The sequence below is a fragment of the Candidatus Binatia bacterium genome, assembly GCA_035631035.1.
Lineage (GTDB): Bacteria > Eisenbacteria > RBG-16-71-46 > SZUA-252 > SZUA-252 > DASQJL01.
The window spans coordinates 1-57,671 of record DASQJL010000015.1 but is presented as its reverse complement, the minus strand read 5'-3'; the positions used below and the strand labels follow the sequence as shown (position 1 = coordinate 57,671).

At 70.0% G+C, this 57,671-nt stretch carries 50 protein-coding genes, 1 tRNA gene and 1 pseudogene (1 of these 52 running past the window's edge); 35 read left to right on the top strand and 17 right to left on the bottom strand.

The window, feature by feature from the left end; genetic code table 11:
• Positions 1–403 carry the 5' portion of a glycoside hydrolase family 1 protein gene (locus VE326_01755; protein ID HYJ31921.1) on the bottom strand. 890 nt of this gene lie to the left of the window's left edge, so only the first 403 of its 1,293 coding nucleotides appear in the window; the start codon lies at positions 401–403; its stop codon lies beyond the left edge, outside the window.
• Between the two features lie 60 nt (positions 404–463).
• On the opposite strand from VE326_01755, the gene VE326_01750 reads away from it, so the two are divergent.
• Both VE326_01750 and VE326_01745 read left to right on the top strand, forming a co-directional pair.
• Positions 464–1,063, top strand: a complete 600-nt coding sequence (locus tag VE326_01750) for a DinB family protein (GenBank protein HYJ31920.1) — start codon at positions 464–466, stop codon at positions 1,061–1,063.
• A gap of 20 nt (positions 1,064–1,083) precedes the next feature.
• Positions 1,084–2,148 (top strand): Gfo/Idh/MocA family oxidoreductase, encoded by a 1,065-nt coding sequence (locus VE326_01745; GenBank protein HYJ31919.1) that lies wholly within the window; start codon positions 1,084–1,086, stop codon positions 2,146–2,148.
• Positions 2,149–2,321: 173 nt separating this feature from the next.
• Here the strand turns inward: VE326_01745 and VE326_01740 are convergent, their stop codons facing one another.
• Positions 2,322–3,149 (bottom strand): hypothetical protein, encoded by an 828-nt coding sequence (locus tag VE326_01740; GenBank protein HYJ31918.1) that lies wholly within the window; start codon positions 3,147–3,149, stop codon positions 2,322–2,324.
• A 153-nt stretch (positions 3,150–3,302) separates the two neighbouring features.
• On the opposite strand from VE326_01740, the gene VE326_01735 reads away from it, so the two are divergent.
• Positions 3,303–5,963 carry a M1 family metallopeptidase gene (locus VE326_01735; protein ID HYJ31917.1) on the top strand — a complete coding sequence of 887 codons (2,661 nt, stop codon included), beginning with the start codon at positions 3,303–3,305 and terminating at the stop codon, positions 5,961–5,963.
• A 77-nt stretch (positions 5,964–6,040) separates the two neighbouring features.
• Here VE326_01735 and VE326_01730 read toward each other — a convergent pair.
• Positions 6,041–6,117, bottom strand: a tRNA-Met gene (locus VE326_01730).
• 88 nt (positions 6,118–6,205) lie between these two features.
• Here VE326_01730 and VE326_01725 point away from each other — a divergent pair.
• A complete protein-coding gene (locus VE326_01725) occupies positions 6,206–8,533 on the top strand; it encodes a protein kinase (GenBank protein HYJ31916.1) in 2,328 nt (775 codons plus the stop codon).
• On the opposite strand, the gene VE326_01720 is transcribed toward VE326_01725, so the two are convergent.
• Both VE326_01720 and eno read right to left on the bottom strand, forming a co-directional pair.
• Entirely contained in the window at positions 8,503–8,886 is a 384-nt protein-coding gene (locus tag VE326_01720; GenBank protein HYJ31915.1) for a septum formation initiator family protein, read from the bottom strand. The two genes, VE326_01725 and VE326_01720, sit on opposite strands and share 31 nt — an antisense overlap.
• A 90-nt stretch (positions 8,887–8,976) precedes the next feature.
• A pseudogene (gene eno / locus VE326_01715) lies at positions 8,977–10,245 on the bottom strand (phosphopyruvate hydratase).
• Positions 10,246–10,448: 203 nt separating this feature from the next.
• Here eno and VE326_01710 point away from each other — a divergent pair.
• The 3 genes from VE326_01710 to VE326_01700 are packed head-to-tail and all read left to right on the top strand — an operon-like array spanning position 10,449 to position 13,043.
• Complete coding sequence (locus VE326_01710) at positions 10,449–11,030, top strand: sigma-70 family RNA polymerase sigma factor (protein HYJ31914.1); 582 nt, start codon at positions 10,449–10,451, stop codon at positions 11,028–11,030.
• Positions 11,027–11,662, top strand: a complete 636-nt coding sequence (locus VE326_01705) for a hypothetical protein (GenBank protein HYJ31913.1) — start codon at positions 11,027–11,029, stop codon at positions 11,660–11,662. Before VE326_01710 ends, VE326_01705 begins: the two co-directional genes overlap by 4 nt.
• On the top strand, positions 11,643–13,043 hold the full coding sequence (locus VE326_01700; GenBank protein ID HYJ31912.1) for a polymer-forming cytoskeletal protein: 1,401 nt from the start codon (positions 11,643–11,645) through the stop codon (positions 13,041–13,043). The genes VE326_01705 and VE326_01700 overlap by 20 nt, the downstream gene beginning before the upstream one ends.
• Positions 13,044–13,052: 9 nt before the next feature.
• Here the strand turns inward: VE326_01700 and VE326_01695 are convergent, their stop codons facing one another.
• Genes VE326_01695 through rlmN form a run of 5 tightly spaced genes read right to left on the bottom strand, consistent with a single transcriptional unit; the run spans position 13,053 to position 18,991 of the window.
• Positions 13,053–13,739, bottom strand: a complete 687-nt coding sequence (locus VE326_01695) for a DUF4390 domain-containing protein (GenBank protein ID HYJ31911.1) — start codon at positions 13,737–13,739, stop codon at positions 13,053–13,055.
• A gap of 6 nt (positions 13,740–13,745) precedes the next feature.
• A complete protein-coding gene (locus VE326_01690) occupies positions 13,746–14,981 on the bottom strand; it encodes a hypothetical protein (GenBank protein HYJ31910.1) in 1,236 nt (411 codons plus the stop codon).
• Positions 14,956–16,308 (bottom strand): sigma-54 dependent transcriptional regulator, encoded by a 1,353-nt coding sequence (locus tag VE326_01685; GenBank protein HYJ31909.1) that lies wholly within the window; start codon positions 16,306–16,308, stop codon positions 14,956–14,958. The genes VE326_01690 and VE326_01685 overlap by 26 nt, the downstream gene beginning before the upstream one ends.
• The gene (locus tag VE326_01680; GenBank protein ID HYJ31908.1) at positions 16,305–17,909 is read right to left on the bottom strand and encodes an ATP-binding protein; all 1,605 of its coding nucleotides are present in this window, start codon (positions 17,907–17,909) and stop codon (positions 16,305–16,307) included. Before VE326_01680 ends, VE326_01685 begins: the two co-directional genes overlap by 4 nt.
• A gap of 11 nt (positions 17,910–17,920) precedes the next feature.
• On the bottom strand, positions 17,921–18,991 hold the full coding sequence (gene rlmN, locus VE326_01675) for a 23S rRNA (adenine(2503)-C(2))-methyltransferase RlmN (GenBank protein HYJ31907.1): 1,071 nt from the start codon (positions 18,989–18,991) through the stop codon (positions 17,921–17,923).
• A 151-nt stretch (positions 18,992–19,142) separates the two neighbouring features.
• On the opposite strand from rlmN, the gene VE326_01670 reads away from it, so the two are divergent.
• The 7 genes from VE326_01670 to VE326_01640 all read left to right on the top strand — a co-directional run bounded on the left by VE326_01670 (position 19,143) and on the right by VE326_01640 (position 30,922).
• Positions 19,143–20,093: a Ppx/GppA phosphatase family protein gene (locus tag VE326_01670; protein ID HYJ31906.1), complete on the top strand. Its 951-nt coding sequence runs from the start codon at positions 19,143–19,145 to the stop codon at positions 20,091–20,093.
• A 243-nt stretch (positions 20,094–20,336) separates the two neighbouring features.
• On the top strand, positions 20,337–20,603 hold the full coding sequence (locus VE326_01665) for a hypothetical protein (GenBank protein ID HYJ31905.1): 267 nt from the start codon (positions 20,337–20,339) through the stop codon (positions 20,601–20,603).
• An 88-nt stretch (positions 20,604–20,691) separates the two neighbouring features.
• Positions 20,692–23,820: a sigma 54-interacting transcriptional regulator gene (locus tag VE326_01660; protein ID HYJ31904.1), complete on the top strand. Its 3,129-nt coding sequence runs from the start codon at positions 20,692–20,694 to the stop codon at positions 23,818–23,820.
• A 684-nt stretch (positions 23,821–24,504) separates the two neighbouring features.
• On the top strand, positions 24,505–25,284 hold the full coding sequence (locus tag VE326_01655; GenBank protein HYJ31903.1) for a hypothetical protein: 780 nt from the start codon (positions 24,505–24,507) through the stop codon (positions 25,282–25,284).
• Positions 25,284–26,666, top strand: coding sequence for a DUF4384 domain-containing protein (locus tag VE326_01650; GenBank protein HYJ31902.1), 1,383 nt, complete (start codon positions 25,284–25,286; stop codon positions 26,664–26,666). Before VE326_01655 ends, VE326_01650 begins: the two co-directional genes overlap by 1 nt.
• Positions 26,667–26,765: 99 nt before the next feature.
• Positions 26,766–29,981 carry a M6 family metalloprotease domain-containing protein gene (locus tag VE326_01645; GenBank protein HYJ31901.1) on the top strand — a complete coding sequence of 1,072 codons (3,216 nt, stop codon included), beginning with the start codon at positions 26,766–26,768 and terminating at the stop codon, positions 29,979–29,981.
• Positions 29,978–30,922 carry a PorV/PorQ family protein gene (locus VE326_01640; GenBank protein ID HYJ31900.1) on the top strand — a complete coding sequence of 315 codons (945 nt, stop codon included), beginning with the start codon at positions 29,978–29,980 and terminating at the stop codon, positions 30,920–30,922. Before VE326_01645 ends, VE326_01640 begins: the two co-directional genes overlap by 4 nt.
• 85 nt (positions 30,923–31,007) lie before the next feature.
• Here VE326_01640 and VE326_01635 read toward each other — a convergent pair whose 3' ends face one another.
• Positions 31,008–31,742, bottom strand: a complete 735-nt coding sequence (locus VE326_01635; protein ID HYJ31899.1) for a UDP-2,3-diacylglucosamine diphosphatase — start codon at positions 31,740–31,742, stop codon at positions 31,008–31,010.
• Positions 31,743–31,906: 164 nt separating this feature from the next.
• Between VE326_01635 and VE326_01630 the strand changes: the two genes are divergently transcribed.
• The 8 genes from VE326_01630 to VE326_01595 all read left to right on the top strand — a co-directional run bounded on the left by VE326_01630 (position 31,907) and on the right by VE326_01595 (position 40,290).
• Entirely contained in the window at positions 31,907–32,368 is a 462-nt protein-coding gene (locus VE326_01630) for a hypothetical protein (protein HYJ31898.1), read from the top strand.
• Entirely contained in the window at positions 32,355–33,863 is a 1,509-nt protein-coding gene (locus VE326_01625) for a Do family serine endopeptidase (protein ID HYJ31897.1), read from the top strand. Before VE326_01630 ends, VE326_01625 begins: the two co-directional genes overlap by 14 nt.
• A 19-nt stretch (positions 33,864–33,882) precedes the next feature.
• Entirely contained in the window at positions 33,883–35,148 is a 1,266-nt protein-coding gene (locus VE326_01620; GenBank protein ID HYJ31896.1) for an N-acetylmuramoyl-L-alanine amidase, read from the top strand.
• A gap of 95 nt (positions 35,149–35,243) precedes the next feature.
• On the top strand, positions 35,244–35,750 hold the full coding sequence (locus tag VE326_01615) for a heavy metal-associated domain-containing protein (GenBank protein HYJ31895.1): 507 nt from the start codon (positions 35,244–35,246) through the stop codon (positions 35,748–35,750).
• Between the two features lie 59 nt (positions 35,751–35,809).
• Positions 35,810–36,958 carry a hypothetical protein gene (locus tag VE326_01610; GenBank protein HYJ31894.1) on the top strand — a complete coding sequence of 383 codons (1,149 nt, stop codon included), beginning with the start codon at positions 35,810–35,812 and terminating at the stop codon, positions 36,956–36,958.
• Positions 36,959–36,985: 27 nt separating this feature from the next.
• The gene (locus VE326_01605) at positions 36,986–37,375 is read left to right on the top strand and encodes a DoxX family protein (protein ID HYJ31893.1); all 390 of its coding nucleotides are present in this window, start codon (positions 36,986–36,988) and stop codon (positions 37,373–37,375) included.
• A gap of 122 nt (positions 37,376–37,497) precedes the next feature.
• Complete coding sequence (locus tag VE326_01600) at positions 37,498–39,441, top strand: PAS domain S-box protein (GenBank protein HYJ31892.1); 1,944 nt, start codon at positions 37,498–37,500, stop codon at positions 39,439–39,441.
• A gap of 24 nt (positions 39,442–39,465) precedes the next feature.
• Positions 39,466–40,290, top strand: coding sequence for a rhodanese-like domain-containing protein (locus tag VE326_01595; protein ID HYJ31891.1), 825 nt, complete (start codon positions 39,466–39,468; stop codon positions 40,288–40,290).
• A gap of 13 nt (positions 40,291–40,303) precedes the next feature.
• On the opposite strand, the gene VE326_01590 is transcribed toward VE326_01595, so the two are convergent.
• Together VE326_01590 and rsgA are read right to left on the bottom strand one after the other, a co-directional pair.
• The gene (locus VE326_01590) at positions 40,304–41,827 is read right to left on the bottom strand and encodes a glycoside hydrolase family 3 N-terminal domain-containing protein (GenBank protein HYJ31890.1); all 1,524 of its coding nucleotides are present in this window, start codon (positions 41,825–41,827) and stop codon (positions 40,304–40,306) included.
• Positions 41,824–42,783, bottom strand: a complete 960-nt coding sequence (rsgA, locus tag VE326_01585; GenBank protein HYJ31889.1) for a ribosome small subunit-dependent GTPase A — start codon at positions 42,781–42,783, stop codon at positions 41,824–41,826. Before rsgA ends, VE326_01590 begins: the two co-directional genes overlap by 4 nt.
• 79 nt (positions 42,784–42,862) lie before the next feature.
• Here rsgA and VE326_01580 point away from each other — a divergent pair, with 79 nt between their 5' ends.
• The gene (locus tag VE326_01580; GenBank protein HYJ31888.1) at positions 42,863–43,696 is read left to right on the top strand and encodes a tetratricopeptide repeat protein; all 834 of its coding nucleotides are present in this window, start codon (positions 42,863–42,865) and stop codon (positions 43,694–43,696) included.
• Here VE326_01580 and VE326_01575 read toward each other — a convergent pair.
• Together VE326_01575 and VE326_01570 are read right to left on the bottom strand one after the other, a co-directional pair.
• Positions 43,693–44,355 carry a TIGR04282 family arsenosugar biosynthesis glycosyltransferase gene (locus VE326_01575; protein ID HYJ31887.1) on the bottom strand — a complete coding sequence of 221 codons (663 nt, stop codon included), beginning with the start codon at positions 44,353–44,355 and terminating at the stop codon, positions 43,693–43,695. The two genes, VE326_01580 and VE326_01575, sit on opposite strands and share 4 nt — an antisense overlap.
• The gene (locus VE326_01570) at positions 44,352–45,203 is read right to left on the bottom strand and encodes a DNA glycosylase (protein HYJ31886.1); all 852 of its coding nucleotides are present in this window, start codon (positions 45,201–45,203) and stop codon (positions 44,352–44,354) included. The genes VE326_01575 and VE326_01570 overlap by 4 nt, the downstream gene beginning before the upstream one ends.
• Before the next feature lie 102 nt (positions 45,204–45,305).
• Between VE326_01570 and VE326_01565 the strand changes: the two genes are divergently transcribed.
• From VE326_01565 to VE326_01550, 4 genes are read left to right on the top strand one after another with little or no spacing between them, the layout of a single operon-like run.
• Positions 45,306–45,866, top strand: coding sequence for a hypothetical protein (locus VE326_01565; protein HYJ31885.1), 561 nt, complete (start codon positions 45,306–45,308; stop codon positions 45,864–45,866).
• Between the two features lie 6 nt (positions 45,867–45,872).
• Positions 45,873–46,592: a YbbR-like domain-containing protein gene (locus VE326_01560; protein HYJ31884.1), complete on the top strand. Its 720-nt coding sequence runs from the start codon at positions 45,873–45,875 to the stop codon at positions 46,590–46,592.
• 41 nt (positions 46,593–46,633) lie between these two features.
• Complete coding sequence (locus tag VE326_01555) at positions 46,634–47,281, top strand: arginine decarboxylase, pyruvoyl-dependent (GenBank protein ID HYJ31883.1); 648 nt, start codon at positions 46,634–46,636, stop codon at positions 47,279–47,281.
• A gap of 40 nt (positions 47,282–47,321) precedes the next feature.
• The gene (locus VE326_01550) at positions 47,322–47,873 is read left to right on the top strand and encodes a peptidylprolyl isomerase (GenBank protein ID HYJ31882.1); all 552 of its coding nucleotides are present in this window, start codon (positions 47,322–47,324) and stop codon (positions 47,871–47,873) included.
• On the opposite strand, the gene VE326_01545 is transcribed toward VE326_01550, so the two are convergent.
• Positions 47,857–48,774: a peptidase gene (locus VE326_01545; protein ID HYJ31881.1), complete on the bottom strand. Its 918-nt coding sequence runs from the start codon at positions 48,772–48,774 to the stop codon at positions 47,857–47,859. The two genes, VE326_01550 and VE326_01545, sit on opposite strands and share 17 nt — an antisense overlap.
• Positions 48,775–49,169: 395 nt before the next feature.
• Between VE326_01545 and VE326_01540 the strand changes: the two genes are divergently transcribed.
• A complete protein-coding gene (locus VE326_01540) occupies positions 49,170–49,448 on the top strand; it encodes an HU family DNA-binding protein (GenBank protein ID HYJ31880.1) in 279 nt (92 codons plus the stop codon).
• 126 nt (positions 49,449–49,574) lie between these two features.
• Here the strand turns inward: VE326_01540 and VE326_01535 are convergent, their stop codons facing one another.
• Positions 49,575–50,279 (bottom strand): zinc metallopeptidase, encoded by a 705-nt coding sequence (locus VE326_01535; protein HYJ31879.1) that lies wholly within the window; start codon positions 50,277–50,279, stop codon positions 49,575–49,577.
• Between the two features lie 113 nt (positions 50,280–50,392).
• Between VE326_01535 and VE326_01530 the strand changes: the two genes are divergently transcribed.
• From VE326_01530 to dusB, 7 genes are read left to right on the top strand one after another with little or no spacing between them, the layout of a single operon-like run.
• The gene (locus VE326_01530) at positions 50,393–51,457 is read left to right on the top strand and encodes a GntG family PLP-dependent aldolase (protein ID HYJ31878.1); all 1,065 of its coding nucleotides are present in this window, start codon (positions 50,393–50,395) and stop codon (positions 51,455–51,457) included.
• A 40-nt stretch (positions 51,458–51,497) separates the two neighbouring features.
• Positions 51,498–52,226, top strand: coding sequence for a 16S rRNA (cytidine(1402)-2'-O)-methyltransferase (rsmI, locus tag VE326_01525; GenBank protein ID HYJ31877.1), 729 nt, complete (start codon positions 51,498–51,500; stop codon positions 52,224–52,226).
• The gene (locus tag VE326_01520) at positions 52,223–52,873 is read left to right on the top strand and encodes a CDP-alcohol phosphatidyltransferase family protein (GenBank protein ID HYJ31876.1); all 651 of its coding nucleotides are present in this window, start codon (positions 52,223–52,225) and stop codon (positions 52,871–52,873) included. The genes rsmI and VE326_01520 overlap by 4 nt, the downstream gene beginning before the upstream one ends.
• Positions 52,874–52,899: 26 nt before the next feature.
• Positions 52,900–54,063 (top strand): inositol-3-phosphate synthase, encoded by a 1,164-nt coding sequence (locus VE326_01515; protein HYJ31875.1) that lies wholly within the window; start codon positions 52,900–52,902, stop codon positions 54,061–54,063.
• Between the two features lie 22 nt (positions 54,064–54,085).
• Positions 54,086–54,763 (top strand): dTMP kinase, encoded by a 678-nt coding sequence (gene tmk / locus VE326_01510; protein HYJ31874.1) that lies wholly within the window; start codon positions 54,086–54,088, stop codon positions 54,761–54,763.
• Positions 54,760–56,388, top strand: a complete 1,629-nt coding sequence (locus VE326_01505) for a S41 family peptidase (GenBank protein ID HYJ31873.1) — start codon at positions 54,760–54,762, stop codon at positions 56,386–56,388. The genes tmk and VE326_01505 overlap by 4 nt, the downstream gene beginning before the upstream one ends.
• A 4-nt stretch (positions 56,389–56,392) precedes the next feature.
• A complete protein-coding gene (gene dusB / locus VE326_01500; protein ID HYJ31872.1) occupies positions 56,393–57,535 on the top strand; it encodes a tRNA dihydrouridine synthase DusB in 1,143 nt (380 codons plus the stop codon).
• The last annotated feature ends 136 nt before the right edge of the window (positions 57,536–57,671 follow it).

Sequence of the window (57,671 nt, the reverse complement as noted above, 5' to 3'; positions counted from 1 at the left end):
AGTGGGGCAGGTTCCTTCGCTCTTCCCATCCCCCGAGCGCCGCGAACCAGCGCGGATTGGTGAAGTGGTGCAGGGTGACGAGCGGCGTTAGGCCCCGCGCGCGGCAGCCCTCCACCACGGCACGGTAGTGCGCGATCGCCGATTCGTCGTAGCGGCCGGGCTCCGGCTCGATCCGGCTCCACTCCAGCGAAAAGCGATACGCGTTCAACCCCAGCGCGCGAACCAGGTCGAGGTCTTCCTCGTAGCGCTCCCACCCCAGGCACGCCGATCCCGACCGGGCGCCGCCCCGGATGCGCCCGGGCTGCTGCTCCCAGTCCCACCAGTCGTTTCGGTCGTTGCCGCCTTCGACCTGATGCGCGGAGGTGGCCACGCCCCAGAGAAATGGGTTAGCGTTCGGGCTCATGACGGCGGCCACGTTCCATCGGACGGCGCTTCGCGCGCAAGCGGGAAGTTGGAGCGCGCGATGACCGACACCGCGCGCAATCTCCGGCTGGAGGCGGCCAACGACCGCGATTCCTGTCGCCGGCAGCTCGCGGACAACCGCCGGGCGGCGCGGGAGCTCTTCGCGGAATGCTCGGAGATCCAGCTCCGCTGGCGCCCCGGGCCGGAAGCTTGGTCGATCGCCGAATGCCTGCTGCACCTGATCCAGACCGGGCGCGCCTACCTCCCTTCGTTCGACCGCGCGATCGAAGAGGGCCGGCGCCGGGGGCGGACGGGGGAGGGCCCCTACCGGCATCCCTGGCTCAGCCGCTGGGCGGTGTCGATGCTGGAGCCGCCGGCCCGGCAGCGCTTCAAGGCGCCCGCCATCTTCGCGCCGCAGCCCTTTTCGGGTTCTCCCGCGGCCATTCTCGATGAGTTCGATGCGCTGGGGGCCGCGTTCGTGGAGCGTCTCGACGCCTCGCGCGGTCTCGATCTCGGCCGGCTGCGCGTCGCCTCGCCGGCGATGCCGCTCTTCCGTTTCAGCCTCGGCATGGCGTTCGCGCTCATGGCCGCGCACGAGCGCCGGCACCTGGTCCAGGCGCGCGCCGTCACCGCCGCACCCGGTTTCCCCGGCCGGCCCTGAACCCGCTACAATCCGCGGCCATGCCCTCCCCCGCGCCTATCCGCGTCCTGATCGCCGGCTCCGGCTTCGGCGCCAAGGTCCACGCACCCGCGTTCGCGCAGAACCCCAACTTCACCATCGTGGGGATCGCGAGCGGTCACATGGAATCGGCCCGGGCCGCCGCCGCCTCGCTCGGCATCGCCTACGCCACCGACGACTGGAAGAAGATGCTCGACGAGGTCGAGGCGGACCTCGTCAGCATCGTGACCCCGGTGGATCTCCACTACCCCGTGGCACGGGCGGCGCTGGAGCGGAAGCGCCACGTCCTCTGCGAGAAGCCGTTCGCGATGAACACGGCGCAGGCGAAGGAGCTGGCCGCGCTGGCCAAGGCGCAGGGCGTGGTGAACGTGGTCAATCACGAGTTCCGCTACATGCCCGCGCGCGCCCTCATGAGCCGCCTGATCCAGGAGGGAACGCTGGGGCGCCTGGAGCACCTGGCGATCCAGGATCGGATCCCCGGATGGGCGCGCGATCCGGCGCGGCGGGTCACCTGGCTCGCCGACCGCCAGCGCGGGGGAGGGTTCCTGGGGGCGCTCGGTTCCCATCACGTGGACGCGATCACCCATTGGGCGGGCCCGGTGCGGCGCGTCTTCTGCCGCCTGCGCACCCTGGCCGCGACGGCGCCCGGCCTACCGCCGGGGCACCAGGCGATCACCGCCGACGATTGCTTCACGCTGCTCCTGGAGATGGAGTCAGGGGCCACCGCCGTCGTGGATCTGTTCGCGGGAAGCCGAGCGCGCCGGGAGAGCATGGAGGTCTTCGGGTCGGACGACGCTTTCGTGATCGAGGAGGCGCGGCGGATCGGACGCCGCGACGCGAAGGGCGCGCTGGAGGAGCTGACGATCCCCGCCGACCTGGACCTTCCCGCGACGCCGGAGATGCCGCTGCTCGCGCCCTTCCGCGTCATGGTGTCGCGCCTGCACGACGCCATCCGCGAAGGAGCGCCGCTGGGCCCGACCTTCGCCGAGGGGGTCGAGATCCAGAAGGTGCTCGACACCGCGCGGCTCAGCGATCAGATGGGGACCTGGCTGCCGATCGCCGACTGAGCGCCGCGGAGAACGACGAGAGGGCGGCCGCGGATCGCGACCGCCCTCGTTTACGTCACGCGCCGCTCAACAGCCGACGAGCCAGAGCGGCGCCAGCATCAGCAGGACGAAGATCAGGAACTGCACGATCGGATTGTGCGGGGTCACCGCCCATCACGATACGCGAGGCGTTCCTAGTCGGCCACGCTCAGTTCGTCGTCCGGCTCGCCGTCCCGGTTCCGATCGACCCCCATCTTGATCGCATGACGGATCGCCTGGCGGATCGCCTGGTCGTTGTCCAGATTCCTCGGATCCAGGAAGTGGCCGTCGCGGTCCATGAGGAGCTTCGAGAGGTCGAAGACCAGGAACGTGGTCACCGGCTTGTCGCCCGTGACGTTGAACGATCCGTGGATGATGAACTCGTCGTCGATCCGCGCCGTGTAGACGAAGTGGCCGCCGCCGGCTCCGGCGATGTCCCCTTCGAGGAGGATCGTCGCCCCGACCAGATCGGGATATTGCGTCGCGAGCGGGCCGCCGGCGGCGAGCGCCTGGAGGTGGCCCATGATCATGGAGTAGACGCCGGCCGGGACCATCTGCGTTCCCAGCGACTGGGCGTCGCCGGCCAGGAGATCGATGACGAACGGGCCGTGGAAGCGGACCTGGCCGCCCGTGTCGCTCCCCTCGGCGTCGGTCGAATCGTTGTCGCCGAGCCCGAGCGTGTCGGCCCGGTCCTCGCCTTCGGGCAGGACGAACCGGATGTCGCGAACCGTGATCAGCGCCCGGGTGAAGGTCACCGGGATCGTGTCCTGGGCCGAGGCGGCGCTCAGCATCGCGGCCGTGGAAAAGCGCTGGGTCGGGGCGCCGGAACCCTGGGCTTCCAGGGTGAGCGGAACACGGTGGGGCGCGGCGACGTTGTCCTTGCCACAGCCCCAGAGGCCGATGACGGCAAGGCCGCCGACCAGAAGGGCCGCCTGGAAGGAGCGGGCATAGCGAAGCTGGGTCCTAAGATGGTGGAGTTTCATGGTCTGGGTTCTCCTGGCTGGATGTCGGGCTTGACCATTACCCCTGGGACTCCCCCTGAGTGTGCCATTCTAACACACCTCTTTGCCCTGGGCGGTTCCAGGGTGCTCCGTGCGATACTCGGGTTCCATGCCGCCGACAGGGGGAAATCGCCGATGAATCCGCGGGTCCCGCGCCGTTCGCACGTTCTGTTTTCCGCGATCGTTCTCACCCTCGCCGCCGCCTCGGTCGCTCGAGCGGACGAGGCGAGGCTGCCGACCGACGTCCAGCCCCGATTCGAAGCGGTGCAGCTTCAGCTGGACCCCTCGAAACCGGACTACACGGGGACCGTGCGCGTGGACCTGACGGTGCGGCAACCCACGGAGACGATCCGCTTCCACGCCCAGGCCCTGGATCTGCGCCGCGTGGAGCTGGCCGGCGCGGACGGGAAGACGCTCCTGGCCTATGGGCCCGACGACCACGGGATCGTGACCGCGAAGGGGACCGCGACGATCGCTCCGGGGGACTACGTCCTCACGATCGACTTCGTGAACGACTTCGACCGGACGGCCGCTTCGCTCTTCCGGCTGGAGACCGGCGGTCGCTGGTACGCCTACACGCAATTCGAGGCGGTGGACGCGCGCAAGGCCTTCCCGTGCTGGGACGAGCCCGCCTACAAAGTTCCCTGGCAGGTCACGCTCTCCATCCCCGACGGGCAGGAAGCGGTCTCGAACACGCCCGTGGAGAAGGACACCCGCGCGGGCGGCGTCCGCACGCTGGTCTTCGGGAAGACGAAGCCGCTTCCTTCCTACCTGATCGCGATGGCGGTGGGCCCCCTGGAGTTCGTTCCGATTTCCGGGCTGCGCGTGCCTGGCCGCGTCGTGGTGCCGCAGGGCTCGAAAGCGCTCGCGAGCACGGCCGCGACGATGACCCCGCCCCTGTTCGACGCGCTGGAGCGATGGTTCGGGATCCCCTATCCCTACGAGAAGCTGGATCTCATCGCGGTGCCGGAGTTCTCTCCCGGCGCCATGGAGAACCCCGGCGCGATCACCTACGGAGACCAGTTCCTGCTCTTCGACGAGAAGTCGATCAGCGCCTCGCAGAAGCGGACCTTCGCCGTGTTCACCGCGCACGAGATGGCGCACATGTGGTTCGGCGACTACGTGACGATGAAGTGGTGGGACGACCTCTGGCTGAACGAATCGTTCGCCGAGTGGATGGGGGACAAGATCGCCGACCAGGTCTTTCCCGCCTACCGGATCCCGCTGCACGAGCTCAGCGACGGCGAGCGCGCCTTAGCGACCGACGCGCAGCTCGCGACCCACGCCGTGCGCCGGCCGGTGAAGACGATGGACAACCTGTACGAGGCGGCCGACGACCTCGCCTACCACAAGGGGCAGGCGGTGCTCTACATGACGGAGCGCTGGATCGGGCCGGAGGTCTTCCGGAAGGGCGTGGTGGGCTACCTGAAGGAGCATGCCTACGGCAGCGCGGAGGGAAAGGACCTCTGGAACGCGCTCGGCCGCGCTTCGGGAAAGGACGTTCCGGGCGTGCTCGCGAGCTTCCTCGATCAGCCCGGCGTTCCGGTCGTGAACGCCGAGCTCAAGAGGAGCGGCGAGGTGGAGCTCTCCCAGAAACGGTTCCTGAACTACGGCGTGGCCGCTCCCGAGCGCACCCTCTGGAAAATCCCGGTCACGCTCCTCTGGATATCGGGCGGGAAGCCGAAGACGCTGTCGGTGCTCCTCGACCAGGAGCGGATGACGGTGCGCCTTCCGGGCAAGACGCCTCCGTGGGTGCATCCCAACGCGGACGAGGGGGGCTATTACCGCTGGAGCGTGGATGCCGGCTCCCTCCCCTCGCTGATCGCCGACGCGCCGACGGCGCTCACCGCGCGCGAGCGCGTCGGGTTCGTCCAGAACGCGACGGGGCTCCTCCACTCGGGCGCGATCCACGGAGATCGATACCTCGAAGCCCTCGCCGGATTCTCCGAGGATTCCAATCCGCTCGTGATCCAATCGCTCGCCAACGCGCTCACCGGCGTCGAGGACGTATTCGTCACCGACACGAACGAGGGCGGCTTCGCGGCCTACGTGCGCCGTCTCCTGGGGCCTGCCATGCGGCGATTCGGCATCGACCGGAAGCCGGGCGAGGACGAAGCGGTGTCCCTGGTGCGCCCCTCCCTGTACGACTGGCTGGGCGACGAGGGGCACGACGAGGAGGTTCTCGGGCACGCCGAGGCGCTCGCGGCGTCGTTCCTCCGCGACCGCGCCTCGATCGACCCCTCCCTGATCGCCCAGTCGCTGCGTCTCTCCGCGATCCGGGGGGACTCGACGCGCTTCGGGGAGTACCAGCGGCGCTTCGAGGCCGCCACCGTTCCCGCCGAGCGCGGGTACTTCCTCTCGGCGCTCGGGACGTTTCGCGATCCGGCGCTGCGCCGCCGCGCGCTCGACTACGTGCTGACCGGCCCCCTGCGGCCCCAGGAGTACTACGAGATCCCCCAGGCGATCGGCGCCCTGCCGCGCCAGCGCGACGAGGTGTGGGCCTGGTGGACGGGGCACTACCAGGAGGTGGTCGCGCGGATGCCGCCGGAGTACGCCATGTTCATCCCGTTCTCGGCGGGGGGGTGCTCAGCGACGCGCCTCCAGTCGGCGCAGGCCTTCTTCGCCGATCCCAAGAACCAGAAGGCGGGGACGATGAACATGCTGGCCAAGGTCGCGGAGGGAACGCAGGACTGCCTGGAGCTGCGCGAGCGGGAGGGGGCGGCCGTGGACCGTGCGCTGGGCGCGAGGGCGGAGGCGGGCGCGGGCGCCAAGGGCGGCGCGGGCAGCGCCAGGTAGAGAGCGCTGCGACCGGGTTCGCCGGCTTCGGAAATAGGGAAGGGGCCGTGAGCATGGCTCGCGGCCCCTTCGCAAAGTGGTTGCGGGGAGAGGATTTGAACCTCTGACCTTCGGGTTATGAGCCCGACGAGCTACCAGGCTGCTCCACCCCGCAGGGGAATACTCCCCGAACGCCGCCCTCGTGTAAAGTGCTTTCCTTCCAGCCTCGGCCGCGCATCCAAGACGGAAACCTCGGGGGTGTCGTGGAGTCATCGGAACGCTCAGGCGATCTCGCCGTCGGCCGCACCCTTCAGCGCTATCGGATCCTCGAACCGCTCGGCTCGGGCGGCGTGGGCGAGGTCTATCGGGCGCGCGACGAACGGCTGGGCCGCGAAGTCGCCCTCAAGATCCTGCGCTCCGACGCCGCCGACGCGGCCTCCCGCGACCGCTTGCGGCGCGAGGCCCGCACCCTCTCGCAGCTCAACCATCCGGGCATCAGCACCATTCACGACGTCGAGACCGCCGACGGCGTGGATTTCATCGTGATGGAGCTGGTCACGGGCGAGACGCTCGCCTCCCGCCTCGAGCGCGGTCCGCTCTCCGAGGGGATCGCGCGGGTGTACGGCGCCGAGATCGCCGACGCGCTGGGTGCGGCGCACGATCGCGGCGTCATTCACCGGGATCTGAAGCCCGGGAACGTGATGATCGACGAGCGCGGACGGCTGAAGCTCCTCGACTTCGGGCTCGCGCTCTTCCGTCCCGCCTCCGTCTCGAGCGCCGACTCGACCGCGGACGCGCTGAGCGGCGCCCTCGTGGGGACGCTCCCCTACATGGCGCCCGAGCAGCTCCTGGGCCGCGCCCTCGATCCGCGCGCCGATCTCTACTCGCTGGGCGTCCTGCTCTACGAGATGACGACCGGGCGGCGTCCCTTCCAGGCCGAGCCCGCGACCGCGCTCATCAACGAGATCCTGAACGCGCCGGCGCCGCCCCCATCGACCTGGGCGCCCCATCTCTCCGAGGAGTGTTCGCGCCTCGTCCAGGCGCTCTTGGAGAAGGATCCGGCGCGGCGGCCCGCTTCGGCGTCACACGTGGCTTCGGCGCTGCGCGAATCGGGGCGCGCGTCCGACGGCTCCGAGGGCGCGGCGGGCGTCGTCGCCGCGGCCGCGGCGACCACGATCGCGTCGGTCGCCGTGCTCCCGCTGGCCAACCTGACCGGAGCGCCCGACCAGGAGTTCTTCGTGGACGGGATGACGGAGGCGCTCATCGCCACGCTCGCCCAGGTGCGCGCGCTGCGCGTCGTCTCGCGCACCTCGGTCATGCGCTACAAGGGAACCGCGGAGCCGCTGCCCGCGATCGCGCGAGCGCTCGAGGTGGACGCGATCGTCGAGGGGGCGGTGGCGCGCTCGGCGGACCGCGTGCGCGTGACCGCGCAGCTCATCGACGCCACGAGCGACCGCCATCTCTGGGCGCGCAGCTACGAGCGCGACGTCCACGACGTGCTGGCGCTCCAGTCGGAGCTGGCGCAGGCGATCGCCGAGGAGATCCAGGTGCACGTGACGCACGAGGAGCGGGCGCGGCTCGTGAACCCGAAGCGGGTGGATCCCGCCGCCTACGAAGAGTACCTGCGCGGGCGCTTCTACTGGAACCGGCGGAACGAGGCGGCGGCGCGGCGCGCCATCGAATGCTTCGAGCGGTCGATCGCGCGCGACCCGGCGTGGGCTCCGGCCCACTCGGGGATCGCCGACGCGTGGCTCACGCTGGCGAACTACGACTACGTCCCGCCGATGGAGGCGTATCCGCGCGCCGCGGCGGCCGTCGAGCGCGCACTGGCGCTGGACGACCAGCTGGCCGAGGCGTACGTCTCGCTGGGCGCCCTTCGCACCGACGCGAATTGGGACTGGCCGGCCGCGGAGGCGGCGTTCCGCCGCGCGCTGGCGCTCGATCCGAACAGCGCCGCCGCGTACCACTGGTACGGCGACCTCATGTCCCTGACCTCGCGCCACGACGAAGCGATCGCCGCGGCGCGCCGCGCGCGCGACCTGGACCCGCTCTCGCTCGTGGTCAGCACCTCGCTCGGGATCCACCTCTTCTACGCGCGGCGCTACGACGAGGCGGCGGCGCAGCAGCAGCGGACGCTCGAGCTGGACCCCACGTTCGCGCCGGCGCTCCGCAGTCTGGGCGGCGCCTACGAGCAGCTGGGCCGCTACGACGACGCCATCGCGGCGTACCATCGGGCGCACGCGCTCCTCCCGTCGGAGCTCTCGGCGACCACGCTCCTCGGGCATGCGCTCGCGATCGCCGGGCGAACGGAGGAGGCGCGGAAGCTTTTGAGCGAGCTGACGGAGGAATCGGGGAGGCGCTACGTGTCGCGCTACCGTCTGGCGGCGATCCACCTGGCGCTGGGGGAGCGGGGGATCGCGCTCGACTTCCTGGAGCAGGCGCTGCGCGGCCGCGACCGCGCGATGATCTGGCTGAACGTGGCGCCCCGCTTCGACCCGCTTCGCGGCGAGCCGCGCTTCCGCGCGATCATCGCCGCGATGCGTCTCGACCCCGCGAAGGGTCAGCGCCCGGAGTCGGCTCCGTCGTCCTGATAGCGGTAGACGATCTCGTCCTTCTTGACGAGGTGGAAGCGCTCGCGGGCGACCCGCTCCTCGAGGAGCGGATCCTTGGCCTGCTCCTTACGCCGCGCCTCGAGCGCCTCGGCGCGCGCGGTCAGCTCCAGCTTCCGCTTCTCGAGCGCCGCGGTCTCGCGCTTCAGGGCGGCGGTGCGGAACAGGCCGGTGTCGCTTCCCACGAACGACCAGAGCAGCCAGGCCAGGAAGGCGAGCCCCGCGATCCAGAGGACGGGGTGCTTCTGGCGCGTCTCCTTGGGCGGAAGGCGAAGGAACCGCTTTGCGCGCTCGCGCGGCGGTCCGTCGGGGCTCTGGTACGGGGACCGGAGCAACGGTCAGGCCCGCGCGGCGGCCGCGCCGGAGTTCCCGCGCGCGCCGGGGCGGGCCGCGCCCGATCCGGCGAGCTTCGCCGCCGACGATCCGCGGAACGCCGCCGCGCCCGGGTAGACGGCCGCGTCGGCCAGCTGCTCCTCGATGCGGAGGAGCTGGTTGTACTTCGCGATCCGGTCGCTGCGGGAGAGGGAGCCGGTCTTGATCTGCCCCGCGTTCACGGCCACGGCGAGATCGGCGATCGAGGAATCCTCGGTTTCGCCGGAGCGGTGCGAGATCACCGTGGTGAATCCCGCGCGCGTCGCCATGCCGATCGCGTCCAGGGTCTCCGTCACGGTGCCGATCTGGTTCAGCTTGACCAGGATCGAGTTCGCGGCGCCCTCGTCGATCCCGCGCCGGAGAATGGCCGGATTGGTGACGAAGATGTCGTCGCCGACGATCTGGACCGCGTCGCCCAGCTCTTCGGTGAGCCGGCGCCATCCGTCCCAGTCCCCCTCGGCAAGGCCGTCCTCGATCGATACGATCGGGTAGCGGTCGGCGAGGCCCTTGAGATAGCCGATCATTCCGCCCGAATCGATCCCATGCCGTCCGTCCAGGGCGTAGGTCCCGTTGTCGAACAGCTCCGAGGCGGCGACGTCGACCGCGAGCGCGACGTCGGTGCCCGGCCGGAAGCCCGCCTTCTCGATGGCGCCGACGAGCAGGTCGAGCGCCTCGGCGTTGCTCTTGAGATTCGGCGCGAAGCCCCCTTCGTCGCCCACGGCCGTCACGAGCCCCTTGTCCTTGAGGAGGCGCTTCAGCGTGTGGAACACCTCCGCGCCGTAGCGGAGCGCTTCGCGGAACGAAGGCGCTCCCAGCGGGACGATCATGAATTCCTGGATGTCGAGATTGTTGTCCGCGTGCGCGCCGCCGTTGATCACGTTCATGAGCGGAACGGGCAGCGTGCGCGCCCCGGCTCCGCCCAGGTAGCGGTACAGCGGGAGCAGGTGCGCGTCGGCCGCCGCCTTGGCGCAGGCGAGCGAGACCCCCAGCACGGCGTTGGCGCCGAGGTTCTTCTTGGTGGGGGTGCCGTCCAGCTCGATCAGGATCCCGTCCACGCCGGCCTGGTCGGAGGCGTCCTCGCCCACGATCCGCGCCGCGATCGTCTCGTTCACGTTCTGGACGGCGCGGGAGACCCCCTTGCCCAGGTAGCGCTTGGCGTCCCCGTCGCGCAGCTCCAGCGCTTCCCGGGAGCCGGTCGAGGCGCCCGAGGGCACGGCGGCGCGGCCGATGGCGCCTCCGGAGAGGGCGACCTCCACCTCCACGGTCGGCTGGCCGCGGGAGTCGAGGATTTCGCGAGCGAATACGGATTCGATCTCGGTCATGGCGCTCGCACGCTAGGCGCTCTTCGCGAGGGGATCAAGGGAAAAGCCTTGACGCTCCTTCGGCCGGCCGCCTACGGTCCGCGCCCGGGTCCCGGCCGCGCGCCGGAAGACCCTCCCGAATCCCCGATGACTCGATTTGGACGAAACTTGGCGGGCTCCGGACTCGTAACGAACGTGACGGTCCCGAGGAGGGGCCGGCGCTAGTGGCGGCCGATGATCGGGAGCTGGTCCGGCGGTGCCTGGCCCGGGACGACCGGGCCTACCGCGAGCTGGTGCGGGCCTATCAGACGCCGGTGGTGAACCTGGCCTGGCGCATCACCGGCAATCCCGACGACGCTGCGGAGGTGGCGCAGGAGACGTTCATCCGGGTGCTCCGGTCCCTGCACACGTACGACCCGGACCGGCCGCTCCGCTCCTGGCTCTTCAAGATCGCGTCCAACCTGGCGCTGGATCTGATCCGGCGCCGGAAGCGGCGGCCCATCGCGCTGGAGGATCTCTCCGACGAGGACGGCCCCGCGGTGGAGGCGGTGGATCCGGGCCCCGGGCCCGAAGAGGGGCTCCGGCTGGAGTGGGCCGAGGAGCGGTTCCAAGCCCTGGTGGCCGAGCTGCCCGAGCACTACCGGGCGATCCTCCACCTCCGCTACCGCGAGGAGTTCTCCTACGAGGAGATCGCGGAGACGCTGGGAATCCCGCTCGGGACCGTGAAGGTGAGGCTGCACCGGGCGCACGAGAACTTGCGACGGAAACTGACCGCCCGAGAACCACGACGAGGAACGATGCCGTGAAGACCAACCTGACCTGTGCCGCCTGCCGGAGCGAGCTCACCGCCCTCGTGGACGGCGCCATCCATCCGGCCGTGGCCCGGGCCATCCTGAGCCACGTCGAGTCGTGCGCCGGATGCCGCCAGCGCCTCGAGGCGCACCGGCTGATCGCCCAGCACGCGCGGCGCCTCCCCTCGATCGAGGCTCCGGCCTGGCTCGAGGATCGCGTGGTGGCCGCGGTGACGCGCCCCGCCCGCATCCGCCGGCTCGCGCGCCGCGCCGGCGCCCTGGCGCTCGCGGCGTCGTTCGCGATCACGGCGGGGCTCCTCGCGATCTACCCGAAGCTCGCGGCGCAGTACGGCCTCCCGACGCCGGGAACGGCCTTCTCGCGCGCGATCGGCGGCGTCATCGACCTGCTCGTCTCCGTTCCGAAGCAGGTCGCCGCGGAGATCTCGTTCTATGGACCGTTCGCGCGGCAGGTCTGGGCGGCGTTCCATACCCTTAGCGCGCTGCCGCGCGCCGCGCTCGTCGTGCTCCAATCGCCGGAGTCGCAGATCGCCGGCGCGTTCCTTCTCACCCTGGGAGTCGCCATCTTCTGGATCCTGCGACCCTCCCGCAACGAAAGGGGTATCGGCCATGCGTGCCTGGCGCTCTGATTCCGGGGCGCGGACTGCATCGAGCCTTCGCACTCCGCGCCGCTTCCTGCTCGCGCTCCTCGCTCTGCTGATCGCGGGACTGGCTCCGGCTCCGGAGGCGCTCGCCGCCCCCGCCCGAACGGCTGCGAAAACCGCGCCGCGTCCGCCCGCCGACACGACGTCGGACGAGTCCGGCTTCCGCGTGCGCGTCAGCGAGACCAAGAGCGGCAAGCACGCCCCGGCGCTTCCGTCCAAGCCGGACGCGGTGGTCGCGCCCGACGTTCCCGAGCCTCCGGACGTTCCCGAGCCTCCGGACGCCAACAGCAATGACGACAACGGCGAAAACGACCTGGTCCGGTTCGGCGAGGACATCACGATCCCCGCCGACAAGGTGGTCGAGGGGAACGTGGTCGCGATCGGCGGCAACGTGACGGTCTACGGCCGCGTGAAGGGGGACGTCACCTCGGTCGGCGGGACCGTCGAAGTGAAGGGGGCCGGCGTCGTCGAAGGGGACGCGGTCAGCCTGGGCGGCGGCGTGAACACCACCGACAGCGCCTCGGTCGCGGGGAGCAACGTCTCGATCGGGACGCACCGCTTCTGGCACGGCTGGGGAATGCTGCCGATGCTGGGCCTGATGGGCGTGCCCATGTTCGGCGCCTGGCTGGTCGGCACCATCGTGAAGCTCATTCTCACGCTCTTCTTCGCCTGGCTCGCCCTGCTGCTCTGGAAGGACGGCATCGTCCGGGCGTCGGTTCTGATGCGCGAGCGGTTCGGGAAGTCGTTCGTCATGGGGCTGCTCACCATGGCGGGGCTCGTGGTCGCGATCCCCGTCGGGATCATCTCGCTCGTGCTGCTGGCGGCCATCGCCATCGTGATCCTCTGCATCACGATCATCGGCATTCCGGTCGCCCTGCTGCTCGTGATCGCGCTCGTTCTCGCGATCGTCGGCCTCGTGGTGGGCGCCATCTTCCTGATGTTCCTGGGCTACGTGAACGGGCTTCTCTACCTCGGCCGCCGCGTGCTCGGCGAGCGCGGGCGCGACAAGTCGCCGATCCTGGCGATCGGGGTGGGCATGGTGCTGATCCTGTTGCTGAAGCTGATGGGGCAGATCGCGGGCTTCGCGGGCGTGATGCTCTTCCATCCGCTCAGCATCGCGTTCGGGATCGCCGCCGGCGCGCTCGCCTTCATCCTGACGGTGGCGGGCCTGGGCGCTCTCTGGCTCAGCTTCGCGCAGGGAGGCGGTCTGGCGTGGCGCAGCTACAACTGGGGCCCGCTGCGGCGCGGGCCGTCCCCTTCGGGCGCGGAAATGCCTCCGCCCGCTCCGGCGCCCGGCGTCGCGACGCCCCCTCCGCCCACGGCCGAAGCGCCCCGGCCGGTGGACGGCACCTCGGACGCTCCCTAGCTAGGGTTCCTACCTCACGCCGGCCGCGGCAAAGCGCCGCGCCGGCGTGAAGTGGGCGCTTCGCGCCACCGCGGTGCGGTCGCCCAGGCCGCTCAGGTTCGCGGTGATCCCGAAGAGATAGCGCGGCAGCCCCCGCTGCGATCCGTCCGGCTCTTTCCCCTCGCCCGCGAGCCAGTCCTCGACCTCCCCCAGGTCCTCCTCCGCCAGCGGCCGGATCAGCACGCGCACCGTGACGTAGTACGAGCCCTCCGGCTCCAGCGCGGTGAGGAGCGAGACGGGGAGGCGCCGGACATCGAAGAGCGTGGCCTCCAGCGAATCGATCGAAGGGAAGGAGCGCGTCCTGGCCTCGATCCCCACCCCCGAGCGCACGCGGAACCGGTCGCGCCAGGGGTCGTACATGACGCGGTGCTCGTTCTTCATCGCCACGATCAGTTTATCGAACCAGAAGACCCGCCGCTTCCAGAGCCCCACCTCGTACACGATCGTGGCCGGCATTCCCTGGAGCAGCGTTTCCTCCAGTCGCGGCGTGAAGGGCTTCTCCACGCGGTAGGAGACGAGCACGGCGCCCGACGAGACCTCCACCGTATCCACCTGGAGGCCGAGGTCGTTCTCCGCGCGCGCCGGCGCGGCGCCTACCGCCGCGAGCGTCGTGATCGCGGTGAACGCGAGCAGAAGGGGCAGGGCGCGGAATCGCACGGCGCCTCAGAAGCTCGCGCCGAGGCGGACGCCGAAGCGGAGCGGCGCGTCCGATCGGCGGAGGTCGCGCGCGACGGTGAGGGCCAGGCCGTTCTCGCCGACGAGGAAGCCGGCGCCGCCGTCGAACCCCGGCTGCTGGCGGTCCAGGTTCGCCCGGCCGAACCATGCCGCGCCCCAGTCGAGGAAGGCGAACGGGAAGAACTGCTTGCGCACCCGCACCAGGCATTCGGTGTTGGCCACGAAGAACTGGTCGCCCGAGAACGCCTTGTAGTCGTGGCCGCGCAGGGTGCCGATCCCGCCCACGTGCCAGACCTTTTGGGGCGGAAGGACGCCCTCGCGCGTCGAGCCGCCGATCGCCCGGGCCCGGACCAGCGTGCGCTTCGAGAAGCGGTGCAGCGCGCGGAGGGTGGCGCGCGCGCGCCCGTAATCGAAGTCGCGTCCCAGGACGCCGCCGGCGCGCTCGTAGGCCGCGGTTCCGTTCGTGCCTCCTCCCACGGGGAGCCGCTCGGGGCCGACCCGGAGCGACACCGAGAGGAGCCCCTCGTCGCCGGACCGCACCGGCGGATTGGGGCGAAAGCGGTCGTGCTTGCCGAAGAGGGAGAAGCGCACGCGCGTCGGAAGCGAGGACTCGTTCTGGATGCGGATGGCCCCGGTGACCGCCACGTCGCGGCCGGGCTCCACCCGCACATGGCCGTCCCATCCCGTCGCCTCGTACCAGTCGCGGTAGTCCGTGCGCGCGACCAGCGCGAAGATCGTGTTCTCGAGGTCTCCCACGATCCAGTCGTCCTCGGTCGCGGTGCGGCGGAAGGCGTCCGCTCCGACGCGGAGCCACGTGGGATCGCCGATCGGCGCCTCGAACCCCGCCTCGCCGAGCAACCGGTCGCGCCCGGTGGCGTAGGAGGCGGTCGCGTAGACGAAGGGATCGGGATCGCGCTCGCTCTGGAACGCGACGCCGGCCGCGGGCACCGCACCGTCCACACGGTCGTAGCGGAAGCCCGGCCGCAGCTTGAGGCGGGTCTCCTCGGGGAGTCCGGTGGCGAGCGTCTCCCATCCCGCCGGCGTTCGCAGGACTGGCGCGCGCGCGGCCAGGCTGTCGGCGGAGGACTGGGCCGCGGCCGGCGCGACGCCGCCCCCCGCCGAGGCCGCCGCCGCCGCGGCGCAAACGACCGCGGCCGTCGCGGAGGCCCGGACCGACGCGAGGACCGCCGCGGCGGCGCTACGCGCCGTCGCGCGACAACCCATAGCGCTTGATCTTCCGATGGAGATATCCGCGGTCCATGCCGAGGCGGCGGGAGGCCTCGCTGACGTTCCACTGGCAGTCGCGGAGCATGGCGAGGATCGTGTCGCGCTCGGCCTTGTCGCGCGCCGCGCGGATCTCGCTGGGCGGCTCGTCTCCCGCGTTCACGGGAAGCGCGTCCTCCACGTCGGCCACCTCGATCGCATCGCCGTCGGTCATGATCAGGAGGCGCTCGATCAGGTTCTTCAGCTCGCGGATGTTCCCCGGCCAGGCGTACTGGGTCAGCCGCTCCATCGCGGCCGGGGTCACCGTGCGCGGGCCGCGCGGGTGCTCGGCGCCGAAGCGCTGGACGAAGTGCGCCACCAGGAGCGGCACGTCCTCGCGCCGGGCCCGGAGCGGCGGGATGTGGATCGGCACCACGTTCAGCCGGTAGTAGAGGTCTTCGCGGAAGCGGCCGGCCTGGATCTCCGCCGGAAGATCCTTGTTCGTCGCGGCCAGGATCCGGGTGTCCACCGCGATCGTGCGCGTGCCCCCGAGGCGCTCGATCTCGCCGGTCTCGATGGCGCGAAGGAACTTGGCCTGGGTTTCCAGGCTCATGTCGCCGACCTCGTCCAGGAAGAGGGTCCCCTGGTCGGCCGCTTCCAGCCGGCCGCGCTTCATCTGCGCCGCTCCCGTGAACGCGCCCTTCTCGTAGCCGAAGAGCTCGCTCTCGACCAGGTCCTTGGGAAGCGCCGCGCAGTTCAGCTTCTCGAACGGTCCGCGCGCGCGCGCGCTCATCCGATGGATCGAGCGCGCGACCAGTTCCTTGCCCGTGCCGCTCTCCCCGCTGATGAGCACCTTGGCGTCGGTCTTCGCGACCTTGGAGGCTTCGCCGCGGATCTGGTCCAGCACCCGGCTCTTGCCCACCATCTCGTCGGCCGCGCCGGTGATGGAGCGGAGCCGCTCGTTCTCGCGCTGCAGCGCCTTGAGCTCCAGGGCCCGCTCCACGGTGACCTGGAGGCGCTCGGGACCGAACGGCTTCTCGACGAAATCGACCGCGCCGAGCCGGATCGCCTTGACCGCCTCCTCGATGGTGCCGTGACCGGACATGAGCACCACCGGCACGTGGGGGTGGGAGGCCTTCACGCTCTCGAGCAGGGCGATGCCGTCCTTGCCGGGGAGGCGAAGATCGGTGAGGAGGAGATCCACGCGCTGATCGGCCAGCATCTTCTCCGCCTCCTCGGCGCGCGAGGCGGTGAGCACCTCGTAGCTGCGCTTGAGGCTGGCCGAGGTCTCGAGGAGGACGGAGGGCTCGTCGTCGACGACGAGGACGCGGATCCTGGACGCGCTCACGCGCTCGCCTTCGCGCCGTCGCCGCTCGCGACGGGCGCGGCCGGGGCTTCGTTCTCTTCCGGAACGGTGGGGATCGTCACGGTCGCGCGCGTGCCGACGCCCGGGCTCGAATCGAGCTCGAAGCGGCCGCCGTGCTGTTCCACGATGCGCTGCACCAGGGTGAGCCCCAATCCGCTACCGCTCGATTTGGTGGTGAAGCCGGGATGCGTCGCGCGCTCCAGGGTGGCCGGGTCCATGCCGGGCCCGGTGTCCTCCACGTCGAGCGCGACCGAAGCGGCGCCGGCGCTGGCGTCCCCGTCCCGGCGCACGCGAAGCGTGACCACGCCCTCCGAGCCCATCGACTCGATCGCGTTCTTGATCAGGTTGACGAGCACGCGCTGGATCTGGCCGGAGTCGGCCCAGGCTAAGGGAACGGGGCGCTCCACCTCAACGCGGAATTCCACGCGCGAGGAGCCGCGATAGAGCCGCGCCACGTCCTCGACCAGCGCCGGCACGTCGCAGGGGGCGGGCTTGGGCTCCGGGAGCTGCGCGACCGCCGAGAAGGCGGTGACGAATTCCTGGAGCGAGCGCACCTCGCGGAGGATCGACTCGGCGTTCTCGCCGATCACCTCGGCGCGCGGCGCGGGACGGCGGGCCTCCTCCTGGAGCCGCTGCAGCGCGAACTGGATCGGCGTGAGCGGATTACGGATCTCGTGCGCCACGGCGCGCGCCACCTCGCGCCAGGCCGCGAGCCGCTCGGCCCGCAGGAGGGCGCGCCGCGAGGTCTGGATCTCCTCGACCATCCGGTTGAAGGCGTTGCCCAGATAGCGCACCTCGCGCGTGCCGGCGGGAGCGACGCGGTGCGCCAGATCGCCCGCGGAGATCCGCTCCATGCCGCTCTCCAGCGCCACGATCGGCCGGGCGATGCTGCGCGAGACGAGGGTGGCGAGGATGAAGCTCACGAGCCCGAGCACCACCGACCAGAGCCCCGCGAACACCCAGAGGCTCCGCTCGGAGAGCCAGGTGTAGACCCCGAGCCGCTTGTACATCGTGAGGTTCTTCTGGAGCGCCTCGATCTCCGAGGAGATCTCGGGGTCGAGCTGGTAGCCGGCCAGGATCAGGTAGTCCTTCCCGAACGTCGCCACGCCGCTCACCTGCCGCGGGACCTCGCCCCCCGATACGAGCCCCCCCTCGTTCAGCGCGGCGAGCAGGGGCTCGCGCTCCGGCTCGGGGATGGTGATGCGGGGTCCGAAGCGCGCGCCGAAGACGCGCGCCAGCTTGGCGTCGTTCCGGTAGAGCACCACGTAGTCCAGTCCGCGCTCCCGGGCCTCGTCCCGAAGCCAGCGCTCCACCTCGGGCAGCGTTCCCGCGGCGAGCAGCCGGGTCGAGGCGTCGTCCTCCGCCATGACCGTCGCGTGGTGCTGCGCGTCGCTGCCGAGCCGCTCGATCCCCTGGCGGATCACCTCGAGCGACTGGGCCAGCGCGCGCTCGGTCTCGGGATTGCGCAGCGCGGCCAGGCTCTTGGCCAGGTATTGGGTGACGAACAGCGTCAGCCCGAGCGAGGGGATGAGCGCGACGAGGAAGAAGAGGGCGAGGAGCTTCCGGTGAAGGGTGCCGAACATGGCGGCGCGCGTTACGTCCGCGCGCCCCCTTCCGCGGCGCCCGCGAGCTGGCCGCAGGCCGCGCCGATCTCCACCCCCTGGCTGTAGCGCACCGTCACCGCGGGCACGCGCGGCTGGAGATAGGCGGCGAAGCGCTCGATCCGCTCGGTCGCGGGCCGCTTGAATTTCCCGGGGCCGATCGGATTGTAGGGGATCAGGTTGATCTTGCAGGGGAGCTGCGCCACCAGCTTCACCAGCTTCGCGGCGTGGGCGACCGTGTCGTTCAGCTCCTCGATCAGGATGTACTCGAACGTGACGCGCCGGCCGGTACGGTCGACGTGGTGCCGCACCGCGCCCATCAGCGCCTCGAGGGGGAAGGTGCGATTCACCGGCATCAGCTTGGAGCGCAGCTCGTCCGTCGCCGCATGGAGCGAGATGGCCAGCCGATACCGCGGCGCCTCGTCGGCCAGCCGGTAGATCTGCGGCACCAGGCCGACCGTCGAGATGGTGATCCGCTTGGGAGGGACGGCTCCCAGCGCGGGGTCGGACAGGAGGGCCAGCGCGCGGAGCACGGCGTCGTAGTTCTCGAGCGGCTCGCCCATTCCCATGAGCACCACGTTGTAGTCCGAGACGCCGGGCGGAAGCTCGCGGCGCAGGCGGAGCGCCTGCTCCACGATCTCGCCGGCGGAGAGGTTCCGGCCGCGTCCCATCCGCCCCGTGGCGCAGAAGCGGCAGGCAAAGCCGCAGCCGTGCTGGGAGGAGAGACAGAAGGTGAACCGGGTCGGCGTGGACATGTAGACCGACTCGATGACGCCGCCCTCCGGAAGACGGAGGGCGATCTTCCGCGTCCTGCGATCGGGCGTCTGTCGGCGGCCGACCTCGGCCAGCGATCCGATCCGGTGGGCGGCCGTGAGCTGCTCCCGGAAGGCGGCCGGGAGATTGGACATGCGCGACAGGTCCAGCTCTCCGCGCCGATAGAACCACTCGGCGAGCTGCCGGCCGCGATAGGCCGGCTGGCCCAGGCCGAGCGCGACGCGAGCCAGCTCCTCCGGGTTCAGGCCCAGGATGTCCTCGAGACGGGCAGAGCCCCGTCCGGTCCTCACATTTCCTGTCCTGATAATGGTTTCCGTCTTTACAGTCATATCCGGCTATGGTAGGGTTCGTGCACTCCCAGAGTCAACCGCTTGGAGGGGCAAGGCCGGTGGAACGCGCCTGCTTCTGGCAACAGTCGCCGCAGCACCCCGCCCGCGACCGGTGAGAATCGGCGCGGTCGACATCGGAACGAACTCGGTTCGCCTGCTCGTCGCCGACGTGGACGACGAAGAGCGCCTCCGCACGTCCCATCGCATGGGCGAGATTTCGCGACTCGGCGAGGGCCTCGACCGCACCGGGCTCATCGACGAAGGCGCCGCGGCCCGGACGCTGGAGTGCCTGGAGCGTTTCGTCCACGAGGCCGAGTACAGCGGCGCCAGCACGATCCGCGTCGCCGCGACCAACGCCCTTCGCGTCGCGACCAACGGCCCCGACGTGGCCGCGCGCTTCTCCGACCGCATCGGCTACCCGGTGGAAATCCTCACGGGCGAAGAGGAAGCGCGGCTCGTGTTCCTGGCCGTGCTCTCCGGATTGAACCCGCGCCCCCGGCGCTCGGTCGTCGTGGACATCGGCGGCGGCAGCACGGAGATCATCTTCGGGGAGGGGCAGGAGGGCAACCAGGTCATCAGCCTGGAGCTGGGGTGCGTCCGCCTGACTGAACGCTTCGTCCGGACCGACCCGCCCGCCGAGGAGGAGCTGGCCGTGGTGCGCCGCTTCGTCCAGGACGTCTTTCGCGAGAAGCTGACCGATTTCGTGTCGGACGGCCTGGAGCGCGCGGTCGGCGTGGGGGGTACGGTCACCGCGTTCGGCGCCCTGGATCTCAATCTGACCAAATACGATCCCACCCGGATCGAGAACCACCTCCTCTCGCGGGAGCGCATCGCCGCCATCGAGAAGCAGCTCTGCTCGATCCCCCTGGCGAACCGGCGCGACCTGGCCGGGGTCAGCCGCGGCCGCGCCGACATCATCCCGGCCGGGGCGGTCATCCTCTCCGAATTCGTCAACCGGTTCCCCGTGGCGGGGATCACCGTGTCCACCCGGGGGCTCCGGTACGGCCTGGTCCTGAGCGAAGCCCGGAGGCACCGGAAGCGTAACGTCCAGTCCCCGTTATAGGGTCGGATTCAGCCATTTTCGCTTGACGTTTCCAACTTCCTCCGATATCATCAGTTATTAAGCGGCAGTGTTCGTTGACAGGTGTCCGTCCCATCCTGGGACGTCCCTCAACGCTCTCGGTCACGCTTCCGGGAGTTGGCACCTCTTAGCGAACTGCCGTTGCAAGTGGGGCGGCTGCTACGCCGGAAGCCGTTCACACTGGGAGCAGGCATGAGGATCCGGGTTCCACGACGCTTTTTGCTGTTGGGTATCCTCCTGTGCTCGCTCGCGTTCGTCACTGCGGTTCCGCAGACTTCTCTGGCCAAGCCCATTCCATGGGATCCCAACAACGGCCCCGACCCCGGCGACGGGGACGGCTCGGTCGTGAAGGGCACCATGGCGCCGTCGTTCTCGGCGATTCGGGGCACGTCCAGCTCGGTGCGGACGACAAGAGTGACGACCACGTTGAGCATCTGGAAGGCCTACCTGACGGCACTGCGTCTGGGATACGGGGTTCGCTGGCTCTGGTAGATCCCGCGCGCCCGCGCTGATTCCGGCGCGCGCGCTTCGGTCTACGGATCAGCCCCCCGGTTCCCCACGTGGTGGGTAGAGGGCCGGAATGGACGGACTAGTCCCCAGGGACCGACCGAATATCAAGAGCAGTGGTGACCTCGAGGAGACGGGCGCGCAAGCGTCCGTCTCCGAAGGGGAAGAGCACCGCGCTCAAGAGCTCGGAGATCTGTACTTCGCCGCGGACAACTACGCCGTGGCGCTCGAGTACTACCGCCGCGCGCTCGACGCCGAGGCCAGCCGGAACGGCACGGCGGACCGGGACGCGCTGTTCCGCCTGGGCGCGCGCATCGTCGACTGCCTCCGTTACCGGGGCGACCTGGACGAGGCGGTGGACGCGCTCCACGACCTCCATCACCGTCTCCGGCCGCACGTCACCCCCGAGCAGATCGGCCGCCTGGCCGGCAGCCTCGGCATTCTCCTCTTTGATCGCGGACGCTATCGCGCCGCGCAGCGCTCCTCGGTCCTCGCCTACCGGCTCCTCCGCGAAACGACGCTGAACTTCGACATCGGCCGCGCGGAGATGACCCTGGGCTGGATCGCGCTTCGCACCGGCAGTTGGTCGTCGTCGCGGGATTACTTCGAGAGCGCGATCGCGACCTATCGCCGGGCGGACTTCCAGGCCGGCATGGCCTCGGCGTACAACAGCCTGGCGCTGGTGCACAAGAATCAGTGCCGCTTCAAGGAAGCGGCGCGCTTCCTGGAGCAGGCGCTGCGCATCTCCGAGCGCGCCGGGCTCTATCAGGACTCGGGGACCTACCTCCACAACCTGGGCATCGTCCACGAGAAGATGGGCGAGTGGGATCTGGCGGAAGAGCATTACCGCCGCGCCCTCCAGATCTACACCGAGACCGGCTTCGCGGCCGGAAAGGCCCGCTCGCTGAACCACCTGGGCATCCTGCGGCGGAAGCGCCGCGACTTCAGCGGCGCCGAGAGCCTGATCCGCGAGGGGCTCGCGCTCGCGACCGAGCGGAACTGCCGCCGCGAGATCGTGCTGGCCCACGAAGCGCTGGGCGACTGGCTCGCCGATCTCGGCCGTTTCCAGGAGGCGCGCACCGAATACGACACGGGCATGGCCCTCGCCGATCAGCTCGCCACCGACTCCGACCTTCAGGTCGAGCTGTGGCGCCGGATCGGCGACGCTCAGGTCCGCATGGGCGAGCTGGATCCGGCGCGGCGAAGCGGCGAGCGCGCCCTGGCGATCGCGCGGCGCCTGGGCGACCGCATCGAAGAAGCCTGCTCGCTTCGGCTCCTGGGACTTCGGGCCGCCGAAGCCGGCGAGTGGGAAGAGGCCCGCGGCTTCATCGACGAAGCGGCGCGGATCCTCTCCGGAATCAGCAAGCGCTACGAGCTGGCGAAGCTCAACTACGCGGTGGGGATCGTCTGGCGCAAGCGCGGCCGGAAGGGCCGCTCGCGCGGGGTCCTCGACGAATCGATCGGGTACCTCCGGCGCGCGGCCGCCGGATTCGAGACGCTCCGCCTGCCGGTGCACACGGCGCGGGCTCTTCTCGAGCTCGCGCGGAGCGAGCTGCTCCGCGGGCTGATGGACGATGCCGTCATCCACGTGGATCACGCCACGTCGCTCCTGACGCCCGAGGAAGATCCCGAGCTCGCGCGCGAGATCGAGCTCTTCCGGAGCGAGGTGGAGCAGGGTCTCATCGACGGCTCCTCGTCGCAGACGAACGAGTTCGCGGCCTTCGACGAGATCCGGACGGCGCTCCGCGGCGGCGACGCCGAGACCGCGCTGCAGGAGATCCTCTCGATCGTGGCGCGCCGCGCGGGAGCGACCCGCGCCATCGTGGCCGCGCCGGCCGCGCAGGGCGGCATCGAAGCCGTCGCCACGGTCGGGATGGCGAACCGTCTCGCGCACGACCTGATCCGCGAGCTGGAACGGCGGATCGGCCCCGCCCGGCTCGCCTCGGGCCCCATCGTGACCAGCCGGGCCGGCGCCGACGAGCGATTCCGCGACCTTCCGGCCACCTATCACATCGGGGCACGGACGACGGTCGCCGTCATTCCGCTCTCGCTGCCTTCGGGATTGCCGGGCTACCTCTATCTGGACCGGTCGGAGGAGCCGCTGGGAGCCTTCAAGCAGCGCGAGGTCAACCTCATCACCGTCCTCGCGAATCACGTCGCGGTCGCGATCCTCGAGCGCCAGCGCCAGCGCCTCGCGCAGGAGAACAGCGCGCTGCGGGGGCGGCTGCTCGGATCGGCCAACGACCACGGCATCGTGACGCGGAGTCCCGACCTCCTCGAGATCCTCTCCCTGCTGGAGCGTGTCGGCCCGACCGACGCGACGATCCTGATCGAAGGCGAGACGGGAAGCGGCAAGGGACTCCTCGCTCGCGCCATTCATGCCTCCAGCGTCCGGACGAACAAGCCGCTGGTCCAGGTGAACTGCGCGGCGCTGCCCGAGCAGCTCCTCGAGAGCGAGCTCTTCGGGCACGTGCAGGGTGCCTTCACGGGGGCGGTGCGGGACAAGGCGGGCCTCTTCGTCGAGGCGAACGGCGGCACGCTGTTCCTGGACGAAGTGGACAAGACCACCATCACCATCCAGGGAAAGCTGCTCCAGGTGCTCGACAACCGCGAGGTTCGCCCCGTCGGCGGGAACCGTCCCGCGAAGGTGGACGTGCGGGTCATCTGCGCCACGAACGTGAACCTGCGCGCGCGGATCGCCCGCGGGGAGTTCCTGGAAGACCTCTACTACCGGCTGAACGACATCTGTTTCCGCGTCCCGCCGCTCCGGGAGCGTCCCGAGGACATTCCGATCCTCCTGGAGCATTACATCCGGCGCTTCTCCGTCGAGATGTCCAAGGAAGTGGGCGGCGTGGATCCCGAGCTGATCCGCACCTTCTCGTCGCTCCCCTGGCGCGGCAACGTGCGCGAGCTGGAGAAGGTCGTGAAGCGGATGGTCGTGATGGCCAACGACGGAGAAGTCCTGTCCCTACGCCTGGTCCCTCGCGAGATCCTTCGCAAGGAGGACGACGTCGCCGAGGGGCCTGCCACGCTTCGCTCCGAGGTTGCCAAGGTGGAGCGCCGCATGATCGCCCAGGCCCTCGAACGCCATAACTGGAACAAGCTCCAGGCCGCGCGGGAACTGAGCCTCTCCTACCCGACCCTTCTGCAGAAGATCAAGCTCTTCCACCTCGACCGGCGCGGCACCCGGCAAAGAGCTTAAAGATTCTGTATAAACGGATTTAATAGCCGCAAGTTCAGCCCCGCCTTGAAGTTCCAGCGAATCCCCCGCCAAACTGTTAAATCGACCTCAAAAACCCCTCGCCGGAGCTCTTCGCCCGTTCGCAAACCCCGCTTTGAGTTGTGCTGTAACTTGCCATGGTGCAGCGGGTTGCACGATTTTCCGCGAGGGCGCTGAAAGTGGCCTCGCTGGCACGATGGCTGCCTTAGCAGATGATCGGAGGGGGGGACCTCCAAAGAGCCCTTAGGTCGAGCCAGCGTTTGACCATGGACTAGTCGCCAGACCGAGCACCGGCCTCGGTGGACGTGATGTAGCCCGAAATGAGCTGGCACGACCGGGGCTCAAATAATTTCGCCCCGCAGGGCGAAATAACTCCTCGGCAGTGTCCGCCAGATCCCTTCCAAAGCGCAGCGCCACCGCAAGGCCCACAGAACCATATGTAGCGCAGCAGTCACACTGTACTTGCTTTCCCCCGTAGCCCCCTTATCCGTGGCCGTCGCGCCAATTCCCCCTACCACCACAATTCCCACTCAACAAGCGACTTACACCCCGCCCCCCGCCGCCCCCACACATGGCATATGCTATGCGGTTCGCAGATGCGTCTATCGGCGCCGCGATTCAGCGGTCTTGTCTCAGCCATACAGCTCAATTCCATAGGAGGTGCTCGTGACTCGCACGTTACTTCTGGCGCTCGGCCTCGCGGCCGTGGCGCTCACGGCCGGCTGCCGCAACGAGGATCACGTGGTTGGGACCAGCAACGCTCCCTTCGACGTGGAGGGCGTCTACAGCGTCACGGGAGACGGGCAGGTTTCGATCTACTGGAGGGAGAACCAGGAGAACGACATCGACCACTACAAGGTGTACCGTAACAGCGCGCCCACGGGCACGTTCACGCTCATCGGCACCGCCGTTCAGCCTCCCTTCATCGATACGCACGTGACGAACGGCACGACCTACTACTACGCCGTGTCGGCGGTGGACACCCGCGGACTGGAGAGCGCGGACCTGAGCTTCGAGAACGTGTTCGACACGCCGCGGCCGGAGGGCACGAACGTGACCCTGACCGATGCCGCCACGACGCCGGCCACGGCCGGCTGGGACTTCTCGGCGATGTCCCGCGTGGCGTCGACGAGCGCCTCCGCCGACATCTGGTTCGACGCTTCGAGCGGCGCCTTGGTCTTCGCCGGTACCGGCGTGAAGATTCAGGACGCGGGGCTCGTCGACCTGGTGGACGTGGACTTCGGGCCTCCCGCGAGCGACGGCTGGTCGGCCGACGGGGTCGTCGAGGCCATTCCGGGGCACAGCTACATCGTTCTGACCGCGGACAATCATTACGCCAAGTTCGAGGTGGTCTCGAAAGCGGCGGGCAGCATCGTGATCGACTGGGCCTACCAGATCGATCCCGACAATCCGGAGCTCGCTCCGAAGATCGCGAGGAAGAACTGATGAAACACGCGCGTTGGCGCCGCCTGTTCGTCGCGGGCGCCGCGGCCCTCATGGCCGCGGCGCTCCCCGTGGCTTCCCGTGCGGCGGTTCGTGTCGATGCCTCCATCTCGTATGAGGCGGCCCATGCCCCTCGGCTCGACATCGACGTCTGGACCAACAAGGAAGAGGGCGGCGTCTATCGCCAAGGCGAGCCGATGCGCGTCTTCTTCCGGGCCAGAGCTGACGCCTACGTTCTGATCTACAACATCGACACCGAGGGCTACATCCACCTCGTGTACCCCTACGACCCGGGCGATCCCGACATGGTCGAGGGGGGCCGCACCTATCAGGTGCCTTCCCGCAACGATCCCTACGACCTGGTGGCCGATGGGCCCACCGGCATGGAGTACCTCGTCGCCATCGCCTCTCCCGAGCCGTTCCGCGATCTGCCGTGGTACCTGACCGGCGGCTACGAGGGGCGGGACCGGGGCGAGGAGTATGGGGACGACGATGAGGGGGATTCCGGCGTCATCGTGGGCGACCCCTACATCGGCATGGATCGGGTCGTGCGCCGCGTGGTGCCGCGCGGCCTGGAGGGCGAGGTCGCGACGGCCGACACCTACTTCTACATCGAGCGGAAGGTCGATTACCCGCGCTACGTCTGCGCCGACTGCCATTCCTACGGCGGCTGGTTCGACCCGTACGGGGACGTCTGTTCGGTGGTGGACATCCGGATCGACGCCGGATGGGCGCACTACCGTCCGCTCCGGTCGCGGATCCTCCGGCCGCGCTACTTCTACATGGTGCGGTCCACCGCGCCGACCCGCTACCGCCAGTGGAAGGACCGCTGGTCTTCGGTGGACGGCCGGGCGACCCTGCGCACGCGATTCCAGGTGGACGGGACCGACAAGTTCCAGTCCCGGCGCCAGATGATCCAGCGGCGCACGCCGCCCGAGTTCCAGCGGTTCCGCAGCCCGCGCGAGGGACGCGTGTGGCGGCCCGACGAGGTCCTGCGCCGGAACGGCGGCGACGCGCGCGGCGGCGACGTGCGCGGCGACGACCAGCGGCGGCGCCAATGGTTTGAAACGCGCGAGCGGCGCCAGAACGACAACCGCCAGCAGAATCAGCAGCCCGACGACCGGCGCCAGATCCGGGAGCGGCGGGACGACCAGCGGCAGCAGCAGGGGCGCGACGAGCAGCGGGGCCGCGATCGCGGCCGGGTGGAGGACCGCCGGCAGGAGCGTCAGGACCGCGATCAGGCCCGCCAGCGCGACGACCGTAGCCAGGATCGCCAGGATCGCGGCGACCGTGGGCGGAGCGAGGAGCGCCGTCGCGACGACAACGGCCGCGGCCAGGACCGCCGCGACCAGGGCGAAGGGGGCTGGGGTCACCGGGGCCGCTGAGCGGTTCGGCTCCAGGGGCGGACGGCATCGGGTCCAGGACGCGCCTCCTCGCGTCCGGACTCGTTGACCGTCCGCGCTGGCCCCCGGTACACTGACGGGGTGCGTCGTGCCGCGCTCCCGCTCCTCGTCCTGATCACCATCGCCCTTGCGTTCGCGCCCTCGAAATCCCGGGCCGCCCGCGCCGTGCCTCCCGTTCCCTGGAAGCACGGGCCGGGACCCCGCGAGGGTTTTTCGCGCGACCGTCTGACGATCCCGCCCCCCGGAGCCCGCGGCCTGGCCGCCCGCGCGCCGCTCGGCGCGCAGGCCACGATCAACGTCCTCGCGATCCGGGTCGCCTTCAGCGACACGCCGATCGAGTCCACCACCGCCTACTACGACCGGCTCCTCCTCTTCCAGAAGCAGTTCTGGGAGCAGCAGACCGAGGGTTCGCGGACGCTCACGCCCACCCTCGTGGATTCGGTGTTCACGCTGCCCCACCCGATGGCCTACTACGGCGACGACGACCACTTCCAGGAGCGGCTCGTCTTCATGGTGCGCGACCTGGTGCAGCTGGCCGACTCGACCGTCGATTTCGCTCCCTACCAGAGCCTCGTGATCTTCCACGCGGGCCAGGGACAGGAAGCCGACGTCCGCGACGACAGCAGGAACCAGATCTGGTCGGCGTTCGTGACGCAGCAGGACTTCCAGACGGTTCTTCCGGACACCACCGGGGCGGGACGGATCGGGATCCGCACCAACGACCTCGCGGGCTCGAGCCCGGTGTACGTGAAGGAAGCGGTCGAGGTGCCGGAGTCGGAGAGCCAGGACGGCTACGTCTTCGGGGCGACCGGGGTGGTCTGCCACGAGTTCGGCCATCAGCTCGGGCTCCCCGACCTCTACGACACGAACGGGGACGAGGGGGGCTTCTCGCAGGGCGTCGGCTCCTGGGACGTCATGGGGACCGGCGTCTGGAATTTCAGCGGCTTCGCCCCGGCGGGGCTCTCCGCATGGTCGAAGATCTTCCTCGGCGTGATCGCGGCGCAGCGGGTCGTGACGCCCCAGCCGGTCTCGCTCTCCATGCTGGAGCGGCAGGTCGGATCGCTCCCGCGCGCGGTCCAGATCCCGATGACCGAGACCGAGTACCTCCTGCTCGAGAACCGCCGCCAGGACCTGAACGGCAACGGGCGGTTCGATTTCGACGACGCCGACGCCGACAGCGCGTTCGACTTCTACATCGACTCCTACGCGGGCGCCGAGTTCGACTTCTACACGCCCGGCGACGGCGCGGGATCGGGGATCCTCGTCTACCACATCGACGACTCGGTGATCGCGGCGGGACTCCTCGACAACGTGGTGAACGCCAACGCGGCCCGGAAGGGGATCGACATCGTCGAAGCGGACGGCATCGAGGACATGGACGGGCCCCCCTCCAGCTACAGCGACGGAAGTCCCGACGACGTCTTCCGCGCGGGTTGGCGCGACAAGCTCACTCCCGCGACGACGCCCTCCACGGCCGCGTACGGCAACGTACCGACCGGGATCTCGGTCACCGGGATCAGCGCGCCGGACAGCGTCATGACGTTCGACGTCTCCTTCCTGCAGGACAAGCCGGGTTGGCCCAAGCTGCTCAACGGCCGCGTCCGAAGCGCGCCCTCCCTGGCGGCGGACGTGGACCAGGCCGGTCCTCCCTTCACGCAGGAGCTGCTCGTCCCCGTGCAGCGGCTCAACAACACCGGGGCGCTCTACATCTTCCGTCCCGACGGAAACGACTTCCTCGACGGCGACGCCACCCCCACGCCCTTCGCGAGCACGACGTCGGGGATCGTCACCAGTCCCTGCGTCGGCGACGTGGACGGGACGCCGGGGAACGAGATCGTCTTCTCGACGGCGAACGGAACGCTCTACGCCTTCCACGCCAACGGCACCGAGGTGGTGGACGGGGACAACAATCCGCTCACGCTCGGCGTCGTGACCACGGGGCTCGCCACGGGGGTGCGCGCGCAGCCGATCCTGGCCGAGGTGGACGGCACGCCGGGGCTGGAGATCGTGGTCGGCTCGCCCGCGACCGCGGCCGGCTTCTCGCTGGTGCGGGTGATCCGGCTCGCCGGCGGGGTCCTGGAGCAGCATTCGATGCTCGTCGGCGGAAGCTCCGAGGCGCCGGCGGTCTCGACCGGTCTCGAGGGGGGCACGAACCAGGTGGTCATCGCCGCAAAGCGGACGGTGATCGGCGAGTCCTCGCTGCCCGGCCTCTACCTCCTCAACTGGGAGATCCTGACCGACCCCGTGCTCGCCCTCGACGATCCCGACAACATCCCGCTGACCCGCATCGCCTCGGGCCAGTTCTCCGCGCCCGTGGCGGCCGACCTGGAAGGGAACGGCAGGCACGAGATCGTGGTCGCGGACACCACGGGCCTTTTCCATGCCTACCGGATCGCGATCGGTGCCCACATTCCCGGCGACGCCCCCATCGGGTACGTGACCACCACCGAGCTTCCGGGATGGCCCGCTCCGTTTCCGGGCGTCTCGCGCGGGCGGACCTCGGAGGTGTCGGTGGCCGATCTGGAGCGCGACGGACATCCCGAGGTGTTCCAGACCGGCGAGGACGTCCGCGTGGCGGCGCTCTACTGGACGGGCGCGCCGCGCGCCGGCTACCCGCTGCGCCTGGCGGCGCCCGGCGCGCCGGCCGACACGTCGGGCTCCTGGGCGCCGATCGTCGCCGACGTGGACGGCGACGGCCTCAGGGACGTGATCCCCATCCTTCCCGACGGCCGGCGCCTGGCGTTCCGGGGCGACGGCTCGCCGATCGGCGGTTTCGCGGAACTGGGGAGCACCGGGATCTCGGCGCCGCCGATTCTCGCCGACCTGGACGGGGACGGTCCCGCCGAGTGGGTCGAGACCTTCGACGCTTCGTCCCAGGCGCAGATCGACGTGAAGATCCCGGTCCTTCCGATCCCCGCGGCCTCCATCGGCTGGGGTCAGTACCGCCTGGGCCCGACCCGCAACGCGGTGGTCGACGCGGTCACCGGAGGGCCCTCGGCGGGGACCCAGGGGCTCTCCGAAGTGTATGTCTATCCGAATCCTTCCCGCGATGGCACGAGCCGGGTCCACTACCGCCTGGAAGCGGCGGCGACGTCGGTCTCGATCCGGATCTACGACGCCTCCGGCTCGCTCGTCGCCGACCTTTCCACGGGCGCAGGGGACCGGCTGGGCTCTTCGGAGCATTCCGTGGCGTGGAACAATGGCTCGATCGCGAGCGGCATCTATGTCTGCCGGGTCGAGGTACAATCAGGCGGCCGGACCGAGGTGCGCTTCGCGAACCTCGCCATCGTCCGATGAGCCGTCCCCTGGAGAACCGCATGCGCCCGACCTGCCGTGGCTTCGCAGCCGCCCTCGCGTCCTGGATCCTCCTCGCGCTCGCCCCGCATGCGGCCCTGGCCGCGGCCGGCGAGACCGGATTCGCCTCCCTGAAGCTGGGCGTGGGCGCCCGGCCGATGGGTCTGGGCAGCGCCTACGTGGCGCTCGTGGACGATCCGACGGCCACCTACTGGAACCCGGCGGGGCTGGCCGCCGTCCGCTCCACCCAGATCACGGCCATGCACAACGAATGGATCCAGGACTTCCGCCAGGAGTACGCGGCGGTGGGCGCGCCCCTGGGGAAGGGCGCTTTGGGCTTCGCCTTCACCGGCTTCTACACGTCGGAGCTCGAGGGGCGCGACCAGGTCGGCAACGTCACCCATAACTTCGGTTTCAACGACATCACGATGACGGCCGGGTACGGCCGCTCGCTCGCCCCGGGCCTCGATGCCGGGCTGGCGTTGCGCTATCTGCGCGAGATGATCGACGACCAGAGCGCGGCGACGTTCGCCGCTGACCTGGGGGCGCGCTACCGCGTGAAGGAGACGGGGCTCTCGTTCGGGGCCGCGGCGCAGAACTTCGGCGGCAAGCCGAAGCTGGTGGACGAGTCGTTCAAGCTGCCGGCCACGCTCCGCCTGGGCGCCGCGTGGTCCAGGCCGATCGTCGCGCTGCATTCGACCGGAACGCTCACGACCGAGATCCGCAAGGCCCGCGCGGAGGACGCGCGGTTCCACGTCGGCGGGGAGCTTTCCTACAAGGACCGTCTGGCGCTGCGCGTGGGGGGGAAGTTCGGGTACGATGCGGAAGACGTCTCGTTCGGCATCGGCCTGACCCAGAGCAAGCTGCGGTTCGATTACGCGCTGGTGCCCCTGTCGTCCGATCTGGGCACCGCGCACTTCTTCTCGCTGACGGCGCGGCTGTAGGCAGTCCCTCGCCCGGCGCCCGCCGGGCTCCGCCGATTGTAGAAGTGCGCAGCGACACTCCGCCGCGCGTGTGGTATGAGATCGATCATCCGCTGAATTCGAACATCGAGAAGACGCCGCGCTCGAGCTTCACCACCGTCCTCCGCTCGATCCAGTCGCCGAGGACGATGAAATCGCGGCCGTTCGCACGCTGGTGGATGGGGCGGTGGAAATGGGCGAGGAGCACGGCGTCGAACCCTTCGGCATAGCGCGGCTCGGCCAGCAGGGACCGCATCTCCTCTTCGGTGCGCCGGGGGCGCGGGGCGTGGCGCCGGCTGGTGTGCGACGTGGCGCTCGCGATCGGGATGCCGAGGTCGGGGTGGATCCAGCGAAACAGGAACCGGGCCGCGCGGTTTCGGAGCACCCGCTTCAGCAGCTTGTACCCGTGGTCCCCAGGGCCCAGTCCGTCGCCATGGGCCAGGAAGATCTTCCGTCCTTGCAGCGCCAGCGCCATCGGGTGGTCGGTAAACGCCACCCCCAGCTCGTCGCGGAGATAATCACCGATCCAGAAATCGTGATTTCCGCCGAGATACGTAACAGGGACGCCGCTCCGGGAAAGGGAGCCGAGCGCCGTGAGCACGCCGACGAACCGTTTCGGGATGGCATGGCCGTACTCGAACCAGAAATCGAAGAGGTCGCCGACCACGTAGAGCTCCGCGGCCTCGGAGGCGACGCGGTCGAAAAACGCGAGCAGATCGCGCTCGCGAGCCCGGCTGGATTCGAGTGGACCCTGGCCCAGGTGGGCATCGGCGACGAAATAGGCGCAACCCCGGTCGGGCATGGAGCGTCAGTATAAGCAGGTTCACGGTCAGGCCCCCATCGCGTTCGATACGTGCCGGTAGCCGCCGGGAACTGCACCGTTTAGGCCGGGTACTACCGGCTTGACAGGGGGAGCGGCCAGCCCCCTCGCTCCAAATCCCAGAACGCATTGCTCAAAGGAGGGTTATGGCGCCGCAGACGGGTTTTTGGGACCGGCTGCAGGACGAGGTCCGCACCGGCTACGAACGCACCCGCCGCACGACGAAGCGGACGGTGCGGATCGGCGTGCTTCGCGTGGATCTCCTGTCCCTGCGCCGTGACCGTTCCCGCGCTCTCTCGCAGCTGGGCGAGCGCGCGTTTCAGCTCTGGAACGGAGGATCGCTCGCGGTCCTGGCCGGCGACGACGAGGCGCTTCGCCTCAAGTCGCTGGTGGAAGGCATCGAGCGATGCATTGCGGACAAGGAGTCGGAGCTTCAATCATTGAGGAAGGAAGCGGAGGAGGCGGACGCGTCGCGTCCCGCCGAGAACGCTTCCGGCGGCGCGGCTCCCGGGAACCCGGACGATCCGCCCGCCGAGCGTCAGACCGGATTCACGGAGTCGGGCGGCCCGCGGCCGCCCCGGATGGAGGGAATGAATGGAATCTCGTGAAACGGTCCGCGCCGCGAAGGTCCTTCTCGTCGCGGGCGGACTCCTGCTCATCGGCATCGTCGTCGGATTCATCCTCGCGGGCGGGAGCAACTCCTCGCCGGTGCTCCAGGCCAAGGAGAGCGTGGTCTCGTCCGGGCTCGAGAGCCCGTTCACGGCCATCGCCGAACGGACGCTCCCCGGAGTCGTGAGCATCGAAACGAAGCGCAACGCCACCGGATCGGACGGCCCGTACTCGCAGTTCGAGGGCCCCTACGGCGACTTCTTCCGGCGCCTGTTCCCCGAAACCCCGCAGCAGCCCCAGCAGCAGCGCCGGAACATCCGGATCCCGAGCAGCGGCTCGGGTTTCATCATCGATCGCGCCGGCTACATCCTGACCAATAACCACGTGGTCCGGGACGCCGCCGAGATCACGGTGACGCTGAACGACCACCGCAAGTTCAAGGCGAGGGTCGTCGGCACCGATCCGGGCACCGACGTCGCCGTCATCAAGGTCGTGGGCGCCGGCGATCTGCCGGTGGTGCCTCTGGGCGACTCCGACGAGATCCGGATCGGCGACTGGGCGATCGCGATCGGCAATGCCCTGGGCGAGCTGGACGGCACGCTCACCGTGGGCGTGATCAGCGCCAAGGGCCGCACGAACCTGGCCATCCAGGGCGGCGCCCCCAGCTACCAGAACTTCATCCAGACCGACGCCTCCATCAACTTCGGAAACAGCGGCGGTCCGCTCCTCAACATTCGCGGCGAGGCGATCGGCATCAACACGGCCGTCAATCCGTCGGGCGAGGGGATCGGATTCGCCATCCCGATCAACATCGCGAGCAGCATCTCGAAGCAGCTGATCGCAACCGGCAAGGTGACGCGCGGCTACCTGGGCATCCTGCCTCAGGAGCTGACCCCCGAGCTGGCGGACAACTGGGGTATCCAGGGACACGGCGTGCTGGTCGGCGGCGTGAGCTCGAACACCCCGGCGTCGCAGGCCGGCTTCCAGGTCAAGGACGTGATCACCGACTTCGACGGGAAGGCCGTGGACGACGTGCAGCGCTTCCGGCTCCTGGTCGCCGAGACGCCGGTGAACAAGAAGGTCGCCGTGCGCGTGCTCCGGAACGGCAAGCCGCGCGACCTCGCGGTCACGCTGGCGGAGCGTCCGCCCGAGGACCAGGTCGCCAAGGCCGACAATGCGACGCCCAGCACGGCGTCGGATTGGCTGGGAATCCAGGTCTCCGCGCTGGGCAGCGACGCGGCGGGCGAGTTCAACCTCCACGACAAGACCGGCGTCGTGATCACCGACGTCACCGAAGGCAGCGGCGCCGACGACTCGGGGCTCCGGCCGGGGGACGTGGTCAAAGAAGTGAACGACATCCCGGTCAAGGATATGATGGAATACACGCACGCGGTCGAAGCCGCGAAGCGCAAGAATCCGGCGAAGCCGGTGGTCTTCCTGATCAAGCGAGGCGATGCGACCCAGTTCGTGGCCGTCGAGCCCTCTCAAGATTAACGGCCCGAACGCGCGTCTGGTGCGCGAGCGTTCGACGAGGCCCGCTGCGCGTCCCCTTCGGGGGGCGCGGGCGGGCCTCGGCCGTGTTGCGCCGCTCGCGCTTCTCCTGCTCCTCGCCCTGGGGTGCTTCCTGGGCGCCGTGCCCGCCGCCACCAGCGCGGCGCCCGCGCCCGCGGCGCCGGAGCTGGTGCGGCTCCGCTTTTGGACGGCTCCCGAGCACACCCGCCTCGTCTTCGACCTGAGCGGTGCTGTGCCCGCGACCACCAAGTTCCGCATGACCGACTCGACCACGTTCGAGGTCTTCATGCCGCGGGTCCGGAAGTCCCCGGCCGTGACGACGGAGTTCGTCGGGGACAGCCTCGTGGCCGACATCTTCCCGGCGGTCTCCGACTCGGGCACGTCGGTGCGCATCCATCTGAAGAGGAAGGTGACGCCGCTCGGGTTCGTCCTCGCGGCCGCCGACGGCGTCCCCGACCGCGTGGTCGTGGACGTGCCGATGCCGGTCAATCCGGCCGCAGAGCAGGCGCTCGAGCAGAAGGTGACCGAGCTGAAGAGCGGAAAGAAGATGTTCATCGTGGCGATCGACGCGGGGCACGGCGGCGAGGATACGGGCGCGATCGGATATCGCCACCTCCAGGAGGCCGACATCACGTTGGCCGTGGCCCGGAAGCTGAAATCCCAGCTGGACCTGATTCCCGGCATCAGCGCCGTGCTCACCCGGACGAGCGACTACTTCATCCCGCTGCGGAAGCGGATCGACCTGGCGCGGAAGTACCAGGCCGACCTCTTCGTCAGCATCCACTGCAACGCGAGCCGGAACCACGACGCGACTGGGACCGAGATCTACTTCCTCTCGCCGAACGGCGCGACCGACGAGGCCTCGCGCTCCCTGGCCGAGAAGGAGAACGCCGCGGACATGATCGGGGGCGTGCCTCCCGAGAGCGGCGACGACCTGATCTCCATCCTGTTCGACCTCCGGCAGAACGACACCGTCCGGCGCTCGAGCGAGCTGGCGGAGCTCCTGATCGACGCGGTGAGCGCCGACACCCGCCTGAGCACGCGCGGCGTGAAGCAGGCCGGCTTCGTGGTCCTGAAGGCGCCGGAGATCCCCTCGGTCCTGGTGGAGACGGCCTTCATCACGAATCCGCGGGAGGCGGCGATCCTCAAGGACACGCAGTTCCAGAACAAATTCGCGGAGCATCTCGCTCAGGGGATCCAGAGCTACAAGGCCATGCGCGACCGGGCATCCGGAGGGGCGGCGGCCCCGACGGGCAGCTCGAACTAGCCGCCGGCCGCCGGAATTCAGGCTGGACACACTTCGGAGCCGGTGTACTCTTGATCCCGTATCGTTTCGGACCCATCCCTGAAGGAGACTCACCCATGAATCGCATCCTCAGCAAAGCTGCACCTCTTGCCGCGGCCGCCCTCCTCGTGGCCGGGTCCGCGTTCGCCGGCGGCGCTTCCTGCGGAAGCGGCGACGCCGCCCGCTCGGCTTCGTCGGGGCATCACTGCGAAGGCATGAAGACCGAGGGCGCGTCGGCGATGTCCTGTCCGACGGTCAAGGCCGGACAGAACATCTACTCGTTCGCCGTTCCGGGCGCCGAGTGCCAGAACTGCGTCAAGTCGATCCAGACGGCGTTGATGGCCCAGAAGGGCGTCGCCTGCGCCTACATGGATCTCGCGAGCCACACCGCCTACGTCATCGCCGACCGCTCCTTCGACCGGAACGCGATCGCCAAGTGCATCCAGACCGCCGGCTTCAAGAACAAGTACACGGGGCAGGGCCCGAAGGTGCAGGCGCAGTTCGCCAAGGCGATGAGCTCGTCCTCGGGCAAGGCCCCGGCGGCGTGCCCGTACAAGGAGAGCAAGGAGAAGGACAAGATCTGAGCCGGCGCGGCGCCGTCGTTGCGCTGAGTCTGTTCTTCGGGGCGTGCCTGTCTTCGGGCATGCCCCGTTTCGCTTCTGCCTCCGCCGAATCCCCGATCGACTGGGAAGCCCATCTCGACCTGGTCCAGGTCACCCGCACCGACCAGATCAATTCGAACTTCTTCAGCTTCGGCGAGAACCCCTTTCACGCGATCCGGCTCCGCCTGCTCGCGGACGGCCGGATCCAGGAGCACATCTCCGCCTTCGCGGAGATCCTCTCCGACGACGGCAAGGCGCCCCGCCTCTACGGCGGATTCGTGCGCTTCTCCGACCCCAAGGGGCGCGATATCCACCTCGAGGCGGGGAAGATCCCGATGCACGTCGGCGCCTTTCCCAACCGGTCGGACGCCTCGCGGAACAACCTGATCGGCTCGCCGCTCGTCTACCAGTACCACCTGGACGTCCGCGACGACCAGGTCCCGTTCCGTCCGGAGGACATCGTCGCGAACCGGGCGCGCGGCTACTTCACGAACTACGCGGCCGGCGGACTCACCGGGCTCGGCTACCCCGGAACGGGGCAGGCCCTCTCGGTCCTCTACGAGAACTGCTGGGACGTCGGCGCGGTCGTGGTCGGCACCGCCAGCCCCTTCGAATTCGCGATCGGCGCCACCAACGGCACCGTCGGGTCGATGGTCAGCACCGACGACAACGACGGCAAGCAGGTGCTCGGCCGCATCGGTCTGGCGCCCGCGCCCTGGATGCGCGCCGGCGTCTCGGCCGCGCGCGGACCCTATCTGAGCCGCGCGCTCGAAGACGGCGCGCTTCCGGCTCGGAAGAGCGCCGACGACTACAACCAGGTGTTCGCCGGCGGCGACCTGGAGCTCTCCTACGATCGCGCCGTCCTCTATGGCGAGTACGTCTGGAATCGCTTCCAGCAGCCCTGGGTGGGCGACCTCGACCTTCGCGCCTGGTACGCGGAGGGAAAGGTGACGGTGCTCCCCGGCTGGTACGTGGCAGGCCGGTACAGCCGCATCGCGTTCGACGATCTCACCCTGGCCGGCGGCCGCGCCGCCGCCTGGGACGCTCCGATCTGGCGGCGCGAGATCGGAATCGGATTCAAGCCCTCGAAGATGCTCCTCGCCAAGCTGGTCCATCAGGAGACGCACACCGAGACCGTGCCGCGGCGCGTGGAGGCCTTCATGGCCGCCCAGCTCGCCGTGGTCTTCTGACCACCGTCATCCCCTGGGAGGTCCTCGATGCGCTTTCTCGGGAAGTACGCGGAGACCCTGTTCGCGATCATGCGGATCGTGGTCGGATTCCTCTACCTCTGCCACGGCGGGCAGAAGCTGTTCGGCTGGTTCGGCGCCGAGAAGGCGGCGGAGCCGCTGATGATCGCGGCCGGCGTCATCGAGTTCGGCGGCGGGCTGTTGATCGCGATCGGGCTCTTCGCCTCCGTGGCCGCGTTCATCGCGAGCGGCGAAATGGCGGCGGCCTACTTCATGGTCCACGCCCCCCACTCCTTCTGGCCGATCGTGAACCACGGCGAGCTCCCCGCGCTCTATTGCTTCGTGTTCCTGTACATCGCGGCCCACGGCTCGGGCCGGCTGAGCGTGGACGCGGCGCGACGGGGCCCGGCCCGTACGTAATTCCACGCGCCCGCCGCGCCGCCCGCAGGGAAAACGGATGGATGCGGCGATCCGGCGTCCCCGGTAGACTGATGGGAGCGGCCCCCGCGCCGAACCGCGCGGGGGCCGGGCAGGAAACCGCGATGATCACGCCCGAGCCGTCGCGCGCCGGGGCCGCTCCGGAGCGCTCCTTCGATGCACTCTCACCCCTCGACGACAGGGTCTTCCGTCGTATCGTCGAGGGAGCGCGGGACTACGCCATCTTCCTGCTCAGCCCCGAGGGCGTCATCCGGACCTGGAATCTGGGCGCGGAGCGCATCAAGGGGTACGCCCCGTCGGAAATCATCGGCCAGCACTTCTCCCGCTTCTACCCGCAGGAGGCGAACGACCGGGGATGGCCGATGCGCGAGCTGGAGATCGCCAAGGCCGAGGGCCGCTTCGAGGACGAAGGATGGCGGCTTCGCAAGGACGGCTCCCGCTTCTGGGCCAACGTCGTCATCACCGCGATCTACGACGACAGCGGCGAGCTGGCGGGCTTCTCCAAGATCACCCGCGACCTGAGCGAGCGCCGGCGCCACGAAGAGTCCCTCCGTGAGAGCGAGGAGCGCTTCCGGCTCCTGGTCGAGGGGGTCTCCGACTACGCCATCGTGTTCCTGAATCCGGAAGGGTACGTGAGCAGCTGGAACGTGGGCGCGCGCCGGATCCAGGGCTACGGGGCCGACGAGATCATCGGGCGCCACTTTTCCCTCTTCTTCCCCGCCGAGGCGAAGAGCGCGGGGGCGCCCCAGCGCCTCCTGGATCAGGCGCGCGCCACCGACCGCGTCGAGGACGATGGGTGGCGCGTGCGCCGCGACGGCTCGCGCTTCTGGGCGAACGAGGTGATCACCGCCCTCTACGACCACGAGGGATCGCTCCGCGGCTACGCCAAGGTGACGCAGGACATGACCCAGCGCCGGAAGATCGAGGTGCTGGAGGAGACCGCGCGCCGCGTGAACGAATTCCTCGCCATGCTCGCGCATGAGCTCCGGAATCCGCTCGCCCCGATCCGGAACGCCGTGGGCCTGATGCGCGCGAAGCGGATCGACGACCCCACGCTCCAGTGGTCGCGCGACGTGATCGAGCGGCAGACCGCCCACCTCTCGCGCCTGGTCGACGACCTCCTGGACGTGAGCCGGATCACCAGCGGGCGCCTCACGCTGCAGCGCGAGCGGCTGGACCTGGCCGTGGTCTTCGAGCGTGCCGTGGAGGCCAGCCGTCCCCTGATCGAGGGGAGGCGCCAGGCGCTGGAGGTCCGCCTGCCCGAGACCCCGCTCTGGGTGGATGGGGACCTGATCCGGCTCGCCCAGATCGTGCTCAATCTCCTGAACAACGCGGCCAAGTACACGCCGGCCGGGGGGAATATCTGGCTGAGCGGAGCGCTGGAGGCGGGAAGGGCCGTGATCCGCGTGCGGGATTCCGGCGTGGGGATCTCCGCCGACCTCAAGACCCGGATCTTCGACCTCTTCACCCAGGGGGCGCGCACGCTGGACCGCTCGGACGGCGGCCTGGGCATCGGCCTCACGCTGGTCGAGCGTCTCGCGGCGCTGCACGGCGGCACGGTGGAAGTGGTGAGCGCCGGCGCGAACCAGGGGAGCGAGTTCATCGTTCGGCTTCCGTCGGCGGCCACGCCGCGCGAGGCCCCTTCGGCTCCGGGCGCCGCGGGCTCCGCGGCGAGCCGCGCCGTGCGGCGGCGCGTGCTCGTGGTGGACGACAACCGCGACTCCACCGAGACCATGTCGATGCTCCTGGGCGTCTGGGGGCACGACACCCGGAGCGCGAACGACGGTCCCTCGGCCCTCACGATCGCCGCGGCGTTCCAGCCCGAGGTGGTCCTGCTCGACATCGGGCTCCCCGGCATGGACGGCTACGAGGTCGCGCGACGGATGCACGAGCTGCCCGGGCTGCGAAGCACGGTCCTCATCGCGATGACCGGTTACGGCCAGGAGGAGGATCGCCTGCGCTCCCGCTCGGCGGGTTTCGCCCGGCACCTCGTGAAGCCCGCCGACCCGGGCGCCTTGCGGCAGCTCCTGGAGGCGCTGCCGGAGTAGTCCCCCATCGCCCCGGAGGGTTCAATGGCGCCGAACCGCCATCGTCCATGGATCCGGATCTCCCTCTCGATCGTCGCCACGGCGATTGCCCTCCTGACGGCGGCCGTGGCGTCGCCCCAGCCGCCTTCCCCCACGCTCTTTCAAGCCGTCGCGGGCGACGGCGATCCCTCCGCCTCCGAGATCTCCACCGTCGAGATGAAGAGCGTCCTCGCCGCCGGCAGCGCCGTCGTCTTCGACGCGCGGCCGGCCATGGAGTTCGCGATGGGGCACATTCCCGGCGCGCGGAACGTCGCGGCCCGGCCCGGCGTGCCGATGTCCGCGTACGTCTCCGACGTCGCGGAGATCGGTCGCGCGCTCGCGGGCGACAAGTCGAGAGCGATCATCCTGTACTGCAACGGTCCGTTCTGCGGGAAGAGCCGGCGGCTCGCGGCGGAGCTCCGGGCGGCCGGCTACTCGAACGTGCGCCGCTATCAGCTCGGCATGCCGGTCTGGCGCGCCCTCGGCGAGCCGGCGCAGATCGAACCCGAGGGCCTGCGCCGCGTTCTCGCGGAGGACCGCACCGCGTACGTCATCGACGCGCGGGAAGCCGGGGCGTTCGCGGGCGGGTCGCTGCCCGGCGCCCGGAACATTCCGCGCTCGGGCGTGCTCGACGGCAAGGACGTCGGGGCGCTGAAGGACGCGAAGAACGACGGGCGCCTGCCCATGGAGGACCACAACACGCGGGTGATCGTGATCGCCGGAGGCGCCGCCGAAGCGCGCTACGTGGCGGAGCACATCGCGCGCGAGGCGTTCTCCAACGTGGCGTTCTTTGGCGGGACCTTCGAGGAGGCGCTCGCCCTGGCGAAGTAGCGGAACGGGCCGCTCAGCCCGCGAGGCGCTTGGCGAGCGCGCGGCGGCTCGCCGGGGTGTTGTCGAACGTGGCGAGCAGCGTCCGCACCTCGGGCCACTCGTCGGTGACGTGCGGGTTGAGCGACGCGACCGTCACCGTCTCGGGAAAGCGCCGGAGCCAGGCGCGGGCGGTCGCCTCCTGCTCGGGCGACACGTTCGACCGCGCGGCCACCGTCAGCAGCGCGCTCCCCTCGATCCGGCGGGGCCAGGTCTCCATCACGGGACCATGCTCGTGGGCGGTGTGGCCGTGGGCCCGCAGGAGATCGGCCATCCCGGCGCGGCTCTCGGGCCGATTCACCTCGAGCACGTCCACCGGCTGCCGCAGCGGGATCCCTCCCGCGCCCTGCTTCAGCACCCGCGCCGCCCCCTCGGCGATCCGCTCCAGCTCCGCCGCCGGAATCAGGTCCCGCGCCTCCCGCTCCAGCGCCGTCGAGAACTCCGGCGGGCGCGCGGCGCTTCCCGCGCGGAGCGCGCGGATCCGTGCGATCGAGGCGGCGATCCGATCGGGAAGAAGACGCCCCGACTCCAGCGCCGCGCGCAGCGCGGCCATCGCCTCTTCAGGGCCCGGCTCCAGCTTGGAATAGAGGAGCAGGTCCACCCCCGCCTCGATCGCGCGCACCGCGACCTCTCCATGCGCGCCCAGCGCCGTGGCGCCGTGCATCTCGAGGGCGTCGGTCACGACCACCCCGGCGAACCGGAGCTTCTCGCGAAGCAGCCCCGTCACCACCGCGTGCGAGAGCGTGGCCGTGCGCGCGGGATCGGCGTCGAGCGCCGGCACCAGGAGATGGGCGGTCATGACCATCGGCACGCCGGCCTGGATCGCGCCCTCGAAGGGTCGGAGCTCCCGGAGGGATAGCTGCTCCATCGTCAAGGCCAGCCGCGGCAGCGCCACGTGGGAGTCGAGCGAGGTGTCGCCGTGCCCGGGAAAGTGCTTGGCGACCGGGATCACGCCCGCCGAGAGGAAGCCCTCGATCGCCGCCCGCCCGCAGGCGGTGACCTGCGAGGGCGCCGTCCCGAACGATCGCACGCCGATCACCGGATTTTGGGCATTGGAGTGGATGTCCACGACCGGCGCGAAGTCGAGGTTCACGCCCAGGGCCAGCAACCGGCGCGCGGTGCGCGCCGCGAGATCCTTCACCAGGGGCGGCCCGCCCGAGGAGGCGACCGCGCGCGCCGAGGGGGGCACCTCCCAGAAGCCCGAGAGCTGGCTGACCATGCCCCCCTCCTCGTCGGCCGCGACGAGGGCGGGGAGATCGGGCGTGCCCACCACCGCGTGCGCGGCGCGAGCGTAGCGCGCCGCACCGCCCGCGTCGGCGAAGTTGCTCGCGAAGAAGATCACGCCGGACGGGGCGATCGCGCGCAGGCGCGCCTCGACCTCCGGCGTCATCGCCGTCCCGGGGACCCCGACGATCATCAGCTCGCCGAGGCGCTCCACGACCTCCTCGGGGCCGATTCGGGCCGCGGCCAAAGAGGGACCGGCCATGCCGCCGCCCGTCATGGAAGCTCCACCTCTTCGAGGAGCTTCCGGTAGCGCTGGTACACCGCGCGGGGAACCGCGCCCGACTGGAGGCCGGCCAGAACGGCGCACCCCGGCTCCGTCCGGTGCGTGCAGGGACGGAAGCGGCAGGGAGGCGCGTGCGCGATCTCGCCGAAGACGCCGGCCACCTCGTCCGCCGAGGTGCGGCCGAGGACGACGCTCCGGACGCCCGGCGTGTCGATCAGGAGGCCCCCCTCGGGCAGCGGGTAGAGGCGCGAGCTGGTCGTGGTGTGCTTCCCCTTCCTCGTGCGCTCGCTGAGCTCGCCGGTGGCCGCTTCGGCGTCGGGAATCAGCCGGCGCAGGAGGGACGACTTGCCCACGCCCGAGTGCCCCACGAACACCGTGGACCGGCCCGCCAGCTGGGCGCGGAGCGTCTCCAGCCCCTCGTCGGTCTTCGCGCTCACGTAGATCGTCTCGAGCGGGATGTTCGCCTCGAGCACGACGCGGCGCGCGGCCTCGGTCGAGGCCAGGTCCACCTTGTTGAGGCAGAGCACCGGCTCCATGCCGCCGCGCAGCGCGAGCAGCGTCCATCGGTCGATCAGGCCGGGCCGGAACGGGGGATCGTCGAACGACGAGACGATCACCGTCTGATCGGCGTTCGCCGCGATCACCTGCGTCAGCTCCCGGCCTCGCGAGCCGGTCGCCGCGCGCTCGAGGCGCGTGCGCCGCGGCGCCACCGACACGATGCGGGGCGGCGATCCCTCCTCCAGCGCGACCTCGTCCCCCACGGCAAGCGAGCTCGAGAGGGAGGGGTCCGCGTCGGCCTTGAGGCGGGTGGCCAGGGTCGCCTCGCGGATCGTCTGCCCGTCCCAGATGAGCGCGGTGACGCCGTAGACTTGGAGGACCGTCGGTCGTGCGGTTGTCGGCGTGGTCGGTACGATGGCGGGAGCATAGCCGCGGCGCCGGGCCAGCGACAAGCCCCGATGCCGCGGCGGCGGGGCGGATCCGGATCGCGCGTTGTATCCGGACCCCGGTGCGGCTAGAATGGCGGCTCGCATGGACGCCAACCTGGTCACCTGCCCGCGCTGCGGCGAGAGGCTCCCCGAGGGATTCACGCGCTGCGACGCGTGCGGGGCCTACCTCGTGCCGCATCCCTCGGGCTCCGCCTCGGCGCCCGCGCCGGGCAAGCGGCTGAACGTCGCCGCGGGTCCGCGGCGCGCTCCCGCGCGCGCGGCGAGCTCTCCCTGGGTCTATCTCGTGGTCGGTCTCGTCGTCGGCGGCGCCGTGGGCTATGCGCTCCGCTCCGGCGTCGGGACGGGAGCGAGCGGCGGCGCGCCCAAGGGTCCGGCGGACGTGATGGCCGGCGCCGGCGGCGGTGAAGGCGGCGGCATGGGCGGCCCGCCGGGCGGAACGGGGATGGGTGCCGCGCCGGGCGGAATGGGCGCCGGCATGGCCGGCGGACAGATGCCTCCCGACATCGCGGCCGCGGTGCAGAAGTACAACTCCGCGCTCATGATGGACCCGAAGGATCTCCAGGCGAACATCGGCCTCGGCAATCTCGAGTTCGATTCCCAGCAGTGGGACCGGGCGATCGGGCACTACACGACGGCCCTCGAGAAGGATCCCAAGAACGCCGACGTGCGCGTGGATCGCGCGATCGCCTACCACAGCATGGGACAGGACGCGAAGGCGAAGGAGGAGATGCTTCGCGTCACGAAGGAGCATCCCGATCATCGGAACGCCTGGCTCAATCTCGGCGTCGTGAGCGCCGCGACCGGGGACAAGCCGGGCGCCATCAAGGCCTGGGAGCGCTACCTCCAGCTCGAGCCCAGCGGAACGCACTCCGCGGCGATCCGGGACGAGCTGAACCAGCTGAAGCAGAGCCCCTAGGCTCGCAGCCGGACCCAAAGCGCGGCGACGACCCGCGCCAGCTCGGGACATTCCGCGGCGTCCTCCGCCGCGCGCAGCAGATCCCCGGCATCGTCCACGTCGTACCACTCCGGCAGCTCCGCCATCGTCCAGCCCGATGCCGCCGCGCGCCGCCTCGTCGCCTCCGCCACGCCCGGCGTGCTCCAGGGGATTCCTTCGAATAGCGCCTCGCGCCCCGGCCGGATCCCGATCAGGTAGTAGCCGCCGTCGCGCGCGGGCCCGAGCACCGCGTCCGCGCCATCGAGACGCGCGAGCCCCTCGCCGATCCGGGCCGGGTCCAGGGTGGGGCTGTCCGCGCCGATCGCCACGGCGCGCCGCGCGCCGCCGTCATGGAGGGCCCGGAACGCGCGGGCGAGGCGCGCCCCCAGGTCGCCGCCGCCCTGGGACGCGACGGCGACCCCGCGATCGGCCGCGAGCCGCGCCAGCCAGGGCTCGAGCGCGCCGTCGAGGAAGAGCGTCCACGAGGCCGGGACGGCGGCGGGAAAGCGGCGCAGGGTCGCTTCGAGGCAGGCGCGCGCGACCGCTGCGGCTTCGTCGGGCGAAAGGGGCGGCGAGAGCCGCGTCTTGACCGACCCGGGGCGGGGCGCCTTCGCGAAGAGGGCGACCGCGTCCCGGCTCACGGATCGAGCGGCGGAAACGGCCCTCCGGTCCGCCGCAGGTGGAAGAGGATCTGCTGCAGGTAGCCCCGGCCCGGGCCCAGCCGCCGCGCCCACGCCTCCAGCTCGCGGTCGTTCGCGCGGGTCCGGCCCGCCAGCTCCAGCGTCGCACGCCGGATCCAGCGGTCGACCGGATACGCGTCCAGCCTCCCGAGGCCGAAGAGGAGCACGCAGTCGGCGATCTTGGCGCCGACTCCGGGCAGCTCGATCAGCCGCGCGCGCGCCTCCTCGATCGGCCCTTCGCGGAGCGCGTCCCAGTCGAGCGGCGCACTGTCCAGACGCCGCGCCGTCTGGAGGAGGTAGGGGGCGCGGAAGCCGAGCCCGACGGCGCGAAGGTCGCGCTCGCGGCGGCGCGCGATGGCGGCGGCGGGCGGAAAGGCGCGCCTGTCGCTGCCCGCGATCGGCGGGCCGAAGCGCGCGGCCAGCCCCTCGACGCCGGCCGTGATCTTCGGGATGTTGGCGGCCGCGGAGCCGATGAAGGAGGCCAGCGCCTCCCACGGCTCCTGGCGAAGGAGCCGGAGGCCGAGGAGCGGCTCGAATCCGGGCAGGGCGCGGAGCGGCTCGGCACCCTCGAGGTGGACGCGGGGATCTTCGTCGAGCCGGAGATAGCGCACCCACGCCGCCGCGCCGGGATCGGCGCCGCGCGTGTCGATCCGGAGCGCCGAGCCGGGCTCTTCCCATGTAATGCGAGCCTCGGCGCCCGCGACGACGCCGGACCACGTCCCGTCCTCCAGGCGCCAGCGGAACGCCTGCCCGCAGGCGAAGGTGAGCGCGAGGTCGAGGGGGCCCTTCACGGGGAGGCGGTGGAGCACGCCGCAAGCGTGCGGGGAAGCGCCCGCGCGCGTCAAGGAAAGCCGCGCCGCGAGGCAGTTTCCGTTGACCGGTCCGGAACGCGCGTGTGAGACTCGAAGGCCATGCCCTTCCGCCGCATCGCCGCCGCCGCATTCCTCTCGGTCGCGATCGCCGCCGCCCTCGCGTCCGCCGCGGCGCCCGCGCGCGCGGCCGTCGGAAGCGCGTCGGTCCGGCTGGTGCACCTGCTGGAGGAAGTGCCCGATTCGATCCCCGGCCGCCCCGGCAAGGTCCACAACATCCGCCTTCATCTCGTCGCGGGCAACGTGCTCCTCCTTCGGCGGGGCGGGGATTTCATCGCGATCCTGCCGATCGAGCGCCACGAGGGGACCGTGGACTCGCTCCAGTACTTCTATTACCTCGAAGGGGGACCGCTCCTCTGGCTCTTCCCGGGAACGCGCGAGAAGGCCGTGCGCACCGTTCCCGACGGCGGCGACATCCGCTTCAGCGGCACGCGCCTCCTCTGGCTGGACGGTCCCGACGAAGGATGGATCTACTTTCCCGACGTGCCCGCCAACGCGGGGCTCAAGTTCTCGGTCGTCAGCGGCCGGAGCGTGGACCAGGTGGACCCGCGCGGGACCAAATACTGGGTGGAGCTGGGGACGCCCGGGGCCTCGGGCTTCTAGCGGCCGATGGCGGCCCGCATCCGCGAAATCCTCTTCGGGAATCTCGGGCTGAAGCTGGCGTCGCTGGTGCTGGCGCTCCTGCTCTACGCGCACGTCGTGACCGAGCAGCAGCGCGAGTCGATCCTCCAGATCCCGCTCACGCTGACCGGCCTTCCCGACTCGCTCGCCGTGAGCGGGCATCCGCCCGAGCGGGTCGGCGTGAAGATCCGGGGGAAGTGGAAGGATCTGATCCGCCTGGGGCTCACCAGCCCCTACCTGCCCGTGGACCTGGCGCACGCCGCGCCGGGGCCGTTCCGCTCGACGATCACCGCCGACGACGTGGCGGGGAAAGCGCTCCCGCCCGAGCTCTCCAAGCTCGTCGCCGTGACCGAGGTGGAGGAGCCGCGGGCCGTGGACCTGGTCATCGAGCCGAAGCGCCAGAAGCGCGTCCGGGTGGCGCTGCGCCTGACCGGCGCGCCGGCCGCGGGGTACGAGCTCTCGGGGCCCGCCGTCGCCGTTCCGGAGTCGGTGGAGGTCCGGGGGCCCCGGTCGGTCGTGGGGCCGCTCGACTCCCTCAGCACGCTTCCAATTGACATCACGGGAGAACGCGAGAAAATCCAGCGCCAGGTCGAGATCGATCCTGGCCCGCTGCGGCTCTCGGTCGAGCCGCGCCGCTGCCTCGTGACCGTCCGCTTCGCGAAGACCGCCGCCGACGAGGCGCCGCCCGGAACTCCCGGCGGCTCCTGAGCGCGAAGCCCGGGCACGATCACCAAGGAGACCGCATCACGATGAAGCGAACCACCGATCCCAATCCGCCGGGCGCCTCGGCCGTCGAAACCGGCGGACCGGGAGGATTCCCCGAAGTCGAGCGGCGCGCCCCCCTGGCGGGCCTGTCGCTCGTCCCGACGAAGATCTTCTTCACGAAGGGCGTCGGGAGCCATCGCGACGAGCTCCGGTCGTTCGAGCTGGCGCTGAAAGACGCCGGGATCGAGAAGCTGAACCTGGTCCACGTCTCGAGCATCTTTCCGCCGAACTGCAAGATCATCCCCAAGGACGAGGGGTTCAAGCTGATCGCCCCGGGGAGCATCGCCTTCTGCGTCATGGCGCGGATCGCGTCGAACGAGATGCGCCGCCTCATCGCGGCCTCGATCGGCTGCGCGCTGCCCGCCGACAAGAACCGCTACGGCTACCTGAGCGAGCACCACGCGTACGGGCAGACCGACGAGGTGGCGGGCGACTTCGCCGAGGACATGGCGGCGTCCATGCTCGCGTCGACCCTCGGCGTCGAGTTCGACGAGAACGCCAACTGGGACGAGAAGGAGCAGGTCTTCAAGATCTCGGGCGAGATCGTCCGCACGTTCAACGTGACCCAGTCCGCCGTCATCTCCGCCAAGGGGTTCACGACGGTCCTGGCGTCGGCGGTTCTCATCTTCTGAGCGGCGCGTCCGCTCGCGTTCCCGTTTCGGAGGCACAGGAATGACTCACCATCCGCACACGTCACCGCCGCGCGCCGCCGTCCTGGCCGCCCTGCTTCTCATCCCGGCGCTCGGCTGCGCCAAGACCGAGCACTCGGCGGCGACGGTGAGCAGCGACTCGACCGCCCCGCCCGCGAAGGAGACTCCCATGGCTGCGGCCCCGACCCCGACGCCGAGCGGTACGACGATGCCCGCGCCGGCGCACATCACCGTGCAGCACATCCTGATCGGTTTCTCGGGATCGGTCCCGGGGAAGAACATCACCCGGAGCCGCGACGAGGCGAAGAAGCTGGCCTACGAGATCCTCGAGCGCGCGAAGAAGGGCGAGGACTACGATGCGCTCGTGGAGAAGTACACGGACGATTCCCCTCCGGGGATCTACAAGATGAGCGGAACCGGCGTGCCGCCGGCGCAGGGGGAGTATTCCCGCGACTCGATGGTGCCCGCCTTCGGCAACGTGGGATTCAAGCTGCAGGTGGGCGAGATCGGGATCGCCGATTACGATCAGACGGCGAGCCCCTTCGGCTACCACATCATCAAGCGCCTGCAGTAGCGCCCAGGGCCTCCCGGACCAGCGGAGCGATATCGAGCAGGCTTCGCGGCTCCGGGAGGCCGTCCCATGCCCCCCACGCCGCGAAGAAGGCCGGATTCTTCGTGTGCGTCTTCACCCGCAAGTCTTCCAGATTTCCGTGGTCGCTCACGACGAGCACGAGAAGCTCGCGAAGATCGGCCTGGCTCAGCACCGTCTCGAGCGCGGCGCTCAGGTCGTCCAGGCAGCGGTCGGCGGCCGCGCGGTCCATCGCGTGCGCGGCGCGGTCGGTCTCGAAGTATTCGAACAGCGAGAAGTCGGCCCGCATCGCCTCGCGCGCGATGATCGCGCCCGCCTCCTCCGGCTCGCGGCGCGGGAGATCGAAGCCGTAGTCGCGCATGCGCCAGTGGGTGAGGTCGTGCACGACCGCGCGCCCCTCCGTCAGATCCTCCCAGGTCCTCAGCTTCACGCCCGCGGCCAGGGTCGCCAGCGTGGTCGCCGAGAGGCGGCGATGCCGCGGCTCGGCCTCGAAGAAGCGCGGCCCGAACGCGTTCAGGAACGTGGCGTCGAGTCCACGCTCGGCCAGCTCTTTCAGAAGGGAGCTCTCGGCCAGGATCCGCCGGAGGGTCGGTCCGGGTAAGCCCGAGACGTGCCGTCCCATCGCCGCGGGCGCGTTCACGCCGGTGAGGATCGTGGTCTGCCCCGTCGCGCTCTGGGGGAGCCCGGGGATGCCCAGCGAGGCGTCCACGCCCCGGGCGCTGGCGGGAGCGCCCGCGGCCGCGGAACGCGGCGTTTCACGTTCGGTCAGGCGGAGCACGGGACGGTCGAGCGAGACGAGGGGGTTGATCGAGGCGTCGCTCGAGCCGACCCCGATCCCATCGATGAAGAAGAGGAGAACCCGACGGCGCGGGCGCGCGCGAGTCACGGACGGAACAACGAAACGGGAGCCATAGAGGCAGCGCACGGTCGGTGCTGGGCCGGGGACGCGGAATCAATGACCGGCGCTGCCTGGCTCCCGAATTCGTTACGGATCTTTGAATTAGGCAACCGCTGTGCCAGTCGCGCTCTCCATCGGCCTTCCCAGCTCGGCTCTAAATGGCTGTCTCTCAAGAGCATGCCTCTGTGCGATTCGCACGGTCGGGAGCTCGCCCGCCGCGCGGGCCCGCGCGCGGACGACTGCACTGGCGCGCGTTGCATTCGACGAAGAGCCCCGGAAACCCCAGCGGGAAAAAGCCTTGACACGTTTTCCCCCCGGTCTATAGTCCGCAGCGCGTACGGGCGGCGTAGGTCCGTGACTGGCCCGGGTTTAGGGAGGGGCTGATGACCAAGGCAGATATCGTAGACGAGATCTCCGAGCGTACCGGTCTCACGAAGAAAGACGTGGCGGACACGGTCGACGAGTTCCTCGAGGCCGTTTCGCGCGCTCTCGCTTCGGGAAAGCACATCGAGATCCGCGGATTCGGGACCTTCAAGGTGAAGGATCGGAAATCGCGTCTGGCGCGAAATCCCCGGACCGGGGAGTCGGTGCCCGTTCCTCCCCGGCGCGTGCCTGTCTTCAAGGTATCGAAGGAGTTGAAGGACATCGTCGCCCAGATCTAGCGTCGGCCCGGCTAGGCCGCGCCGGGACCGCGGGAACGTACGTACGTGAAAACGAAACGGGACGCGAGCGAACCGCCGCGTCCCGTTTGACGTTGGCGCCGGAGCGCCGGCCGGAAGTCGCGCGGGTCAGTTCCGCCGGTCGCGCAGGATCAGGAGACGCACGAGCTGGAGGACGGCCGAGGCCGCCGCGGCCACGTAGGTCAGAGCCGCCGCGCTCAATACCCGCTTGGCGCCGTCCTGCTCCGCGGGAGACACCAGGCCCAGCCGGTTCAGCTGGACCAGCGCCCGGCTGCTCGCGTCGAATTCGACGGGCAGCGTCACGAGCTGGAAGACCACGGCGAAGGAGAAGAGCAGGATGCCCACGTCCAGGAGGCTGACGCCGGCCACCTGGAAGCCCGGCGCGAAGAGGAGCCCGGCGATGATGAAGATCCAGGAGAGGCTGGTGCCGATGTTCGCGAGCGGGAAGATGGCCGTCCGAAACTTGAGCGGCATATAGCCCTGCGCGTGCTGGATGGCGTGCCCCACCTCGTGCGCCGAGACCGCGAGCGCCGAGATGGAGGGCTCGGAATAGTTGTGCGGCGAGAGGCGCACCCGCTTGCTCAGCGGATCGTAGTGGTCCGAGAGAAAGCCGCTGCCCTCCTCGACTTCGACGTCCGAGATCCCGTTCTGACGAAGGATCAGCTCCGCGATCTCGCGGCCGCTCCGGCCGCTGGCGGAAGCGATCTCGCTGAACTTTCGGTACGTCGACTGCACCTTCCACTGCGCGTAGAAGGCCAGGATCATCGCCGGGATCAGCAGAATCATCGTCGGATCCCAGAACGGAAGGAACATCGATTTCCTCCTCGGAACGGTGTGGTTGGGGCGCGAACCCCTCTCCCCTATACTGAGCCATCCTGTAAAGGTTTCGCGCTCGTGTCCTTGAGACTAGCAGCGGCCCCACCCCGATTCAACCAATCGAGGACGATCTGACAACGTCTTACGTCGACCTGCGGAGCGACACCGTCACGCGTCCGACCTATGCGATGCGCCGCGCCATGGCCGAGGCGGAGGTGGGGGACGACGTTTTCGACGACGATCCGACCGTGCGGCGGCTGGAAGAGGAGGTCGCGGCGCTCCTTGGGAAGGAGGCCGCCGTCTTCGTTCCGACCGGCTGCATGGGGAACGAGATCGCCGTCGCCACCTCCACGCGGCGGGGCGACGCCATCCTCCTCGAGCGCGACAGCCATCTCGTCTACCACGAGGGGGAGGCCATCACCGAGCTCCTCGGCCGCCGCTTCCGCTTCCTTCACGGCGACCGCGGCCGCATCGCGCCGGAACAGGTCGCCCGCCCGCCGGCCGGTCCCGAGCCGATCGGCCTCGTCTCCGTCGAGCAGACCCAGAACTGGGGCTCCGGCGCGATCTATCCGCTCGCCCGCCTTCAGGGCGTCCGCCAGGCGGCGCGCGCCGGAGGCCTTCCCGTGCACCTGGACGGGGCGCGGCTCTGGAACGCGTCGGCCGCCACCGGGATCGATCCCGCCGAGTACGCCGCGTGCGCCGACACCGTGATGACCTGCTTCTCCAAGGCGCTCGGCGCCCCGATGGGCTCCGCCGTGTCGGGGAGCGCCGCGCAGATTGCCGAGGCGCGCCGGATGCGCGCCCTCTTCGGCGGCGCGATGCGCCAGGTCGGCATCGTGGCCGCGGGCGCGCTCCATGCGCTCCGGCACCATCGCGACCGGCTGCCCGAAGACCACGCGCGGGCCCGCCGGCTCGCGCTGGCGATCGCGGAGATTCCGGGGCTCCGTATCGATCCGGAGCGCGTCGAGACGAACATCGTCATCGCGGAGGTAGAAGGCGGCGAGGCGCTGCTTCCCCGCTTCATGGAGCGGCTGGAAGCCGAAGGGGTGAAGGTGCTCGACTTCGGCGGTCCGGGCTGTTTCCGCGCGGTCACCCACCTGGACGTGGACGACGCGGCGCTCGAGCGGGCGATCGCGGCGATGCGGAGCGCGGCGGGCGCGGCGCTCGCCCGATGAGGCGGCGGGCCCCCGTCGCGGCGACGCCGGAGGCACGGCGATGAGCCCCGGCGCCGAGCCCTCGCCGGGCACGCTCTACCTGGTCGGGACGCCGATCGGAAACGTCGAGGACCTCTCGCCGCGCGCGCAGCGCCTGCTCGGCGCCGTGGACGTCATCGCCGCCGAGGACACGCGCCACACGAAGGGGCTCCTCGACCGCTTCGGCATCCGGACGTCGATGCTCTCCTATCACGACCACAACAAGGACGGGCGCACGCCCGAGCTGATCGCCCGGCTCCAGGAGGGCGCCTCGGTCGCGATCGTCTCCGACGCGGGCTCGCCGGGGATCTCCGATCCGGCCTTCACCCTGGTGCGCGCCGCGGCGGCCGCGGGCCTCGAGGTGGTTCCCATCCCCGGCCCCTCCAGCGCGGTCTGCGCGCTCGAGGTGTCGGGGCTTCCGACCGACCGCTTCGCGTTCGAGGGCTTCCTGCCGCGCAAGCCGGGGAAGCGCAGGGCCCGGATCGAGGAGTTGCGCGACGACCCGCGGACCCTCATTTTCTTCGAGTCGCCGTATCGCCTGCGCGCCGCGCTCGCCGATCTCGCGGCGGCCTGGGGCGACCGGCCAGCGTCGGTCTCGCGCGAGCTGACGAAGAAGTTCGAGGAGACGCGCCGCGGCACGCTGCGCGAGCTCTTGGCATGGGTGGAGTCCTCACCGCCGCGCGGCGAGTTCGTGCTGGTGGTGGGAGGGGCGCCGCGGGATCGCGGGGAGGACGAGGAGGAGCGCGCGTGAACGATACCTGGAAGACCACGAGCCGGTCCTGGTTCCATCCGATCGCCCGCTGGCTGGCCGGCCGCGGTGTCACTCCCGACGCGATCACAGTGGCCGGGCTCGCTTTCTCGCTGCTCGCCGCACTCCTCTTGGCGCGCGGTTCGTTTCTCGCCGCGGCCTTCGTGCTCGCGATCACGGGCCTCTGCGACATGCTGGACGGCGACGTCGCGAGGCTGCGCGGCGCGACGAGCCCGTTCGGCGCCTTTCTCGATTCCACGCTCGACCGCCTGGGCGAGGGGGCGCTCTTCGGCGGACTGGCGACCTACTACTTCACGCGCGCTTCGGGCGGAGCGGTCTGGTTCCGCTCGAGCGGGGTGGAGGGCTCGTTCGGCGATCCCGACGCGCAGACCCTCGCCGTGCTCGCGCTGGCCACGCTCGTCCTCTCGCTGCTCGTCTCCTACACGCGGGCGCGCGCCGAGGGGCTGGGGCTGGAGTGCAGGGTCGGCATCATGGAGCGCCCGGAGCGGCTCCTGGCCCTCATGGCGGGCGCGCTCCTGGGCCACCGCTTCATGCCCGGCGTGCTCGGTCTCCTCTTCCTTTTGACCCTCGTCACCGTCCTGCAGCGCGTGTATCATGTGCGCCGATTGACACGTTCGGGTCCGGCCTGATCCCGGTTACCGGAGGCAGACAAACCATGGGTAAGATTCGCGTCGGCATCATCGGCGTCGGCAACTGCGCCTCGTCGCTCGTCCAGGGCGTGCACTACTACCGGAACGCCAAGGACACCGACTTCGTCCCGGGCCTCATGCACGTGAACCTGGGCGGGTACCACGTCCGCGACATCGAGTTCAGCGCGGCGATCGACATCGACAAGAACAAGGTCGGCCGCGACCTCTCGGAAGCGATCTACACGTGGCCGAACAACACCTACAAGTTCGACGACGTCCCGCGCAGCGGCGTCCCCGTGGCGCGCGGCATGACGCACGACGGGCTGGGGCAGTACCTCTCCAAGATCATCCAGAAGGCGCCGGGCTCCACGGCCGACATCGTGCGCCTCCTCAAGGAAACCAAGACCGACGTCGTCGTGAACTACCTCCCCGTGGGGAGCGAAGAGGCGACGAAGTGGTATGTGGAGCAGGTCCTCGAGGCGGGCTGCGCGTTCGTGAACTGTATCCCGGTCTTCATCGCGCGGGAGAAGTACTGGCAGCGGCGCTTCGAGCAGAAGAAGCTCCCGGTGATCGGCGACGACATCAAGTCGCAGGTCGGCGCCACCATCACCCACCGGGTCCTCACGCGGCTCTTCCGCGAGCGCGGCGTCCGGCTGGAGCGCACCAGCCAGCTCAATGTGGGCGGCAACACCGACTTCCTGAACATGCTGGAGCGCTCGCGGCTGGAGTCGAAGAAGATCTCCAAGACCAACGCCGTCTCCTCCATGCTCGATTACGACTTGGGCGCGAAGAACATCCACATCGGTCCCAGCGACTACGTCGAGTGGCTGGACGACCGGAAGTGGGCCTACATCCGGATGGAGGGGCGCACGTTCGGGGACGTGCCGCTGAATCTCGAGATGAAGCTCGAGGTGTGGGACTCGCCCAACTCCGCGGGCGTCGTGATCGACGCGGTTCGGTGCGCCAAGCTGGCCCTGGACAACGGGCTCTCGGGCGCCCTGATCGAGCCCAGTGCTTACTTCAAGAAGTCCCCTCCGGTGCAGTTCCCGGACGACCAGGCGCGCCAGATGGTCGAGGACTTCATCGCCAAGTACGGCCAGAAGCAGGCGCGGGCGAAGCGCGCGGAGGCCGCCAAGCCGGTTCGCGCGCCCCGCGGCAAGCTGAAGCGCGCCGCGCGCCGGAGCGCGTAGAGCCGGGATTTCGCGCCGGCCGATGCGGGGACTCCTCCTCACGCTGGAGGGGATCGAGGGCTCGGGGAAGTCCACCCAGGCCGCGGCCCTCGCGAAGGACCTCGAATCGGCCGGCGTTCCCGTGCTCCTCACCCGGGAGCCCGGCGGCGTTCCGGTCGCCGAAACCATCCGCAAGGTGCTCCTCAACCCCGACTCGGGGTCTATCCAGCCGATCACGGAAGTGCTACTCTTTATGGCAGCGCGATCGGAGCACGTCGCGCAGTCTGTCAGGCCGGCGCTGGAAGCCGGCCAAGTTGTTATATGTGACCGTTTTACTGACGCAACCCTGGCATACCAGGGAGGGGGGCGTTCCGTCCCCGACGATCTGATCCGGCGTTTGAACGATCTCTCCACCGGAGGGATCCAACCGGATCGGACGTATCTCCTCGACCTCGAGGTGCCGCTCGGCGCCGAACGGGCCCAGAGGAGGAGCGGGGCGGCAGGCAAGGATCGCATCGAGCGCTCCGGCGCCGAATTCTTCGATGCGGTGCGTCGGCGGTATTTGGAGCTCGCGGCAAGGGAACCGGAGCGTTTCCTGCTACTGCGGGGTAATGAGTCGATAGCCGACGTGGCGCGTCTAATCCGAGAGGACGCGTGGTCCCTGATCCGCAGCCGGGCCCTCCCGCCAGGCGGGTGGCCGAACCCGAGGAACCCCAAATGAATCGCAGGCAAATCTTCGCGGTCGTTGTCATCGTCACGGCGCTCATCGCCGGCACCTGGGCTGTGGGGCGGGTCCAGGAGACGCAGGACAACACCTATTCCAACATCGAGCGGTTCATCCAGGTCCTCACGAAGGTCCGGGATCACTACGTGGAGCCGGTCACCAGCGACAAGCTGATGGACGCGGCCATTCGCGGGATGCTCCGCACGCTCGACCCCTACTCGCAGTACCTGGACAAGGAAGAGGCCCAGCGCCTCGAGACCACCACGCACGGCGCGTTCGGCGGGATCGGGATCTCGATCGGGATCCGCGACGGCTGGGTCACGGTGATCTCGCCCATCGAAGGCACCCCGGCCTGGCGTGCCGGCATCCAGGGCGGCGACCGGATCATCAAGATCGACGGCACCTCGACCGAAGGGCTTTCCCTCGACGACGCGATGAAGAAGATGCGCGGCGACAAGGGAACGTCGGTGGTCCTCACGATGTACCGCGAAGGGCGCGACAAGCCGATCGACTTCACCATCGTCCGCGACATCATCACCATCAAGAGCGTCCCGTACGCCGGCATGCTCTCCAACGGCGTCGGCTACATCCGCCTCTCCAACTTCTCCGAGCGCAGCCGCGAGGAGATGGACGCGGCCCTGGCCAAGGTGGAGAAGGAAAACCCCAAGGGGCTGATCCTGGACCTCCGCTACAACCCGGGTGGCCTCCTCTCCCAGGCCGTCGAGGTCTCCGAGGAGTTCGCGCCGCGGGGGAAGAAGATCGTCTACACCCGGGGGCGCGATCCCTCGCAGAACAAGGACTTCTTCTCCTCGTCGGACCAGCCGCACAGCCGCTATCCGCTGGTCGTGCTCGTGAACCAGTACACGGCGAGCGCGTCGGAGATCGTCTCGGGTGCGGTGCAGGACCTGGATCTCGGGCTGGTGGCCGGGCAGACCTCGTTCGGCAAGGGTCTCGTGCAGACGGTCATTCCGCTCACGCGGAGCGTGACCGGCCCCAAGCTCAAGCTGACGACGGCGAAGTACTACACGCCCAGCGGCCGCTGCATCCAGAAGGACGAGCAGCTCAAGGACGGCGCCCTGGCCGCGGATGACGACGACGACAGCGACACGCCGGCGCTTCCCGACTCGATGCGGGCGAAGAAGCCGAAGCCGGAGTATCACACCGAGATGGGCCGCACCGTGTTCGGCGGCGGCGGCATCACGCCGGACGTCGAGCTGGACGAGGTGAAGTACCCGCGGCTGGTCGAGGATCTCGAGTCGAAGCAGCTCTTCTTCAAGTACGCGGTCCACTACGCCGCCAAGCACCAGCAGGCGCCGCCCAAGTACGCGATCACGCCGGCGATGCGCGAGGACTTCCTCGGGCTCTTGAAGACCGAGAAATTCGACTACGATCCCGATTCGCTCCAGGCCGCACAGCGGTTCGTGGACACGGGGCTCCGCCGCGAGCTGGCGCGCCGCTACGCCAGCGACGAGGAGGCCTATCACGTCGCGATCGAGGATGACGACCAGGTGCGCTCGGCCGCCGCGCTGTTCGACAAGGCGCCGACCCTGCCCAAGCTGCTCTCGCTCGCGAGCGAGATTCACAAGAACCGCGTGAAGAACCCGGAAACGCCCGTTCGCTGATCGGATGCAGGCCGGCCCGATCCGCATCGAAGGCAACGTACTGCTGTCGCCGCTCTGCGGCGTGACCGACTCGCCGTTCCGCCGCCTCGCCAAGAGGCACGGAGCGGCGATGGTCTTTTGTGAGATGACCTCGTCGGACGGACTCGTCCGCAACAATCCGAAGACCTATGAGCTGCTGGAGTACAAGGCCGAGGAGCGCCCGATCGGGGCGCAGCTCTGCGGCGCCGATCCGGTCGTCATGGCCGACGCCGCGCGGATCGTCGAGACGCTGGGCTTCGACGTGCTGGACCTGAACTACGGCTGCCCGGTGCGCAAGGTGATCGCCCGCGAGGCGGGCGCGGCCATGCTCACCGATCTCGACCGCCTCGAGCGGGTCACGTCGGCGGTGGTGAACGCCGTGAACCTCCCGGTGACGGCGAAGATCCGGATCGGGTGGGACAAGAACTCGACCAACGCGCCCGACGTGGCGCGGGTGCTCGAGCGCTCCGGCGTGAAGTGGATCACGGTGCACGCGCGCTCCCGCACCGAGAAGTTCGCGGGGCAGGCGCACTGGGAAGTGATCCGCGACGTGAAGGAGGCGGTGCCGGACCTGCCCGTGATCGGAAACGGCGACGTGAAAACGCCGGAGGACGCGCAGCGGATGATCGCCGAGACCGGCTGCGACGCGGTCATGGTCGGGCGGGGGAGCTTCGGGAACCCCTGGCTCTTCCGGCGCGCGCAGCGGCTGTTGGACGGCGCTGACCCGGGCCCCGAGCCGGACGCGCGGGAGCGGATCGAGACCGCCATCGAGCACCTCCACGCCGTGGCCGCCCGGAAGGGGCCCTACGCGGCGACCCTCATGCGCAAGCACGTGGCCTGGTACGTGCGCGGCCTCTACGACAACTCGACCCTCTGCCGCGAGGCGAATCACGCCGCGACGCCGGAAGAGACCGAGGCGCTCCTGCGCGCGTATCTGGAGAAGCTGGAGACCGATCCCCGGGCTCACGATCGCGGGCCGAACGGCGGCGGTGGGAACGGGCACGGCGACGGCGACGGGAACGGTCATGGCCATGGAAACGCGAACGGCGGCGAAGAGGACGAGCCCGGGCGCTCGGGCGCCGGCCTGGCGGAGGCGGACGAGCGCAATGGATCCCTCTCGGCTACGTAGCCTTCTCGCGAAGGTCCGTCGCGGAACGCTGACCCCGGCCGCGGCCTACGAAGCGTTCGCGGCCCTGCCGTTCGAGAACACCCCATCGGCCACGGTCGATCACCATCGCGGTATTCGCCAGCATCTTCCCGAAGTC

Excerpts from the sequence above, each read along its gene's own strand:
- VE326_01750 (HYJ31920.1), top strand. The coding sequence starts at position 464 with ATGACCGACACCGCGCGCAATCTCCGGCTGGAGGCGGCCAACGACCGC.
- VE326_01745 (HYJ31919.1), top strand. The coding sequence starts at position 1,084 with ATGCCCTCCCCCGCGCCTATCCGCGTCCTGATCGCCGGCTCCGGCTTC.
- VE326_01740 (HYJ31918.1), bottom strand. The coding sequence starts at position 3,149 with ATGAAACTCCACCATCTTAGGACCCAGCTTCGCTATGCCCGCTCCTTC.
- VE326_01735 (HYJ31917.1), top strand. The coding sequence starts at position 3,303 with ATGAATCCGCGGGTCCCGCGCCGTTCGCACGTTCTGTTTTCCGCGATC.
- VE326_01700 (HYJ31912.1), top strand. The coding sequence starts at position 11,643 with ATGCGTGCCTGGCGCTCTGATTCCGGGGCGCGGACTGCATCGAGCCTT.
- VE326_01690 (HYJ31910.1), bottom strand. The coding sequence starts at position 14,981 with ATGGGTTGTCGCGCGACGGCGCGTAGCGCCGCCGCGGCGGTCCTCGCG.
- VE326_01680 (HYJ31908.1), bottom strand. The coding sequence starts at position 17,909 with ATGTTCGGCACCCTTCACCGGAAGCTCCTCGCCCTCTTCTTCCTCGTC.
- VE326_01660 (HYJ31904.1), top strand. The coding sequence starts at position 20,692 with ATGGACGGACTAGTCCCCAGGGACCGACCGAATATCAAGAGCAGTGGT.
- VE326_01650 (HYJ31902.1), top strand. The coding sequence starts at position 25,284 with ATGAAACACGCGCGTTGGCGCCGCCTGTTCGTCGCGGGCGCCGCGGCC.
- VE326_01640 (HYJ31900.1), top strand. The coding sequence starts at position 29,978 with ATGAGCCGTCCCCTGGAGAACCGCATGCGCCCGACCTGCCGTGGCTTC.
- VE326_01635 (HYJ31899.1), bottom strand. The coding sequence starts at position 31,742 with ATGCCCGACCGGGGTTGCGCCTATTTCGTCGCCGATGCCCACCTGGGC.
- VE326_01630 (HYJ31898.1), top strand. The coding sequence starts at position 31,907 with ATGGCGCCGCAGACGGGTTTTTGGGACCGGCTGCAGGACGAGGTCCGC.
- VE326_01625 (HYJ31897.1), top strand. The coding sequence starts at position 32,355 with ATGGAATCTCGTGAAACGGTCCGCGCCGCGAAGGTCCTTCTCGTCGCG.
- VE326_01615 (HYJ31895.1), top strand. The coding sequence starts at position 35,244 with ATGAATCGCATCCTCAGCAAAGCTGCACCTCTTGCCGCGGCCGCCCTC.
- VE326_01610 (HYJ31894.1), top strand. The coding sequence starts at position 35,810 with ATGCCCCGTTTCGCTTCTGCCTCCGCCGAATCCCCGATCGACTGGGAA.
- VE326_01605 (HYJ31893.1), top strand. The coding sequence starts at position 36,986 with ATGCGCTTTCTCGGGAAGTACGCGGAGACCCTGTTCGCGATCATGCGG.
- VE326_01600 (HYJ31892.1), top strand. The coding sequence starts at position 37,498 with ATGATCACGCCCGAGCCGTCGCGCGCCGGGGCCGCTCCGGAGCGCTCC.
- VE326_01595 (HYJ31891.1), top strand. The coding sequence starts at position 39,466 with ATGGCGCCGAACCGCCATCGTCCATGGATCCGGATCTCCCTCTCGATC.
- VE326_01590 (HYJ31890.1), bottom strand. The coding sequence starts at position 41,827 with ATGACGGGCGGCGGCATGGCCGGTCCCTCTTTGGCCGCGGCCCGAATC.
- VE326_01580 (HYJ31888.1), top strand. The coding sequence starts at position 42,863 with ATGGACGCCAACCTGGTCACCTGCCCGCGCTGCGGCGAGAGGCTCCCC.
- VE326_01565 (HYJ31885.1), top strand. The coding sequence starts at position 45,306 with ATGCCCTTCCGCCGCATCGCCGCCGCCGCATTCCTCTCGGTCGCGATC.
- VE326_01560 (HYJ31884.1), top strand. The coding sequence starts at position 45,873 with ATGGCGGCCCGCATCCGCGAAATCCTCTTCGGGAATCTCGGGCTGAAG.
- VE326_01555 (HYJ31883.1), top strand. The coding sequence starts at position 46,634 with ATGAAGCGAACCACCGATCCCAATCCGCCGGGCGCCTCGGCCGTCGAA.
- VE326_01550 (HYJ31882.1), top strand. The coding sequence starts at position 47,322 with ATGACTCACCATCCGCACACGTCACCGCCGCGCGCCGCCGTCCTGGCC.
- VE326_01540 (HYJ31880.1), top strand. The coding sequence starts at position 49,170 with ATGACCAAGGCAGATATCGTAGACGAGATCTCCGAGCGTACCGGTCTC.
- VE326_01535 (HYJ31879.1), bottom strand. The coding sequence starts at position 50,279 with ATGTTCCTTCCGTTCTGGGATCCGACGATGATTCTGCTGATCCCGGCG.
- rsmI (HYJ31877.1), top strand. The coding sequence starts at position 51,498 with ATGAGCCCCGGCGCCGAGCCCTCGCCGGGCACGCTCTACCTGGTCGGG.
- VE326_01515 (HYJ31875.1), top strand. The coding sequence starts at position 52,900 with ATGGGTAAGATTCGCGTCGGCATCATCGGCGTCGGCAACTGCGCCTCG.
- tmk (HYJ31874.1), top strand. The coding sequence starts at position 54,086 with ATGCGGGGACTCCTCCTCACGCTGGAGGGGATCGAGGGCTCGGGGAAG.
- VE326_01505 (HYJ31873.1), top strand. The coding sequence starts at position 54,760 with ATGAATCGCAGGCAAATCTTCGCGGTCGTTGTCATCGTCACGGCGCTC.
- dusB (HYJ31872.1), top strand. The coding sequence starts at position 56,393 with ATGCAGGCCGGCCCGATCCGCATCGAAGGCAACGTACTGCTGTCGCCG.